General features: G+C 65.8%; 37 protein-coding genes (2 of these 37 only partly in view). 21 read left to right on the top strand and 16 right to left on the bottom strand.

All coding sequences use genetic code 11. The annotated features are described in order from the left end of the window. Both L2Y97_RS13640 and sbcB read right to left on the bottom strand, forming a co-directional pair. Positions 1–662, bottom strand: partial view of a DUF2461 domain-containing protein gene (locus L2Y97_RS13640; RefSeq protein ID WP_247427442.1) — the 5' portion only. The gene continues 28 nt to the left of window position 1, outside the view; only the first 662 of its 690 coding nucleotides appear in the window; the start codon lies at positions 660–662; its stop codon lies off the left edge, out of view. 13 nt (positions 663–675) lie between these two features. After that, positions 676–2,100: an exodeoxyribonuclease I gene (sbcB, locus tag L2Y97_RS13635; RefSeq protein WP_247427440.1), complete on the bottom strand. Its 1,425-nt coding sequence runs from the start codon at positions 2,098–2,100 to the stop codon at positions 676–678. Between the two features lie 65 nt (positions 2,101–2,165). Between sbcB and orn the strand changes: the two genes are divergently transcribed. The 4 genes from orn (at position 2,166) to L2Y97_RS13615 (ending at position 6,134) form a co-directional block, all read left to right on the top strand. Then, the gene (gene orn / locus L2Y97_RS13630) at positions 2,166–2,732 is read left to right on the top strand and encodes an oligoribonuclease (RefSeq protein WP_247427437.1); all 567 of its coding nucleotides are present in this window, start codon (positions 2,166–2,168) and stop codon (positions 2,730–2,732) included. A gap of 4 nt (positions 2,733–2,736) precedes the next feature. Beyond that, entirely contained in the window at positions 2,737–3,636 is a 900-nt protein-coding gene (gene folP, locus L2Y97_RS13625; protein WP_247427434.1) for a dihydropteroate synthase, read from the top strand. Positions 3,637–3,723: 87 nt separating this feature from the next. Then, positions 3,724–5,127, top strand: coding sequence for a phosphoglucosamine mutase (gene glmM / locus L2Y97_RS13620; protein WP_247427432.1), 1,404 nt, complete (start codon positions 3,724–3,726; stop codon positions 5,125–5,127). A 71-nt stretch (positions 5,128–5,198) separates the two neighbouring features. After that, the gene (locus tag L2Y97_RS13615) at positions 5,199–6,134 is read left to right on the top strand and encodes an isopenicillin N synthase family dioxygenase (RefSeq protein WP_247427429.1); all 936 of its coding nucleotides are present in this window, start codon (positions 5,199–5,201) and stop codon (positions 6,132–6,134) included. A gap of 218 nt (positions 6,135–6,352) precedes the next feature. Here the strand turns inward: L2Y97_RS13615 and L2Y97_RS13610 are convergent, their stop codons facing one another. Further along, entirely contained in the window at positions 6,353–7,249 is an 897-nt protein-coding gene (locus L2Y97_RS13610; protein WP_247427426.1) for a DMT family transporter, read from the bottom strand. A gap of 44 nt (positions 7,250–7,293) precedes the next feature. Then, entirely contained in the window at positions 7,294–9,441 is a 2,148-nt protein-coding gene (locus L2Y97_RS13605) for an AsmA family protein (protein WP_247427424.1), read from the bottom strand. Positions 9,442–9,670: 229 nt separating this feature from the next. Here L2Y97_RS13605 and L2Y97_RS13600 point away from each other — a divergent pair, with 229 nt between their 5' ends. Next, a complete protein-coding gene (locus L2Y97_RS13600; RefSeq protein WP_247427421.1) occupies positions 9,671–21,442 on the top strand; it encodes an autotransporter-associated beta strand repeat-containing protein in 11,772 nt (3,923 codons plus the stop codon). A 106-nt stretch (positions 21,443–21,548) separates the two neighbouring features. On the opposite strand, the gene L2Y97_RS13595 is transcribed toward L2Y97_RS13600, so the two are convergent. The 3 genes from L2Y97_RS13595 to L2Y97_RS13585 all read right to left on the bottom strand — a co-directional run bounded on the left by L2Y97_RS13595 (position 21,549) and on the right by L2Y97_RS13585 (position 24,882). Next, a complete protein-coding gene (locus tag L2Y97_RS13595) occupies positions 21,549–22,310 on the bottom strand; it encodes a siderophore-interacting protein (RefSeq protein WP_247427419.1) in 762 nt (253 codons plus the stop codon). Then, positions 22,307–22,942: a PadR family transcriptional regulator gene (locus L2Y97_RS13590; RefSeq protein ID WP_247427417.1), complete on the bottom strand. Its 636-nt coding sequence runs from the start codon at positions 22,940–22,942 to the stop codon at positions 22,307–22,309. Before L2Y97_RS13590 ends, L2Y97_RS13595 begins: the two co-directional genes overlap by 4 nt. A gap of 968 nt (positions 22,943–23,910) precedes the next feature. Further along, positions 23,911–24,882 carry a thioredoxin family protein gene (locus tag L2Y97_RS13585; protein ID WP_247427415.1) on the bottom strand — a complete coding sequence of 324 codons (972 nt, stop codon included), beginning with the start codon at positions 24,880–24,882 and terminating at the stop codon, positions 23,911–23,913. Between the two features lie 117 nt (positions 24,883–24,999). On the opposite strand from L2Y97_RS13585, the gene L2Y97_RS13580 reads away from it, so the two are divergent. Next, positions 25,000–26,517 (top strand): fumarate hydratase, encoded by a 1,518-nt coding sequence (locus L2Y97_RS13580; RefSeq protein WP_247427413.1) that lies wholly within the window; start codon positions 25,000–25,002, stop codon positions 26,515–26,517. Between the two features lie 122 nt (positions 26,518–26,639). Here L2Y97_RS13580 and L2Y97_RS13575 read toward each other — a convergent pair whose 3' ends face one another. The 4 genes from L2Y97_RS13575 to L2Y97_RS13560 all read right to left on the bottom strand — a co-directional run bounded on the left by L2Y97_RS13575 (position 26,640) and on the right by L2Y97_RS13560 (position 31,366). Continuing rightward, a complete protein-coding gene (locus L2Y97_RS13575; RefSeq protein WP_247427411.1) occupies positions 26,640–27,665 on the bottom strand; it encodes an acetate/propionate family kinase in 1,026 nt (341 codons plus the stop codon). 130 nt (positions 27,666–27,795) lie between these two features. Beyond that, positions 27,796–30,153, bottom strand: a complete 2,358-nt coding sequence (locus L2Y97_RS13570) for a phosphoketolase family protein (protein WP_247427409.1) — start codon at positions 30,151–30,153, stop codon at positions 27,796–27,798. Between the two features lie 79 nt (positions 30,154–30,232). After that, a complete protein-coding gene (locus L2Y97_RS13565; protein ID WP_247427407.1) occupies positions 30,233–31,081 on the bottom strand; it encodes a restriction endonuclease in 849 nt (282 codons plus the stop codon). A gap of 48 nt (positions 31,082–31,129) precedes the next feature. Continuing rightward, positions 31,130–31,366, bottom strand: a complete 237-nt coding sequence (locus tag L2Y97_RS13560; protein WP_247427405.1) for a hypothetical protein — start codon at positions 31,364–31,366, stop codon at positions 31,130–31,132. A gap of 159 nt (positions 31,367–31,525) precedes the next feature. Between L2Y97_RS13560 and L2Y97_RS13555 the strand changes: the two genes are divergently transcribed. Continuing rightward, on the top strand, positions 31,526–32,053 hold the full coding sequence (locus L2Y97_RS13555) for a hypothetical protein (RefSeq protein WP_247427402.1): 528 nt from the start codon (positions 31,526–31,528) through the stop codon (positions 32,051–32,053). Positions 32,054–32,211: 158 nt separating this feature from the next. Here L2Y97_RS13555 and L2Y97_RS13550 read toward each other — a convergent pair whose 3' ends face one another. Beyond that, complete coding sequence (locus tag L2Y97_RS13550) at positions 32,212–33,258, bottom strand: HDOD domain-containing protein (protein ID WP_247427399.1); 1,047 nt, start codon at positions 33,256–33,258, stop codon at positions 32,212–32,214. Positions 33,259–33,381: 123 nt separating this feature from the next. Here L2Y97_RS13550 and L2Y97_RS13545 point away from each other — a divergent pair, with 123 nt between their 5' ends. Next, the gene (locus tag L2Y97_RS13545; RefSeq protein WP_247427397.1) at positions 33,382–34,284 is read left to right on the top strand and encodes a pseudouridine synthase; all 903 of its coding nucleotides are present in this window, start codon (positions 33,382–33,384) and stop codon (positions 34,282–34,284) included. Further along, positions 34,281–35,678 (top strand): MFS transporter, encoded by a 1,398-nt coding sequence (locus L2Y97_RS13540; RefSeq protein WP_247427394.1) that lies wholly within the window; start codon positions 34,281–34,283, stop codon positions 35,676–35,678. The genes L2Y97_RS13545 and L2Y97_RS13540 overlap by 4 nt, the downstream gene beginning before the upstream one ends. Positions 35,679–35,765: 87 nt before the next feature. Here the strand turns inward: L2Y97_RS13540 and aat are convergent, their stop codons facing one another. From aat to trxB, 3 genes are read right to left on the bottom strand one after another with little or no spacing between them, the layout of a single operon-like run. Beyond that, complete coding sequence (gene aat / locus L2Y97_RS13535; protein ID WP_247427391.1) at positions 35,766–36,503, bottom strand: leucyl/phenylalanyl-tRNA--protein transferase; 738 nt, start codon at positions 36,501–36,503, stop codon at positions 35,766–35,768. Continuing rightward, complete coding sequence (locus L2Y97_RS13530; protein WP_247427389.1) at positions 36,500–37,633, bottom strand: GNAT family N-acetyltransferase; 1,134 nt, start codon at positions 37,631–37,633, stop codon at positions 36,500–36,502. The genes aat and L2Y97_RS13530 overlap by 4 nt, the downstream gene beginning before the upstream one ends. 47 nt (positions 37,634–37,680) lie before the next feature. After that, entirely contained in the window at positions 37,681–38,643 is a 963-nt protein-coding gene (trxB, locus tag L2Y97_RS13525) for a thioredoxin-disulfide reductase (RefSeq protein ID WP_247427387.1), read from the bottom strand. 210 nt (positions 38,644–38,853) lie between these two features. Here trxB and L2Y97_RS13520 point away from each other — a divergent pair, with 210 nt between their 5' ends. From L2Y97_RS13520 to L2Y97_RS13485, 8 genes are all read left to right on the top strand, one after another. Next, a complete protein-coding gene (locus L2Y97_RS13520; RefSeq protein WP_247427384.1) occupies positions 38,854–39,918 on the top strand; it encodes an alanine dehydrogenase in 1,065 nt (354 codons plus the stop codon). A gap of 32 nt (positions 39,919–39,950) precedes the next feature. After that, positions 39,951–42,296, top strand: a complete 2,346-nt coding sequence (locus tag L2Y97_RS13515; protein ID WP_425492763.1) for a DNA translocase FtsK — start codon at positions 39,951–39,953, stop codon at positions 42,294–42,296. A gap of 5 nt (positions 42,297–42,301) precedes the next feature. Continuing rightward, complete coding sequence (locus L2Y97_RS13510; RefSeq protein ID WP_247427379.1) at positions 42,302–42,730, top strand: hypothetical protein; 429 nt, start codon at positions 42,302–42,304, stop codon at positions 42,728–42,730. Positions 42,731–42,820: 90 nt separating this feature from the next. Next, positions 42,821–43,471 carry an outer membrane lipoprotein periplasmic chaperone LolA gene (lolA, locus tag L2Y97_RS13505; RefSeq protein ID WP_247427377.1) on the top strand — a complete coding sequence of 217 codons (651 nt, stop codon included), beginning with the start codon at positions 42,821–42,823 and terminating at the stop codon, positions 43,469–43,471. 99 nt (positions 43,472–43,570) lie between these two features. Beyond that, on the top strand, positions 43,571–46,405 hold the full coding sequence (locus L2Y97_RS13500; protein WP_247427376.1) for a DUF2339 domain-containing protein: 2,835 nt from the start codon (positions 43,571–43,573) through the stop codon (positions 46,403–46,405). Next, positions 46,395–47,741 (top strand): DUF3999 family protein, encoded by a 1,347-nt coding sequence (locus tag L2Y97_RS13495; RefSeq protein ID WP_247427374.1) that lies wholly within the window; start codon positions 46,395–46,397, stop codon positions 47,739–47,741. The genes L2Y97_RS13500 and L2Y97_RS13495 overlap by 11 nt, the downstream gene beginning before the upstream one ends. Before the next feature lie 36 nt (positions 47,742–47,777). Beyond that, positions 47,778–49,106 (top strand): replication-associated recombination protein A, encoded by a 1,329-nt coding sequence (locus L2Y97_RS13490; protein ID WP_247427372.1) that lies wholly within the window; start codon positions 47,778–47,780, stop codon positions 49,104–49,106. Positions 49,107–49,216: 110 nt separating this feature from the next. Beyond that, positions 49,217–49,786: a hypothetical protein gene (locus L2Y97_RS13485; protein WP_247427371.1), complete on the top strand. Its 570-nt coding sequence runs from the start codon at positions 49,217–49,219 to the stop codon at positions 49,784–49,786. Positions 49,787–49,804: 18 nt separating this feature from the next. On the opposite strand, the gene L2Y97_RS13480 is transcribed toward L2Y97_RS13485, so the two are convergent. Then, a complete protein-coding gene (locus L2Y97_RS13480) occupies positions 49,805–51,472 on the bottom strand; it encodes an arylsulfatase (protein WP_247427369.1) in 1,668 nt (555 codons plus the stop codon). A gap of 225 nt (positions 51,473–51,697) precedes the next feature. Between L2Y97_RS13480 and L2Y97_RS13475 the strand changes: the two genes are divergently transcribed. From L2Y97_RS13475 to serS, 4 genes are all read left to right on the top strand, one after another. Beyond that, positions 51,698–52,108 (top strand): SRPBCC family protein, encoded by a 411-nt coding sequence (locus L2Y97_RS13475; protein ID WP_247427367.1) that lies wholly within the window; start codon positions 51,698–51,700, stop codon positions 52,106–52,108. A 96-nt stretch (positions 52,109–52,204) separates the two neighbouring features. Then, entirely contained in the window at positions 52,205–53,740 is a 1,536-nt protein-coding gene (locus L2Y97_RS13470; protein WP_247427366.1) for an FAD-dependent monooxygenase, read from the top strand. A 103-nt stretch (positions 53,741–53,843) separates the two neighbouring features. After that, the gene (locus L2Y97_RS13465; protein WP_247427363.1) at positions 53,844–56,801 is read left to right on the top strand and encodes a sensor histidine kinase; all 2,958 of its coding nucleotides are present in this window, start codon (positions 53,844–53,846) and stop codon (positions 56,799–56,801) included. An 86-nt stretch (positions 56,802–56,887) separates the two neighbouring features. After that, a protein-coding gene (gene serS, locus L2Y97_RS13460) for a serine--tRNA ligase (RefSeq protein ID WP_247427360.1) crosses the window boundary here: on the top strand, positions 56,888–57,671 show its 5' portion. 497 nt of this gene lie beyond the right edge of the window; only the first 784 of its 1,281 coding nucleotides appear in the window; its start codon is at positions 56,888–56,890; its stop codon lies off the right edge, out of view.

Genomic DNA, 57,671 nt, shown 5'->3' with positions numbered 1-57,671 from the left:
AGGTAATCCACCATCGGAGCTAGCCGTTTGAAGCTGTCGACGACAAACGGCAGCAGCTCGGTGGAGCAGGCCATCGCTTCGTCAAAATCCTGCCCGGCGGCGAAGTTCTTCCGTTTCAGGTCGTCGATCAGCTCGTGGTTTGCATCGAACCCGCGCGGTGGCCGGGTCAGGCTCTCGCCCCACCAGGTGTAGCGCTCCTGGAACGCCTTGCTGCGCGTTGCACGCTTCCACGCATCCGGGTTATCCGAAAGAAATTCGCGCAGCTTCTTCAGCACCGGCGGCTCGGGATGCCACATGCCGCCACCGACGAAGCACTCGCCCGGCTGGATATGCAGGTAAAACCCAGGTGCCTGGATCTCGTGGCGACGCTCATGGAAGAAGCGCGAGCCCTGCCAGTTCTTGTACGGCTGCTTGTCGTTGGCAAAGCGCGTATCGCGATGGATGCGGTAAAGCGAGCCGCCCACCTTGCGCGGATCGGCGCGGAAGTGAGGGCTGATCTTCGCCAGGGGCGCCTGCATGTCGGTGATCAGCGCGGTGAACGGCTCACGCACGTGGCGCTCGTAGTCGTCCTTGTGCGCCTGGAACCATTCGCGGCTGTTGTTGCGGGCCAGCGCCTTGAAGAATTTGAAGGTGGCGGGCGTGAAATAGGTGGTATGCGGCATGGGTGCGGAGGGCTCAGAGCAGGGATTCGCCCCATGCCTCCAGCTCATCGAGCAGGGGCAGGGGTGCGCCGGGCATCAGGCGCAGGGTGGCCAGTTCGGTGGCGTAGTCGGCAAGGGTGAGCGTGGTGAGTGGGCCATGCCGGGTTAGGCGATCCACCCGGAAGGCCTCCCAGCGGGCGTATTCGTCCACCGTGAGCGTATCGGGCCAGTTGCGGGCGCGGTAACGGAACAGCAGTTCGGCATAGCGTGGATCGCGGAAGGTGAAGCGGCCGCTGCCCAGTTGGGCGGGCGGTGTGGCGCGCACCTCGGCGAGCTGGCGGCGGTCGGCATCCGGCAGGAATCCGCCGTAAAGCGCGAGCTCGGGATCGCCGGCGGGTGGCATCTCGGCGGCCTGGCCGTAAACGCGGCGCAGCTTTTCGGCAAGGCCTGGCGCATCGCGCAGCATGGCCAGGTGCTTGTCGACGAGCGCCATGTCCAGGCCCAGGCGGCCGTGGTCCACGCCCTTGAGGACCGACAGGGGCGCCAGCGCCGGTGCGTGGTTTGCACGCACTGTGCGCAGCGCGATCCGCTCCACGCCCTCGGGCAGGTCCGCACGTGACGTGAAGACCCGGTCGGCGATATCGCCATCATCCAGGCTCAACAGATCCGTGGGGTCCGCGGTGAGGTCATACACGATGACCTCGCCCGCGCGCGAAGGGTGTGCGGCCAGCGGGGCGATCACGGTAAGGCACTGACGGCTGGCGGGGTAGCGCGAGGAAACGTGGACGACCGGCGTCATGGCCGCCACATCGAGCAGTTCAAAGACACGCTGCTTCCGGCGCAGGCCGAAGTACCAGTCCCACAGCTTCGGCTGGTGCGTGCGGATAAGCCGGGCCAGCCCGATCAGGGCTTCCACATCGGAGAGCGCATCGTGGGCCCGATCCTGCTTCAGGTGGTTGGCGGTGGCCAGGTGCTCCAGCTTGAAGCTGGGCGTGCCGTCGTCACGCGTGGGCCAGGTGATGCCCTCCGGGCGCAGGGCCTGGCACAGGCGTACCAGGTCGATCAGGTCCCAGCGGGAATTGCCGTTCTCCCACTCGCGGGCGTAGGGCTCGTAGAAATTGCGATACAGCAGGTGGCGGGTGAACTCATCATCGAAGCGCAGTGAGTTGTAGCCCACGCCGCAGGTGCCGGGCATGCCTAATTGCTCATGCACCACGGCGGCAAAATCCGCCTCGGAGAGGCCCTCGCGCTCGGTGAGCTGCGGCGCAATCCCGGTAATCAGGCAGGCGGCTGGCTGCGGCGGCATATCGCGCGGCGGCTTGCAGTACACCATCACCGGCTCGCCCACGATCTCGAGGTTTGCGTCGGTACGTATGCCGGCAAACTGGCTGGGGCGGTCCCGCCGGGGGTCGGCGCCGAAGGTCTCGTAGTCGTGCCAGAAGAAGGTCGGTTCGGCCATCACGCCATCATCGCATGCAGGGGGAGGCAAGGGCGAGGTAGACTGCCTGATACAAAGGAGCTCCCATGACGCTAGCGCACGACGACAACCTCATCTGGATCGACCTGGAAATGACCGGGCTGGACACGGATAACGACTCCATCCTGGAGATCGCCACCGTGGTGACGGACAAGGATCTGAACGTGCTGGCCGAAGGGCCCGTATACGCCATCAGCCACGCGGACGCCCGCCTGCAGCAGATGGATGCGTGGAACCGCAACCAGCACCAGCGCTCGGGCCTGTGGGGCCGGGCGGTGGAATCGGATGCGACGCCCGAAGAGGCGGAGGCCGCGACCATCGCGTTCCTGCAGAAGTGGGTGCCCGCGGGCAAATCGCCGATGTGCGGCAACTCCATCTGCCAGGATCGCCGCTTCCTGCACCGCGAGATGCCGAAGCTGGAGCGCTTCTTCCACTACCGTAACCTCGATGTCTCCACCCTCAAGGAGCTGTCGCGCCGCTGGTCGCCGGAGATCGCGAAGGGCTTCTCGAAGGATTCCGCGCATACCGCGCTGTCCGATATCCGCGATTCCATCGATGAGCTGCGTTATTACCGCCGCTTCATGGGCGCCATCGGCGGCACCCAGCCGGGCTGAGCACATGGAACTCTTCGCCACCTCGCTGGATTGCAACGGCCGCGCCCTGGTACTTGATCGCCCGCGCGTCGCCGGCATCGTCAACGTCACGCCGGATTCGTTCTCCGACGGCGGCCAGCACGACACGCTGGAGGCGGCCTACGCGCACGCCATGCGCCTGGCGGAAGAGGGGGCCGACCTGCTCGATGTGGGGGGCGAATCGACCCGCCCGGGTGCGGAGGATGTCTCCGCCGAGGAAGAAATCCGTCGCGTCGTGCCCCTTATCGAGCGCCTGGTGGCGGCAACCACGCTGCCGGTGTCGATCGACACCTCCAAGCCCGAGGTGATGCGGGCCGCGGTGGGGGCGGGTGCGGGCCTCATCAATGATGTGTTTGCGCTACGCCGCGAAGGCGCCCTGGATGCGGCCGCCGAGCTGCGCGTACCGGTGTGCCTCATGCATATGCAGGGCGAGCCGCGCAGCATGCAGGCCGATCCGCAGTACGACGATGTGGTCGGTGAAGTGCACCGCTTTCTCACCGATCGCCTGTTCGCCTGCGAACTGGCGGGTATCGATCGGCGCAAGGTGCTGGTCGACCCGGGCTTCGGCTTCGGCAAGAACCTGGAACACAACCTGGCCCTTCTGCGCGCCACGGCCCGCTTCGCCGAACTGGGCGCTGGCGTGTTCATCGGCCTGTCGCGCAAGAGCATGATCGGCCAGATCACCGGCCGCACTGAACCCGCCGCTCGCGCCGCGGGCTCGGTGGCTGCGGCCCTCATCGGCGTGCAGCGCGGCGCGGCCATCGTTCGCGTGCACGATGTGGCCCCCATGGTCGATGCGCTGGCGGTATGGCATGCCGTCAAAGCTGGCGACACCGCGCCCCGCGTCGACAAGCCCGCCATGCCCCGCTGGCCCGACGACGAGTAGGGGTACGCCATCTGGCCTGTCCGGTGGCCGGGCTTTCGCTTCACCGGCGGAGGGGTATCATCCCCGTCCCAGGAAGGAGTTAGAGCCATGAGCGAACGTAAATACTTCGGAACCGACGGTATCCGGGGCCAGGTGGGCAGCTACCCGATCAGTGCCGACTTCATCCTGCGCCTTGGCCGTGCCGCCGGGGCCGTGCTGGCGCGCCGTCGCGCCGCCGACAAGCGCCCCATCGGGGCCGGCCCGGATCGTCGCGACCATTCGCGCAAGGTCATGGTCGTCATAGGCAAGGACACACGCGTTTCCGGCTACATGTTCGAATCCGCCCTCGAGGCCGGCCTGGTGGCCTCCGGTGCCGATGTGCGCCTGCTGGGCCCCATGCCCACCCCGGGCGTGGCGTACCTGACTCGTTCGCTTCGCGCTGATGCCGGCATCGTGATCAGTGCCTCGCACAACCCACACCAGGACAATGGCATCAAGTTCTTCTCTGGCCAGGGCGAAAAGCTGGATGACGAACTGGAGGCCGAGATCGAGGCTGAGCTCGAGGCGGATTTCGCCACGGTGCCCTCCGAGGCGCTCGGCAAGGCCAAGCGCGTGGATGATGCCGTCACCCGCTACGCCGAATTCTGCAAGTCCACCGTGTCGGATGATTTCTCGCTGGCGGGCATGCACATCGTGCTGGATTGCGCCCATGGCGCCACCTACCAGGTCGCGCCCATGGTCTTCAGCGACCTGGGCGCAACGGTAACCACCATCGGCGCCGAGCCCGACGGCCTGAACATCAATCGCGGCGTCGGCTCGACCTCGCCCGAGGCCCTGGCCCGGGCGGTCGTGGAGAAGGGTGCCGATCTCGGTATCGCCTTTGATGGCGATGGCGACCGCGTCCGTATCGTCGACAAGGACGGCACCGTGACGGATGGCGACGACATGCTCTATGTCATCGCCCGCCACTGGAAGAAGAAGGCCTCGTTGCCTGGCCCGGTGGTCGGCACGCTCATGAGCAACTACGGCCTGCAGCGCGCACTCAAGCAGATGGATATCCCGTTTATCCGCGCCAACGTGGGCGATCGTTATGTGCTGCAGCAGTTAAAGGAGCACGGCGGTGTGCTGGGCGGCGAAACGTCCGGCCACGTCCTTTGCCTGGATCGCTTTACCACCGGCGATGGCATCGTTGCCGCGCTGGCCCTGCTCGAGACGCTGGCCGAGGCAGGTGAGTCGTTCGCGGACGCGCGCGCCGGTCTGGTCAAATTGCCGCAGACCATGGTTAACGTCCGGGTGGAAGGTGCGAAGGCTGCACTGGGTTCGGATACCGTCAAGCAGGCGCTCGCCGAGGTGGAAGCCGCCCTGGAAGGCCGTGGCCGCGTGGTGCTGCGCGCCTCGGGCACCGAGCCGCTGGTCCGCGTCACGATCGAGGCCGCCGACGCCGCCGAAGTGGAACGGCTGGCGGGGCAGCTGGCTAACGCCGTAAAATCAGCAGCCCAGGCCGTCGCCTGAGCCCAATTGACGCCTCCGGCCGGCGCGGTCACCCCGCGCCGGCTTTTTCATGCCCGAAAGCAGGTCACACCATGAAGAAGGTTCCCACCCTCGATATCCGCCGTTTTGAGACCGACCGCGAGGCGTTTGTCGCCGAGCTGGGCGCTGCGTATCGCGAATTCGGTTTCTGCTGCATCAGCGGCCACGGCATCCCCAAGGAAGCCATCGATGGCGCCTACGATGCGTTCAAGGCCTTCTTCGCCCTGCCGGATGACGTGAAGCGCAAGTACCACATCCCCGGCGGTGGTGGCGCCCGCGGCTATACCCCGTTCAAGGTGGAGACGGCCAAGGATTCCAAGTTCGCCGACCTGAAGGAGTTCTTCCACATCGGCCGCGAGATCCCGCGCGATTCGAAGTACGCCGACGTGATGCCCCCGAACGTATGGCCGGACGAAGTGCCCCACTTCAAGGCCGAGGGCTACGGCATCTACGAGGCGCTGGATCAGCTGGGCAGCCGCGTGCTGCGTGCGCTGGCCCTGCACATCAACCTGCCCGAGACCTTCTTCGACGACAAGGTGAATTCGGGCAATTCCATCCTGCGCCCGATCCACTACCCGCCGATCACGCAGACCGATGTGCCGAACGTGCGCGCCGGTGCGCATGAGGACATCAACTTCATCACCCTGCTGGTCGGCGCCAGCACCGCAGGTCTCGAAGTGCTTACGCGCGAAGGCGAGTGGCTGCCGATCACCAGTGAAGGCGATGCCATCGTGGTGAATATCGGTGACATGCTGCAGCGTCTCACCAACCACGTGTACCCGTCCACGACGCACCGCGTGACCAACCCGGCAGGCGATGCCGCCCGCAAGCCGCGCTATTCGGTGCCGTTCTTCCTGCACCCGAATCCGGATGTGGTGCTGGATGTGCTGCCGTCGTGCGTGACCCCCGATAACCCGAAGCGCTACCCCGAGCCGATCACGGCGCACGAGTACCTTCAGGAACGTCTGCGCGAAATCAAACTTATCTGACAACCCCTTAGCGGGTTTTTCACCGGGCGGGCCGCACAGTCGGCTCTCCCGGCCGCAGTTCCCCCGGAGATTCCCGCTATGACTTCCCGCCCGCGTTCGCAGGCCAAGCGTTCGTCACCCCGTAAAAAGGGCTCAGGCCGTTCGGCGGCCCAGCGCGCACGCCGTGCCCGCACCATGAAGGCCCGCGGCCGGGCGTAACCGCGGTTATCGCCGGTCGTTCATGGCGCAACGATGTCGGACGGCGCAGCCTTTTCGCCCCTATGCAGGAATGGATGCGCAAACACCGCAGCCAGGATGACCGCCACCCCAAGGTAAAACGCCCAGCCCAGCTCACGTTGCTCACCCAGCAGCGGAATGGCCAGCACGATGGCGTACACCGGCTCCAGGTTCGTCACCATCTGCGTGGCAAACGCGGAGAGGTGGCGCAGCGCGGATAACGCCAGTGCGAACGGCAGCAGGGTGCAGCCAAAGGCCAGCACCACCATCAGAACCGCATCGTGCGCATCGGGCAGTACGAAGGATGCGCCAGGCATGAACGGGGCGGCCGCCGTAAGAAACAGCGTCCCGGCACCCAGTTCCACGCAGGTCACGGTCAGCGAATCCGCATGCTCGATGTAGCGCTTGTTCAACGCCCCGAAGAAGGCGACGAACAGCGCGGAGAGCACGCCCACGGCCAGGCCCAGGCGCATATCGCCCGGCAGGCCGCCCGCGACCAGCGCGACGCCCGGGATCACGGCGGCCCCTAGCATCAGCTCCCTGGGTTCAAACGGACGCTTTGCGATCCACGGCTCGACAATGGCCAGGAATGCCGGGCACATGGCGATGCAGGTGGCCGCCACCGAGGCATTGGCCAGCTTGATCGCGCCGTAGAAGGTGAGCCAATGCAGCGCCACGACCACGCCGATGCCCGCGTAGATCAGCAACAGCCGCGGCGATGTCGCGCGCAGCCCCCGCCAGACGCGTGGCACGCAGAGGAGCGCGGCCGAGACGAGCAGCATGCGCCACCACACGAGCGGGAGAGCGGCGAGGGTAATGAGCTTGCCGAGGATGGCCGTGAAGCCCCATAGCAGGACGCAGAAGTGGATCTGGAAGAGGGCTTTTCGGGTCGGCGGCATGCGCGCACTTTACCCGTTCGAGCCGCCCGCGGCGGCTGTGGGTATTATTTCGCGTTGGTCTTGCCCGGCGGCGGGGCCTTGGGCGGGGCACTCTTCAGGTCATCCAGCAGCGGCTGGCAGGTCACGGCGTTGGCCTTGCCGCTCTCGGGCACCATCAGCGGCGCGAGCGCGGCCACCGGGGCCGCGAAGAACAGCGCCACGGCGCCACCACCACGCAGGATGAGCGGGCCGGCATGCACGCCCGGCGAGGGGTTGGCAAACGTGCCATGCACGTACAGCGGCGAGCGCAAGGAGAACACGCGGAAGCCCTTGGTATGCGGCACGATATCGAGGTTGAGCTTCTCGTCCTTGAAGTTGATATCGCCGTTGACGTTGATCAGCGCTTTCTCGGTATCCAGTGCAAACACCTTCGACTCCATGACGCCGTTGGTGGAGACGAGGTCGGCCGCCATGCAATTGATCTTCACCACGTCATCGCCGAAGAAACGGTTGACGACGTAGCTGCCCACGTTGAGGCCGGCTAGTTCAAGCAGTGATGAGCTCACCGCGCCGTCGTTGATCAGCAGCTTGAGTTCGCCATTGGACGAGCCCAGCAGTGCCGCCGGGGAGTTACCTACGGCCGTAAACGACGCATCGCCGTTCATCTCGCCGAAGCTGGTCTGCATGGGGGCAAAGGTGGGGAACAGCTCCTTGAGCTTCAGGTGGCGGGCGCCCAGGTTGAGGCGGCCCTTCAAGGGCTCGGCTGATCCATCCAGGCGGAGATTGCTGCCCACCGTGCCGCCGGCTACGCCGAACTTCAGGGGATCCAGGGTGAGCACGGCGTCCTTCATGATCAGGTGCGTTTCGACGTTGCTTATCGGCAGCCGCTCGCCATGCACGATCTTTGCACCGACAAAGCGCACATCCGCGTCCATGGCGTTCCAGCGGTCCGTCTTGAACGGCTCCACGGGCAGGACCTTGTCGGACGGTTGCTTCTTGACGTCCCCGCGCTCGGCTTTCTCGGCATCCGTACCGCCGCCGACCAGTGGCGCCAGGTCGCTAAACAGCAACTGGTTTGATTTCAGGTTGCCGACCAGGCTGGGGCGCGCACCGCCGGTGTTGAAGGTGAGCGTGCCGCCCAGGTCGCTGCCGCCGACCTTGCCGGTGAAGTTCTCGTACACGAACGTGCTGTTGTTCTTCTTCAGGTTCGCTTTCAGGTGGCCCTCGGTGGCGAACGGCGGTGTATCAGGCAGCGTCACGCCGGTCAGGTCGTAAAGGTGCGACATGCTGGTACCGGAGAACCACAGGCGGATATCCAGCGCGCCCATGTTGATCGGGTCGGTGAGGGTGCCGACGAACGCGATATGCGTATCGCCAAAACGCGCATCGGCCTGGACAGGGAAAGGGCGGTTGGCATCGCGCAACGCGAGCACGCCACCGGTGCGCGCCTTGGCGGCGATCGTGGATTTCTTGTAGGTGCCCTTCGCATCCCACGCGAACAGATAGACCTGCTTTTTCTTGGTCTCGTCCTGGCGGTCCTTTTCATCCGCGTCGCTCTTTGCCATTTGCTTCGCGCTGGCGCCGGTGGTCTTGCTGGCTTGCGCGCGCGAGTCCTTCTCCTGCTGGGCCATGATCTCGTCGAAGGGGATGCCCTGGCCCAATGGCGTCACATCGATACCCATCGTGATCTGGTTCTGCGCATCCGTCAGGTCGATGTGGCCCTTGTCGAAGGCGATGGCATTGAGTTCGAGCTGCCACTCCGAGGGGCCGCTGCTCTCGGGCAGCTTGAAGGTCCACGTGTTCGTACCGTCCTTCTGCCGTTCCAGCGCAATGGCCGGCTGGCCCAGGCGGATCTCCGGTACCACGATGCGGTGGGCGATCAGCGGGAAGGGCGCCAGGCGGAAGTCGATCGTATCCAGGTGGGCGAACCGGTTGTTCTTCGCCCAGCTGGGGTTGGTTACCACGATATCCCGCGCGGTGAAGTGCGGCCAGGGAATGAGGCTGACCAGGCCGCCCTGGCCCGGCTCCCGGGCCCAGTGCGCGGTGATGTCGCCCTGGATGGCGAAGGGGCGGCCAATGGCCTCGGAAACCTTTTCATTGATCGTGGGCTTCAGCCGGTTCCAGTCGAAGAAGGCCACGAACAGGATGATCGCGATAATCAGCAGCAGGAAGATGCCGATCACCCACGCCAGAATTTTCCTGCCTCGCCGCATGGCCCTCACTCCGCATTAGTGCATACGGGTCGTTGGTAACCCGGCAGGCGGCAAGGTTATGTGTTTTTGACGCGTGTCGATTAAGCAACGTGTGTGCCGTGTGACGAGCCATGACGGCCATCCTTGCCTTATTCGCTTAGTGCAATGCCCTATTCGTGCAGTCCGCCCGTGCTACGACTGCCTAAGCTGCCGGGGAAACCACCATGGACATGGTCGGGGGAGATTTCCGATGAGCAAGCGCGCAGCGACCGTACATACCTTTCCACGCCGCAAGGGCATCTATCTTTCGCTGGCCGCGCTGTTAGCCGCACCTTTCATACCGACCGTGGTTGCCGCGCAATGCGTGCAATCCAGCGCGACCTACAACTGCACTGGCACGATCTACGGACAGCCGACCATCGCCACAGGTGGCGTCACGGTAAACCTGGCATCGGGCGGTGTCTTCACTGCACCCCTGATCGCCGGTGGGCCGTCGCTGAACCTCACGGGCAACGGCATCACGTTGAACAACGCGGGCATTATCGACCCGGCCTACGGTGGCGGCATCGCTTTGGTGAGCGGTGCGGTATTCGCAGGCAATACCGGCTCGAACACAATCAATATCAACAATCAGGGCACCGGCATCATCCGCGGCCTGTTCAATGTCGGCTCGCTGCTTGGGGTCGGAGGCCAGGCCTTGCAACTGCAAAACGGGGCCACCGGTACGACCAACATCACCAACGACGGCACCATCGAGATGTCGATCCTTGGCAGCGGCACCATCAAGACGGCCGATGCCACCGGCATCGTGTCTTATGGCGGCGCCCAGACCAACATGGTCAACAACGGAACCATTACGGGACGCATCGGCTTCGCTCCCTCGGCGACGGCGAACCGGGGCAACACGTTCATCAACAATGGCACCGTCCACGGCAGCATCAATCTGGGCAACACGGTCACGGGCAACACGTTCACGGCCATGTCTGGCTCGAGTGTCTCCAGTGATGGTGTCCAGCTTGACCTGGGGCTGGTGGCGATCAACGTGAACCTTTCGGGCCCGGGTATCGTGTATGGCGGCTCGAGCACCAACGATACGCTTGTGCTGCAGGATGGCGGAAAGGGCGGCACGGGCCAGGTCAACGCCGCGCAATACGTGCAGTTCGAACACCTGCTCATCAATAGCGGCAGCTGGGCCCTCGCAGGCGCGGTAGCTGGCACAGATACGACGATCAACAGCGGCCTGGTCACCTTCGACAACGCGGGGGCGTTCGGTACCGGCGCAATCACGGCTAATGGGGGAACCATCGCTGCGTCGGGCGCCGGGCTGGCGCTCACCAACAACATGACGCTCAACGGCCGGCTGGGGTTAGGTGGGAGCATCCCCTTTGCGCTGAATGGCCTCCTGACGGGTACTGGCGGCCTCAATGTCACGAATACCGGCGTCGTCACCCTTGGCGGAGCCAACCTGTTCAGCGGCGGCGTGAACCTCAATGCGGGCGGCCTGCTGCTGACCAACGCCGGGGCGCTGGGTACGGGCACGCTCACGGTGGGCGGCAGCGCGTCGCTCGATACCAGCGCGACCTTCGGCATCGCGAACAACGTGGTGGTCAATGCCGGCACGCTCAACCTGCTCGGAAGCAACCCGTTGACCCTTGGCGGATCGCTTTCGGGCGCGGGCAGCGTGCTGAAGAGCGGGACCGGCGCACTCACACTCAATGGCGCCAGCTCGCTCACCGGCGGCTTCAGCATCACCGGCGGCACGTTCATCGTGGGGCCGGCAGGTTCACTCTCGCCGACGGGTGCCTTGTCGCTGGGTGCCGGTACCAGCATGGATCTGTCGGGGGCGGCCAACCAGACCATCGGCTCGTTGGCGGGTGCCGGTGGCATCAGCCTGGGCACGCATACGCTCACCTTGAACGGTATTGGCAGCACGAGCTACGCCGGCGCCATCACCGGCAGCGGTGGCCTGGTGAAGCAGGGCACGGGTGTGCAGACACTGTCGGGTAATAGCAACTTCACCGGTGGCGTCGCGCTGAATGGCGGCGGCCTGCAGGTGGGCAATGACAACGCGCTGGGTGCGGGCACGCTTTCGGTCGGCGGTGCAGGGGTCACACTGGACAGCACGGCAGCCGTCACCCTGGGTAATGCCGTGAACCTGGGTGCAGCGTCCTCACTAACGCTGGGAGGCGGGAACCCGCTGGTGCTCGGTGGCGTCATCGGCGGCACGGGCACGTTGGTCAAGAACGGTGCCTCGTTGCTTACGCTCTCGGGTGACAACACCTTCAGCGGTGGTCTCACCGTCAATGCGGGTGGCCTGTTGCTGGGCCATGACCATGCGCTGGGCACCAACACGCTGACGGTCAACGGTGCGGTGACGGTCGACGCCAACGGATCGCGATCTATCGCGAACAACATTGCGCTCAACGGTGGCGCATCGCTCAACGTATTGGGCGGCCAGCCGCTCACGTTTGGCGGCGTGATCTCCGGCGCGGGCGGCCTGGTAAAGAACGGTGCGTCGACGCTCACGCTGGGCGGCGTGAACACATTCACCGGTGGCCTCAACATCGCCGAGGGCACCGTAGCGCTCGGCGCCGGCGGGCGCCTGGCAGCGAGCAATGCGGTGACGTTGAGCGGCGTCGGCAGCGTGTTCGATATCTCCGCTGCGGGTAACCAGACGATCGGTGCGCTATCCGGCGTCGCTGGCACGACCGTGGCGCTGGGCGGCAATGTCCTGACCTTTGGCGATGCGACGAACCAGACCGTCGGCAGCACGATCACGGGCACGGCGACGGGCGGCCTGGTGAAGGCCGGCTCGGGCACGACCACGCTGAATGGCGCAAATACGTTCGGCGGTGGCGTGAACCTGAGTGCCGGTGGACTCGTCCTCGGTAACGCGGGTGCGCTCGGGACAGGCACGCTCACGGTCAGTGGCGCGGGTTCGCTCGATGCGAACACCGCCCTCTCGCTGGCGAATAACGTCAACCTGGGCGCAAACCTCACGGTAGCGGGAAGTAACACCCTCGCACTGGGTGGCACGATCACGGGTGCGGGGAGCCTGACCAAGAACGGTGCGAGCGCGCTTACCCTCTCGGGGAACAACAACTTCACCGGTGGCGTCAATCTCAACGGCGGCACGCTGCAGCTCAATAACAGCAACGCGATGGGTACCGGCGCACTCAACGTGGGCGCCTCGTCCACCCTGGGTGCCATCGGGCCGCTTGCGCTTTCCAATAACGTGAACCTCGGCGGGAGCAGCGTACTCACCCTGCCGGGTGCGCAGGGCCTCGCTCTCGACGGCGTGGTGGCTGGCACGGGTGGGCTGACCAAGAGCGGCGCGTCACTGCTGACGCTCAACGGTGCGAACACGTTCTCCGGTGGCGTAAACCTCACCGGCGGCAGCCTGCTGCTCGGGAACAGTAGCGCGCTCGGTACGGGCGCGCTTAACGTCGGTGGCACGGTAAACCTCGACACCACCGCCGCCCTGAACGTGGGCAATGGGGTGAACCTGCTCGGTGGCAGCACACTGGCCGTGCAGGGCAGCCAGGCGCTGACACTGGGCGGAACCATCGCAGGTACCGGAACGCTTACGAAAACCGGTGCGTCAGCGCTCACGCTCAACGGCGCCAACACCTTTACCGGTGGCGTGAACCTCAACGCGGGCGGGCTGGTGCTTGGGAACGCCAACGCGCTGGGTGTGGGCGGTGCCTTGAACGTGGGCGGCAACGCCACGATCGATACCAGCGCACCGGTCGCCGTGGGCAATGCGGTGAACCTGGCCAGTGGCGTCAGCCTGGATGTACTGGGTAGCAACGCGTTGACCCTGGCGGGCGCGGTGAATGGCGCGGGTAGCCTGGTGAAGGATGGCGCGTCGACGCTGACCCTGGCGGGCATCAACGGGTATACCGGCGGTACGACGATCAATGCCGGCACGCTCGCGCTCGGTGCGGGCGCGCAGCTCGCGGCCGGCGGTAGCGTGAACCTGGCCGGTGCGGGCGGTACCTTCGATATCAGCGGTGCAGGGGCCAATCAGACGGTCGGTGCGCTTTCCGGTGTTGCCGGTAGCACGCTGGCGTTGGGCGGAAACTCGCTGACCTTCGGCAACGGTACGAACACGACGATCAATAGCACGATCACCGGCACGGGTGGTTTGACGAAGGCTGGCGCGGGCGTGGTGACGCTTGGCGGCGCAAGCACGCTCGGCGGCGGTCTCGCGTTGAATGCCGGTGGCCTGGTGGTCGGCAACAACAATGCGCTTGGCACAGGCGCGCTGACCGTTGCTGGTGCGGCAACGCTGGACAGCAACGGGCCGATCGCGCTGGCGAACAACATCGCGCTGAACGCAGGCCTGACCGTCCTTGGCAATAACGCGCTGACCTTGAACGGCGTGCTCAGTGGCGCAGGTAGCCTGACGAAGAACGGTGCGGCCACGCTGACCCTGACCGGCCTCAACACGTACACCGGCGGTACCAACGTCACCGCCGGTACGCTGGCACTGGGCGCGGGCGCAGGGCTCGCTTCGACGGGTACCGTGACGCTCTCCGCGGGCGCCACGCTTGATCTTTCCGCCGGCAACGGCACGCAGCAGGTCGGCACGCTGGCGGGTAGCGGCACGGTCAACCTCGGTGCAAACACCATCACCGTGGGTAGCGCGACGAACGGCACGTTCGCCGGTTCCGTCGCGGGTACCGGTGGCCTGATCAAGATCGGCACGGGCACCGAGACGCTGACGGGCACGAATACGTACACGGGCGGCACGTTGATCAATGCAGGCACGCTGGCGATCGGCGCGGGCGGCAGCCTCGCATCGACCGGCGCGGTCGCGCTCACGGGGCCGGGCACGGGGTTCAACATCAGCGCTGGCGGCAACCAGACCATCGGCGTGCTCAATGGCGTCGCGGGCAGCACCGTGACCCTCGGCGGCAGCACGTTGACGCTCGGTGGCGTGGCCAACGGCGCCTACGACGGTCTGATCGCCGGCACCGGCGCGCTGGTGAAGAACGGGCCCAGCACCCAGGAGCTGGGTGGGGCCAACACCTTCAGTGGTGGCGTGACGCTCAACGCTGGCGGACTACTGGTCGGTAACAACGGCGCGTTGGGCACCGGAACACTTTCAGTCGCCGGCAACGGGTCGCTGGATGCGAACACGGCCGTCACGCTAAACAACAACGTCGCCCTGGGCGCGGGCAACGCGCTCGATCTGCAGGGCAGCAACGCGATGACGCTGGCCGGCACGATCAGCGGCGCGGGCGCGCTGGTGAAGGATGGTGCCGCCACGGTCACGCTGACCGGTGTGAACACGTATACGGGTGGGACCACGATCAACGCCGGCACGCTGGCGCTTGGCACGGGCGGCAGGCTGGCCGCGACCGGTGATGTAGATCTTGCGGTGGCGGGCGCGGCGTTCGATATCTCCGCCAGCGGCAGCAACCAGACAATCGGTGCCTTGAGCGGCGTGGCGGGCACGACGGTGGGCCTGGGCGCCCGGACGCTCACGTTCGGTAACGCCACCGATCGCACCTTTGCCGGCGCGATCACCGGCACCGGCGGCATCGTCAAGGTGGGCGCGGGTGTCGAGACGCTGAGCGGCGCCAGCACGTATAGCGGCGGCACCTTGCTCAACGCGGGCGGCCTCGTGGTGGGCAACAACAGTGCCCTGGGCACAGGGTCGCTTACGGTGGGCGGCGTGACCACGCTGGATAGCAACGGCCCCGTTGCACTCGCGAATAACGTGGTGCTCAACGCCGGCCTCACGGTGTTGGGCAACAACGCCCTTACACTTGGCGGCGTCATCAGTGGCGCCGGTGGCCTCACCAAGAACGGCGCGGCCACGCTCACCCTCACCGGTGCGAACACTTACACCGGTGGCACCAACGTCAACGCAGGCACGCTCGCCCTTGGGGCGGGTGGCAGTCTTTCCACGGCCGGCACCGTGAACCTCGCCTCGGGCGCGACGCTGGATATCTCCGGCGGCAGCGGCACGCAAAGCGTCGGTGCACTCACGGGTACGGGTACGGTAGCGCTGGGTGCGAATACGGTCGCGCTCGGTGGGGCAGGTAACGGCAGCTTCGGTGGTGTCATTGCCGGCACGGGGGGTGTGGTCAAGCAAGGTGCCGGCACGCAGACGCTCACCGGGGCCAGCACCTTCACGGGCGGTACAACGATCAACGCCGGCACGCTGGTGCTGGGTGCGGGCGGCAGCCTCGCCGCCACCGGTGCGGTGAACCTCGCGGCACCGGGCACGGTGTTCGATATCAGCGGCGGCGGTGCGCAGGCGATCGGCGCGTTGAATGGCGTCGCGGGTAGCGCCGTCAGCCTTGGCAGCAACACGCTCACGCTGGGTGGCGTGGGCAACGCCACGTACAACGGCACCATCGGCGGCACCGGTGGCCTGGTGAAGAACGGTGCCGGCGTGCAGGTGCTGGGTGGCACGAACACCTATACGGGTGGCACCACGATCAACGGTGGCACGCTGGCCCTCGGTGCCGGCGGCTCCCTGGCAGTGGGCGGCGATGTGAACCTCACCAACGCTGGCGCTGCCTTCGACATTTCGGCTAGCGGTGCCAACCAGACGATCGGCTCGCTCTCCGGCGTGGCTGGTACGAACGTGAACCTTGGCGGGCAGAGCCTGGCGTTCGGCAATGCAACGAATCATGCGTTTGATGGCGTCATCAGTGGCACCGGCGGGCTGGTGAAGATCGGCTCGGGCATCGAGGAACTCGGCGGCGCCAACACCTTCAGTGGCGGCATCACGCTGATCGCCGGTGGCCTGCAGGTCGGTAACGATGCGGCGCTGGGCACGGGCGTGCTTACCGTGGCGGGTGCCTCGTCGCTCGATAGCACGGCCCCGGTCACGCTCACCAACAACATGGTGCTGAATGCGAACCTCACCGTGCCGGGGTCGAGCAACCTGACGCTCAGCGGCAACCTGGCGGGCACCGGCGGGCTTATCAAGAACGGCAACGCGCTGCTCACCCTGAACGGCGCGAACACGTACACAGGCGACACCGAAATCAACGCAGGCACGCTGGCGCTCGGTGCGAATGCCAGCTTGTACGCGGGCGGCATCGTCTACCTTGCCGATGGTGCGTTGTTCGATCTCTCCGCAGGTAACGGCACGCAGACCTTCGGCACGTTGATCGGCAGCGGCATGGTCAACATTGGCGGCAACAACATCAACGTGGGTGGGCCTGCCGATGGCACCTTCAGCGGTTCGATCGGCGGCACGGGCAGCCTGACCAAGGTCGGCACGGGCACGGAAACGCTGACCGGCACCAACACGTATACCGGTGGCACCTTCATCGACGAAGGTACGCTGGCGATCGGCGCAGGCGGCAGCCTCGCCGCGGCAGGTGCCGTCACGCTGACAGCGCCGGGTACCACCTTCGACATCACCGCTGCGGATCCCCAGGTGATCGGTGTGCTCAATGGCGTTGCTGGCAGCACGGTCACGCTGGGTGGCAACTCGCTGACCCTCGCTGGCGCCGCCAACGGGGCCTACGACGGCCTGATCACAGGTACCGGCAGCCTGGTGAAGAGCGGCCCGTCCGTCCAGGAGCTGGGGGGCGCCAATACGTTTAGTGGCGGCGTCACGCTTAACGCGGGTGGCTTGCTGCTGGGTGATAACGGTGCCCTGGGCACAGGGACACTCAGCGTGGCCGGTAACGCCACGCTCGATACGAACAAAGCACTCAACATCAGCAACGATGTCGATATCGCGGCAGGCACGACGCTGGATCTGCTGGGCAGCAATGCGGTGACCTTTGGCGGGACGTTCTCCGGCGCGGGTGGGCTGGTGAAGGATGGCGCATCCACGGTCACGTTGACCGGTGCGAACACGTACAGCGGCGGCACCACGATCAACGCCGGCACGCTGGCCATCGGCGCGGGTGGCAGCCTTTCCGATACCGGTGCGCTGAACCTGGCCGGTACCGGCAACTTTGATATTTCCGGCGCCGGTGGCACGCAAACGGTTGGCTCGCTCGGCGGCTCCGCCGGCACGACCGTCACGCTGGGTGGCAACTCGCTGGCGCTGGGCGGCGCGACCGATAACGCCTACGACGGCGTGATCACCGGCAGTGGCGGCCTGATCAAGGATGGCGCGGGCACGCAGACCCTTAATGGAGCGAACACCTTTACCGGCGGCGTGACGTTGAACGCGGGTGGCCTGGTCGTGGGTAACAACGCGGCCCTCGGCACCGGTTCGCTCACCGTGGGCGGCGCGTCGACGCTGGATTCGAACACCGCGGTGACCCTGGCCAACGACATCGTCCTCAACGCCGGGCTCGATGTGCTCGGCACGCACGACATGACCCTCAACGGTGACATCAGCGGCACCGGCAGCCTGAGCAAGGATGGCGCGGCGACGCTGACGTTGAACGGTACCAATACCTATACCGGTGGCACGTACATCAACGCGGGCACGCTCGCCCTGGGTGCAGGCGCGAGCCTCGCCGCCACGGGTGTGGTCAATCTCGCATCCGGTGCCACGTTCGATCTCTCCGCCGGTAACGGTACCCAGCAGTTCGGCACGCTGGTGGGCGATGGCACCGTGAACCTCGGTGCGAACGCGCTGGTCGTCGGTGGACCGACCGATGGGACCTTCGGTGGGTCGATCGCCGGTACGGGCAGCGTCACCAAGGTGGGCACCGGCACCGAGACGCTCACCGGCGCCAACACGTACACCGGCGGCACGTTCATTGATGCGGGCATCCTGGCCATCGGTGCGGGCGGCAGCCTCGCACCCAACGGAGCGGTCACGCTGAACGCTGCTGGCACCGGTTTCGATATCAGTGGTGCGAACAGCAACCAGACGATCGGTTCGCTGGCAGGCGTCGCCGGCAGTGATGTCACGCTCGGTGCCAACACACTGGTGTTGGGCGGGGTAGGTAACGCCAGCTTCAATGGCACGATCAGCGGCACCGGCAGCCTGGTCAAGAACGGCGCGGGTGTGCAGTTGCTGGGTGGCCCGAATACGTTCAGTGGTGGCGTGACGCTCAACGCGGGCACGCTGGTCGTGGGTGATGGCGCGGCGCTGGGTACCGGCGCGTTGACCGTGGGTGGAAGCGCTACGCTCGATGCGGCGGCGCCGGTCACCCTTGCGAACGATGTGGCGCTCAACGCGGGGCTTACCGTCGCTGGCAGCAATGACACGACGCTGGCGGGCGTGGTGTCGGGTGCAGGCAGCCTCACGAAGAACGGCGCGGCCACGTTGACGCTCACCGGCGCCAACACCTACACCGGCGGCACGACGATCAACGCCGGCACGCTGGCGATCGGGGCGGGCGGCAGCCTCTCGCCGGCGGGCGCGGTGAACCTGGCCGGTACCGGCACGTTCGATATCAGCGCGGGCGGGGACCAGTCCATCGCCACGCTCAGCGGGGTCACCGGCAGCACGGTGGCGCTGGGCGGCAACACACTCACACTGGGTGGCGCGACGGATGCCACCGTGGATAGCACGATCACGGGCACGGGTGGCCTGGTGAAGAATGGCGCGGCGAACCTCACGCTGGGCGGGGCGAACCTGTTCAGTGGCGGCGTCACCCTCAACGCCGGTGGGTTGATCCTTGGCAACGACCAGGCGCTGGGCACGGGCACACTCACCGTGGGCGGCCCGGCGTCGCTCGGCGGCACCGGTGCGCTCACCCTTGCCAACAACATCGCGTTGAACGCTGACCTCAACACGACAGGCGATGACCCATTAACCCTCAACGGGGATATCAGCGGGGCGGGCCGTCTGTTCAAGGTCAACCTGAAGGTACTTACCCTCAACGGCAACAACACCTACACCGGTGGCACCACGGTCGACGGTGGCACCGTGGTGGTAGGCAGTGACAACGCGCTGGGCACGGGTGACCTTGCCATCAACGGTGCGACGCTGCAGGCAGGCACCACGGTCACGCTGCCGAACACGGTGAGCGTGGGCAGCAACGGGGCCACGGTGGACGGCCCGAACGACCTCACCTTGAATGGTGCGCTCTCCGGTAGCGGCGGTCTCGACAAGGAGGGTAGCGGCACCCTTACGCTGGGCGGCTCGTTGGCAGACTACACCGGCAATCTCACGGTTAACGCCGGCACGCTGCATGCCCTGGATAGCTACACCGGTACCGTTGCCGTCGGCGCGGGTGGCACGGCCACCTTCACCGGCCCGGCCAACAGCATCACCGCTGGCACCATCGCGGGCACGCTCAACCTCGGCGGTGGCGATCTCAACGTGAGCTACGGCAACCTGCCCGACGTGACAGGCACGGTGAACGGCGATGCCGGGTCCACGCTCAACATCACCGGCAGCGGCGAAGGCTCGCTCGCCAACGGCGTGTTTAACGGCATCGGTAACCTCAATACCGGTAGCGGCACGCTGGTGGTCGGGGCAGGCACGAACGTTACGTTTACGGGCGGCACCACGGTGGGCGGCAACCTGGTCGTGAACGGCACCCTGGGTGGCCCGGTGGCGGTGGGCAACGGCGGCCTTACGGGTGGCGGCACCATCACGGGGCCGGTCACGGTGGATAGCGGGACGATCGCGCCGGGCGGTATTCCGGGTGCCACCGGTGCGGCAGCGCCTTCCGGCACCGCAGGCACCGTGTTGACCACGGGCGGGCTTAACCTGGGCGCTGGTTCGACCACGGTGATCAACATCAACCCTGCGGGCACGAGCGACAGCATCGTGTCGACGGGGCCGACGACCGTGGGTGGAACGTTGGCTACGACGCCGACCGGGAATGGGACCTATGGTTCGTCCACCAAGTACGCGATCGTCAAATCGACCGCTGGCGGCATCAGGAGCAACTACATCCGCATCGTGAAGAACGGCCTGCCGTTCCTCGATGAGGGGGTGACCACCGAAGGCGATACGGTCTACGTGACGCTGACCCAGGCGGGTACGGGTGGCCCGGTGACGCCGGGTGGCGAAGGCATCCAGTTCGACCAGTTCCCCGGGCTCAGTTCCAACGAAACGGCGGTAGCCACGGCGTTGCAGAACACCGCGGCCGCCGGCACCAACCAGTTGCCCAGCTTGCTCAGTTACCTGCGCGGACTCAACGAAAGCCAGGTGCTGGGCGCATTCAATTCGCTCACGGGTGAAACCTACGCGTCAGCGGCGCAGGCCGAATTGGGCGGGCAAAGCCAGTACCAGGATTCGCTGTTCTATCGCCTGAAGCTGGATCGCGACACGGGCGAGCGCGGCACGGCGGTGTTCGCTGAGCCGTACACGTCGAGCAGCGACCTATCGAGCTCCGCCAACGTTGCGCGGGCGGATTACCGGATCCACGGCATCATCGTGGGCACCGATACCGATATCACGCCGGATTTCCGCGCGGGCGCGCACGTCAACCTGGCCAATGCACGCACCGAGGTGCATAGCCGCGGTGATTACACGGACGTGGACCAGGCGGCGATTGGCCTGCACGCGTTGTATTTCAATGACCAGCAGTTCTGGATCGAAGGCCTGGCCTCGTACGGTTGGCACGACGCGGATAGCCGTCGGCGCATTGCTGTTGGTTCGTACACGCCGCAGGCACGCGGCGATTACGACGGCAAGGCGACCAACGGTGCGATTGAAACTGGCTTCCGCTTCAACCTCAGCCAGGGTATGCACCTTGAGCCGTTCGTCGGCGCGTACTACAGCAAGGTGAAGTACGACAGCTTCACCGAGAAGGGCGCCGGTGATGCCGACCTGAAGGTGGGCAAGGCCTCGGCGACAAGCATGCAGTACGGTGCAGGCCTGCGTCTGTCGGGTGATGTGGACCTGGGCGTGCAGGGTACGAAGCTGCACCCGATCGCGATGGTGCGGTACTTGCACAACACCAGGGACGACAACGTATCGGTGAACAACAGCTTCGCTGGTGCGCCGACGGAGAGCTTCACGGTGGAAGGTTCACGGCCCATGAAGAACCACTGGCAGGGCGCACTGGGCGCGAGCTTCGACTTCACCCCGGCCGCCAGCGCCTTCGTGTACTACAGCACCGACCGTGCATCGCACACGCGCAGCGATGCGGTGAACCTGGGGGTGCGCTGGAACTTCTAGTTCCTGCTGCGTTATCGCGAAAGATGTCGCCCACAGGATGGGCCCCTACGTAGGAGCCCACCCTGTGGGCGACATCTTTCGCGTCGAACTCCCAGGCACTGACGCTCTAAAGCGGCGTAGCGGCGACCCAGTATCCCGTCGCCTTCACCCAGTCCTTATCAATGCCACGGTGTTCCACCAGCAACGAACGCAGGCTGCGCGCACGCTTCGATTCGGTGGCAACCCACCAGAACGTATCGCCGGCGGGTAAGGGCATCGAGGCGAGCACGTCGTCGATCGACGGCGATTCGCCGCGAATGTACCAACGCACGTCGCGGGTGAGGTCCTGTTTTTCTTCTGCGGACGCGATCTCGGCCAGCACGGTCACCGCCGTGTCCTTCGGCATCTCTTCCAGCCAACGGCCGATCGCGGGCAGGGCGGTTTCATCGCCGACCAGCACGTAGTGGTCGTAGTCGCCCGGCACAATCATCGAGCCGCGCGGGCCGCCGACGCCGAGCTTGTCGCCGACCTTCGCCTTCTCAGCCCACGTGGACGCGGGGCCATCGCCGTGGATGACGAAGTCGAGATCGAGCTCCAGCGTGTCCTTGCGGAACTGTCGCGGGGTGTAGTCGCGGGCCGGTGAGGGCTCCTTGCCCTCGGGGTACATCGGGCCGTCCGGTGTCATGGTCGGCAGGTTGAATTCGCCCGCGCTGGTCGGGAAAAACAGCTTCGCGTGGTCATCAGGCGACGCGGAAGGAAACCCCGCAAGCTCTGGGCCCTGCACCGTGATCCGAACCATGTGCGGGGTGAGCTCCTTCACCTTCACGACGGTAAGCAGGCGCATGCGCACATCATGGCGCATGCGCTGGATGACGTGTTTCTCGCTCATCCCTGGCGCTCCGCGATCTGTTTGGCCGCGGCTTCGACGATGGCAGCCACGCGCCTGGTCTCGGCGTCATCCCACGCCTTGTGGTGGTTCATCAGCTGGTGCTTCAGCACGTGCATGGCATCGCGCACGCCACCGGGTACGGTCATGCGGCGCATGTGCCGGGACATCACCTGCAGGCGCTCGGTGAGTGCATCCAGGGTGTCGCGGTTTTCGGTGAGGAAGGCACGGCCTTCGTCGGTGATGGCGTAGAGCTTCTTGCCGCCGGTTTCGGCTTCGACGCGGGCGTAGCCCAGTTCCTCGAGCATGGTGAGGGTGGGGTAGATGGCGCCGGGGCTGGGACTGTACTGGCCGTCGAACATTTCTTCGATGGTGCGGATGAGTTCGTAGCCGTGGCGGGGCTGTTCTTCGATGAGGGCGAGGAGCAGGAGGCGCAGGTCGCCGGTGCCGAACATGCGGCCACCGCCGAACCGGCCACCACCGCGGCCGCCGCGCATGCCTTCGCGGTCGTCGAAGCCGAAGGGGCCACCGCCGCCGAAGCGGCCGCCGCGGCCGCCCATGGCGGCGAAGTGGTCGTGGAAGCGCTGGTGCATCTCATCGCGGAAGTGGCGCTTGGCGTGGTGCCAGAAGTGCATGGGGGTTCTCCGATATATCGTACGTAGTGGTCGTACGATATATCGTGAGTAACAGTCTTGGCAAGAGGCAGGGCTTGCCTTCGGCTTCGCGCTGGTTAAGCGGTTCATTCGCTGGCGCGAATGCGTGTGACCAGCGGCTTGCGCCGCCTCGCTCTGGTGGTTTTGAGGCGAAGAGCCGCCGGTGCCCACCCTCGCTGCTCAGACAGGTCCTCCGCGTTCGTACCGGAGTGCGCCTCCGGCGCAGATGTACTTAATTGGCCTACGGCCGCTCTCTTGTGCGGAACTCGCCTCGAGCGTGGGCACCGACGGCTCTTTTGACCCATGAGGTTTCGTGGGGGCGAGCTCGCTGCTGGTGCACCATGCCGCTGTAGGAGGTCACCCTGTGGCCGACAGCTTCCGCGATACCGCCGCAGGGCCTGCGCGCCTGGCGACAAGATGTCGCCCACAGGGTGGGCTCCTACAAGGGGTGCCGCGATCTGGTGAATGGATGGGCCAGGCTCGTGTAGGAGCGTGCTTGCACGCGATCAGCCGACGCAGCGATGACGTCGTAATGCATCAGCACGCGACGAGCAGCAAACGCCGCCACGACGCCACGTGCACCGATCGACGCTACACGATCACCCCTGTGCGTGGACGAAGCGGCTGTCCGTCCACCGATGCCGAACGCACCGATCTCCCCGCAGACAATGCCGCGGCTCTCCCAACCCCCAACCTCATGGGTCAAAAGAGCCGACGGTGCCCACGCTCGAGGCGAGTTCCGCACAAGAGAGCGGCCGTAGGCCAAATAAGTACACATGCCGCGCAGCGGCATTCCGCACCGAACGCGGAGGACCTGTCTGAGCAGCGAGGGTGGGCACCGGCGGCTCTCGGCCTCAAGCCCTCAAGCACGAGGCGGCGAAGCCGCTGGCCACACGCATTCGCGCTAGCGAATGAACCGCCTCACTAGCGCGAAGCCGAAGGCAAGCCGTTTACCCAAACGTAAACGTAAACGCGTGGAAATTGGCCTTGGGCACCTTGATCGTCAGCACGTGATCCTTGTAGCCGTCGCCATCGAACAGGGTGTAGAGCTGGGATGCCTGCACCGTCACCGGGGCCTGTGGCTTGCCGTCCACGGCGATCTCAAGGGGCACCGGATCGTTGGCGCTGGCCACCATGTGCACCTTCTTCGCCTTGAAATGCAGGCGGATCTCGCCGCTCGGGCCCACCAGGCTGGCATTCTGCCGGCCAATCTCCCAGCGGCCCACCAGGGCGAACTGGTTCAGCTCAAGGCGCGACGGCGCCGTAAAGTCACGAACGCCCGTACGGGCCCCCTCGGGGCTGGCGTTGTTCTGGCTCCGGTCGCTGCCGAAGTACATCTCCGGCGAGCCCAACTGATTGAAATCCGGGGCGTCCTTGTCAGTTTCCGCCTTGTCATCGGCCAGGCGGGGCAGGCCCAGCAGCGTGCGGATCGCGTTCTCCATCTCGGCGTAATTGCCCTCGCCGAAGTGGTGGGCGACCACGTTGCCCCGCTGGTCCACCAGGTATTCGGCCGGCCAGTACTGGTTATCCCAGGCATCCCACGTGGCCAGGTCGTTGTCCTGGGCTACCGGGTAGTGGATGTTGAACTTCTTGATGGCGTCGCGGACGTTGCCTTCCTGCTTCTCGAACGGGAATTCCGGCGAGTGCACGCCCACGACCACCAGGCCCTTGTCCTTGTACTGGTCGTACCAGCGGGTGACGTGGGGCAGGGTGCGCAGGCAGTTGATGCAGGAATACGCCCAGAAATCGATGAGCACGACCTTGCCGCGCAGGCCTTTCATGGTCAGTGGCTTGGAGTTCTGCCAGGCGGCGATGCCTTCGAACTCGGGGGCGGTCTGGGCCGCCAGGGCCGGCTGGGCGATACCAAAGGCGGCGGCGAGGAAGGCCAGGGCGAACAGGGCGGTGCGGAAGCGGGAACGCATGGGAACTCCGTTTGCGGGGGTGCCAGGAGATAGACCGGGGCAGGCCCCGTCACCTTACACCGGCCAAGGTGCGCTAAAATTGGCGTTTTGCCAGCCTAGCGAGCCAGCGGTAGCGCCATGACCTCGATCAAGCAGGACGACCTCATCCAGAGCGTCGCAGACGCCCTCCAGTACATCTCGTACTACCACCCGGTGGATTACATCCGGAACCTTTCCGCCGCCTACGAGCGCGAAGAGAGCCCGGCCGCGAAAGATGCGATCGCGCAGATCCTCATCAACTCGCGCATGTGCGCCGAGGGCCACCGCCCGATCTGCCAGGACACCGGCATCGTCACCGTGTTCCTCAAGGTGGGCATGAACGTCCGTTGGGACGATGCCACCATGAGCGTCGAGGACATGGTGAACGAGGGCGTGCGCCGCGCCTACAACCACCCGGACAACAAGCTGCGTGCTTCGGTGCTGGCCGATCCGGCCGGCAAGCGCATGAATACGCGCGACAACACGCCGGCCGTGGTCAACGTCTCGATCGTGCCGGGCGACAAGCTCGATGTGACCGTGGCGGCCAAGGGCGGCGGTTCGGAAGCGAAATCCAAGTTCGCCATGCTGAACCCCTCCGATTCGATCGTGGATTGGGTGCTGAAGACTGTACCGACCATGGGCGCCGGCTGGTGCCCGCCGGGCATGCTCGGCATCGGCATTGGTGGCACGGCCGAGAAGGCCATGCTGCTGGCGAAGGAATCGTTGATGGAGCCGATCGATATCACCGAGCTGCAGGCTCGCGGTGCGTCGAATCGCGCCGAAGAACTGCGCCTTGAGCTGTACGAGAAGGTCAACGCGCTGGGTATCGGCGCGCAGGGCCTCGGCGGCCTCACCACCGTGCTCGACGTGAAGGTGAGCGATTACCCGACCCATGCGGCGAACCTGCCGGTGGCGATCATCCCGAACTGCGCGGCCACCCGCCATGCGCATTTCGTGATGGATGGCTCGGGCCCGGTGATGCTCGAGCCGCCGTCGCTGGAAGATTGGCCGAAGCTCACCTACGACTCGTCGAAGGGTCGCCGCGTGAACCTCGACACGATCACGCGCGAGGAAGTGAACAGCTGGAAGCCGGGTGAAGTGATCCTGCTCAACGGCAAGCTGCTCACCGGCCGCGACGCCGCGCACAAGCGCATGATCGATATGCTCAACCGCGGCGAAACGCTGCCGGTCGACTTCACCAACCGCTTCATCTACTACGTGGGCCCGGTCGACCCGGTGCGCGATGAAGTGGTCGGCCCGGCGGGCCCGACCACGGCCACGCGCATGGACAAGTTCACCCGGCAGATGCTGGAAACCACCGGCCTGCTCGGCATGGTCGGCAAGAGCGAGCGCGGCCCCACGGCCATTGATGCCATCCGTGACAACAAGGCCGTGTACCTGATGGCCGTTGGTGGCGCGGCTTACCTGGTGTCGAAGGCGATCAAGGCGTCGCGCGTGCTCGCCTTCGAAGACCTGGGTATGGAAGCCATCTACGAGTTCGAAGTGCAGGACATGCCGGTAACGGTCGCCGTCGACAGCGCCGGCACCTCGGTGCACACCACGGGTCCGAAGGAATGGCGTTCGAAGATCGGCAAGATCCCGGTCGTGGTCGAGTAATCCATCGGGTGCCCCGGCACCCGCCGTAACCGTAGGAGCCCACCCTGTGGGCGACATGTTTTCGCGAACAGCTGCAGAACCTGCTGCCCTGATGCGAAAGCTGTCGCCCACAGGGTGGGCTCCTACGTTTGTGTTGCCAGGTTTGCGGTGTGCCTTGCGATCTGGGCGTCTTCTTCGGTGGGGATGACGCGGCTGTTGAAGTCGCCCATCCATTGCAGGCCGGCCAGGATGGCGTCGCGCGTCTTCGCATCGTTCTCGCCGATGCCGCCAGTGAACACCAGCAGGTCCATGCCGCCCAGCGACGCCACCATCGCGGCGATGTGCTTGCGCGCCACATGCACGAATACATCGAGTGCCAGTCGGGAGGCGTCGTCGTTTGCGGCGTGCAACTGGCGCATGTCGCTCGTGCCGCCCGACAGGCCCCTCAGGCCCGATTCGCGGTCGACCAGCTTTTCGAGCCGCTCGGCGTCGTAGCCCTTCTCACGCATCAGGTACAGCAGCACACCAGGATCGAGGTCGCCCGGGCGCGTGCCCATCACGATGCCGCCCGTGGGTGTGAGGCCCATGGTCGTGTCGATCGATTTGCCATCGCGCACGGCGCAAAGGCTCGCGCCGTTACCCAGGTGTGCAATGACCACGCGTTGGGGGATGCCTTCGCCTAGCTGGCGAACGATGGATTCGTACGACAGGCCGTGGAATCCGTAGCGTTCGATGCCACCTGCACGAAGGTCCGCGGGGAGGGGCAGGGTGCGCGCCACGGCAGGCATGGTCTTGTGGAAGGCGGTGTCGAAGCAGGCGACCTGCGGCGCATCGGGGAAGGCCTCGCGCGCACGCCTGACCATGTCCACGGCCGCCGGCACGTGCAGTGGTGCGTAGGCCTTCGCTTCTTCCAGGTGCAGCATCAGGGCATCGTCGATCAACGCGTGGTCACGGATGTTCGGGCCGCCATGGACGATGCGGTGGCCGATGGCGTCGGGACGTGGCAGGCCTTTTTCCTTCAACGTGGCGGTGATGGCGTGCACGGGGTCGGCGTTACCACCGGGCGCATCGGTCTGGTCGGAGAACAGCGCCTCCACCGTGTCGCCCTCGACATCGTAGAGGCCGTACTTCAGCGACGAAGAGCCTGTATTCAGCGCAAGGATATGCATCAAGGTTCCCTTCTGGCCGCTGTAGGAGCCCACCCTGTGGGCGACGTCTTTCGCGATATCGCCCGCGGGCCTGTTCCGTTCCCGCGAAAGATGTCGCCCACAGGGTGGGCTCCTACAGAGGGGGCAGTGGTTATTCGGGTTTCCACTGCCAATCACGCACATCGGGCAGGTCCTGGCCATGCTCGCTTACATAGAGCTTGTGGCGCTGGATATCGGCCCAGTAGCGTTGTTCGGCCTTCGCTCGTTCACCGGCGAAGCGGGGTATGCGGTTGATCACGTCCAGGGCGAGCTGGAAGCGATCCATGTTGTTCAGCACCATCATGTCCAGCGCCGTGGTCGTCGTGCCTTCCTCCTTGTAGCCACGCACATGGAAGTTATCGTGGTTGTGCCGGCGGTAGGTCAGCTTGTGCACGATGCCCGGGTAGCCGTGGAAGGCGAAGATCACAGGCCGGTCCTTGGTGAACAGGTCGTCGAAGCGGTCATCGTCCATGCCGTGCGGGTGCTCGTCGGGCGTTTCCAACGACATGAGGTCCACGACGTTCACCACGCGGATGCGGATATCGGGTACGTACTCGCGCAGCAGCATGACCGCGGCAAGCACTTCCACGGTGGGCGCATCGCCTGCGCACGCCATGACCACATCCGGATCGTCGCCGCCACGGCCCGCCCATTCCCAAATACCGGCACCTGCCGTGCAATGCCGCACGGCACTTTCGATATCCAGCCACTGCCAGTCGGGCTGCTTGCCGGCGATGATCACGTTCACGTAATGGCGGCTACGCAGGCAATGGTCCGCTACGGAAAGCAGGCAGTTGGTATCCGGTGGAAGGTAGATGCGAACGATTTCGGACTTCTTGTTCGCGACATGATCGATGAAGCCCGGATCCTGGTGGGAGAACCCGTTGTGGTCCTGGTGCCACACGTGTGAGCTCAGCAGGTAATTCAACGAGGCGATCGGCGGCCGCCATTCCATCTTGCGGGTGGTCTTCAACCACTTCGCGTGCTGGTTGAACATGGAATCCACGATGTGGATGAACGCCTCATAGCACGAGAAAAAGCCGTGCCGGCCGGTGAGCAGGTAGCCTTCGAGCCAGCCCTGGCACTGGTGCTCGCTGAGCATCTCCATGACGCGGCCATCCGGGGCCAGATCTTCGTCGACGCCTTCGTACTCGGCGAGCCACGTTTTCGGGCTCACGTCGTAAATCGCTTCCAGGCGGTTCGAAGCGGTCTCGTCCGGGCCGAACACGCGGAAGTTGCGCATGTTCTGCCGCATCACTTCGCGCAGGAATCGGCCAAGCACGCGGGTCATCTCGGCCTTGTGATCGCCCGGGCTCTTTACCTCTTCGGCGAACTGGGCGAAGTGGGGCATGTGCAGCGGCTTCAGCAGCAGGCCACCGTTGGCGTGCGGGTTCATGCCCATGCGCCGCTGACCCTTGGGTGCCAGCGAGGCGAACTCTTCGCGGAAGCGGCCTTCCTCATCGAACAGCTCGTGCGCGTCGTAGCTTTTCATCCAGTCTTCGAGCAGCTTGACGTGCTCATCGTTCTCGAACTTCGAAAGCGGCACCTGATGTGCGCGCCACGTGCCTTCGACGGGTTTGCCGTCGACTTCTTTCGGCCCTGTCCAGCCCTTGGGGCTACGGAACACGATCATGGGCCAGCGCGGGCGCTTCGCGTTGTCGGCGCTTTCCTCGCGGGCTTCTTTCTGGATCCGGCGGATCTCGTCCAGGCAGGTATCCAGTGCGGCGGCGAAGGCCTGGTGCATGGCTTCCGGCTCGTGGCCTTCCACGAAGTGCGGCTCGTAGCCGTAGCCGCGCATCAGGTCGCGCAGTTCATCGTGTTCGATGCGCGCCAGCACCGTCGGGTTGGCGATCTTGAAACCGTTCAGATGCAGGATGGGCAGCACGGCGCCATCGCACACCGGATTCAGGAACTTGTTCGAATGCCAGCTCGTGGCAAGCGCGCCGGTTTCGGCTTCGCCATCGCCCACCACGCAGGTGACGATCAGGTCGGGATTGTCATAGGCGGCGCCAAACGCGTGCGAAAGCGAGTAGCCCAGCTCGCCGCCTTCGTGGATCGAGCCCGGGGTTTCCGGCGCCACGTGGCTCGGGATGCCATAAGGCCAGGAGAACTGGCGGAACAGCTCACGCATGCCGGCCTTGCTGCGATCGATGCGCGGGTAGATTTCGGTGTAGGAGCCTTCGAGGTACGTGTGCGCTACGGGCCCAGGGCCACCGTGGCCGGGGCCCATCACGTAGATCATGTTGAGGTCGCGTTCCACGATCACGCGATTGAGATGCGTGTAGATGAAATTGAGGCCGGTGGTCGTGCCCCAATGGCCCAGCAGGCGATGCTTGATGTGCTCGCGTTTCAGCGGCTCCTCGAGCATGGGGTTATCGCGCAGGTAGATCTGGCCAACGGTGAGGTAGTTCGCGGCACGCCAGTACGCGTGCATGCGGCGCAGCAGGTCAGGTTCGAGCGTATCGGTCATGGGCAGGTCCGGGGAGCGACGGAAGTCGCAGCCAGCCTAGGCCCGGGGGTATGGCAAACGCGTGAACGTTCGTGCGCTATTAGTAGGAGCCAACCTCGCGGGTATTGCGCTCCATCACTTTTAAAGCGTCTTCCGATTTCTTGCGGCCTGCGGCGGCCTCTTCTTCACGGCGCGCGCGCTCGCGTTCGGCAAGTTCACGCGCCAGGCCGTCGGAGGCCTCGGGTTGGCGCGGTGCTGCCTGTGCGGCGGTGACCGGCACCCTGGGTACCGTGGTGGGTGGCAATGCGGCGGGCGGTGCCACCGCGACGGGGGCGCTCGCCGCAGGTGTTGCGGCCACGGGCGGCGGCGTGTCGTCGTGCCGGCTCATGGCGCGCCAGACGAAGAAGCCCAGCAAGCCCACGATCACCACGCCGATGACGGCGGGGAGGGTGTACGAACGATCGCTGCCTGAGCGGCGGCGGGCGGCGGCAGCCGTGCGTGCGACTTTCTCCGCAGGCCGGGTGCCGGCCGGTGCGGTATCCAGGTGGTCCGGCAGCTTCAGCATGGCGCGCAGCAGGTCACCATCGACCAGGTGTACCCGCGGCTGGCGACGCACGGCGGCCTTGGCGGCGGCGGTGAACGTGCCACGTGTCACGAGGACGCCACGGCTGGCGGCCTCGTTGAGCATCGCGCTCATCAGCTGGTTAGCCTCGGCCACGTCCACGAAGATCGCGTCCCAGTGCCCGCACTGGACGATCACCGTTTCCGAGCCGCGGTGCAGGCGCATGTCCAGGCCGGCGTTGCCCAGGGCCTTGAGGTCGTGGGCGGCGACCAGCTCCACGCGGTAGCCCTGCTCGCGGTAATGCTCCGCCAGCAGATGCTCGAAATCCTGCCAGCTCAGCCGTGCCAGGGCGTCGCCGGATTCAGGGGCGCGTGCGGAGAAGGCCAAAACCGAAAACCTGCCGAAGGATTAAAAGGCGCATCATACACTTATCGGCTATTTGCCGGAAATCGGCTCACCTTCACATGCCGCCACCATGGCATCGATCGCCTGCTCGATTTCGTGGTCCCGGGCCTGCGGGTGGACGACCACACAGACGCCTTCGGTGCGCGTGGTACCCACGGCCACCGGGCAGCACACCTGGCCGTCGCTGGCGCGCATGGCCGGCGGCGTGGGGTGGGGCGTGTAGAACTCGCGCTTGAAGCGCTGGCCATCCTGCGGGCCGCCTGCCATCAGAGAGATCCATGTGTGCATCTATGGACTATCGGCGGGCGGCGCGCGCCGCGTAGAGACAATTTCGGCATATCGTCTTGTGACATGGCGCATTGCCGCACAGGCCCCTGTGCAGGTACATTCACGGGCTTGTGTCCGGGGGAAATCAGGGGTTTGGAAGTGACTAAGTGTTTGTTGGCCGCCGCCGCGGCCATGCTGCTCACCGCCTGTGGCGGCAAGACGATGATCGAAGCCGATGCCAGCCGCATGGTGGCCGCGAGCCCGTCCTCGCCGTGGCTTACCGTTGAGAACAAGGGTGGCACCGTCGTCACCGTGAAAGGCCTGGATGCCAAGGCCCACGTGGAAGTGACGCCGGATATCGTGTCGGTGATCCAGGCCCAGCTGCGCACCTCGCTGCAGCCGAAGTACTTTACCGACCTGATCATCGGCTGCCGTAACGTGGATCTTTCCGTGACCGCGACGCCACAAGCGGATTCGCCGGCCACCACGATCGACCTGCAGACCGATTGCCGCATCGTGGCGCGCGGCAAGGTCGTGGCCAAGGGCTACCGCGTGCGCCAGTCGGCACCGCTCAATGCCGCCGAGCCGCGCCTGGATGTCCAGGTCCCGTCGTTGCTGCAGTCCGCCTCGCGCGAGCTCGCCGATCAGCTGTGGGCCGATGTGATCGCCACGGGTGTGCAGCGCTAACCACGCGACACCCTTGCCAACCGCGCCCAGGTAGGAGCCCACCCTATGGGCGACGCTCTTCGCGAGAGCGTTGCAGGCCCTGTTGCTTTGTCGCGAAAGATGTCGCCCACAGGGTGGGCTCCTACGTGGGGGCTTGCGTCGCCCGCTGGGTGCCGGTGTCAGGCTTCAGCGGGCGCTGCCGTGCGCAGGTCGTCGCGGGCGGCCTGCAGGCGGTCCTGGCTGAAGCCTTGGGCGGGCGTGGCCAGCAGCACGCTTTCCGGGTCGGCCAGGCCTTGCTCCACCAGCACATCCAGCATCGCCACGCGGCTGGATGCCAGCAACGCGCGCCCCAGGGGCGTGCGGGCGCCGGCGTCGGCCGGGTCGGCGCGTTCGGCCAGGGCTTGCACCACGCGTGACGGAAACTGCCAGTGGCGGGCGGCGTGCAGCGACAGCCGCTCGATCTGCTGGCCGATCGCCGCGATGAACGGGCGGCTCAGGCTTTCATGGGCCAGGCCGGCTGCGTCCAGTTCCATGAGGATGGTCTGTGCACCGGTCTGGCTCACCAGGCCGGCCAGGAACGCTTCGAACGGATCAGCGGCCGGGCGGCTGAGGAACACGCACGTGCGCGCGCAGCGTTCCGCGTGCTCCCATAGGCGGTCGCCGGCGGCGCGGCTGGTGGCATCGGTATCGGTGCGCAGGATCGGCCGCATCACCAGTTGCATGACTACGCGGCGCAGGCCGTTCTGGCCGAGCAAGGTGATGGCTTGCGGCAGGCCGGTCACCGGGCGGGTCGTGCGGAAATAGGCGCTGTTCGCCACCCGGATGATTTCGCCCACCAGCACGGTATCGCGACTGATCTGCTCGGCCAGCGTGCGGCTATTGGTGTCGTCGCTGCGCAGCGAGCGCATCAGCTGGGGCACCACGGAGGGCAGGCGGGGCAGGGTACTGACATCAAAGCGCTCGGCACCGAAGGCGTCGCGTACGCGACGCGCCGCGACCTGTTCCGTGGCGCTCATGGCGGGGTCGTTCGAGGCGGGCACGCCAAGCAGCATGCGGTAGAACCGATCCTCCACTTCCTCGGCCGCCACCGCGTTGGCAAGCGCAGGCGTCTCCACGGCCATCGCGACGTACGTGTGCCGTTCGTGCTCGGCGTTAGGCGCGGGCGCGCCGCCGCCGAATAGCTTCCTGAAGAACCGGCCGATCACGGGTGCAACGACCTCGTTCACCAAGGTGGGGTGGGTGGCATGAGTATATGCGCATGGCAGGGGTGCTGGCGTCTTGTCGGCGTGTGCCGCTGCAGGAGCGCGCTTGCGCGCGATGGGTACTCGCCTCAGGGCACAATCCCACGCATGTCCGAACTCCCCAAAAGCCGCATCACCCTCCCGGCCGGCCCATGGCCCACCGTGCTGGCCTACCTGTCGGAACGCTTCCCGACGGTCAGTACCGCGGAATGGACCAGCCGCATGGCCAGGGGCCTGGTCGACGATGGCGAGACGCCATTGGCTCCGCAGGCGCCGTTCCGCCCTGGCATGGCTGTTTTCTACCGTCGGGAAGTCGAGGCCGAGCCGCGCATTCCGTTCGAGGAAACCCTCGTCCACGTCGACGACGATCTGGTCGTCGCCGACAAGCCCCACTTCCTCCCGGTCATGCCCGCGGGCGCGTACGTGGAAGAAACCCTATCGGTCCGCCTGGCCCGCCGTCTCGGCAACCCCGATCTCGTGGCATTGCACCGGCTGGACCGCGCGACGGCGGGGCTGGTGGTGTTCTCCGCCCGGCCCTCCAGTCGCGATGCATACACCCGGCTGTTCCGCGAGCGCCGTATTGAGAAGACCTACGAGGCGCTCGCCGCGCCGCTGCCGGGACTCACGTTCCCCTATGTGCATGAGAGCCGGCTGGAGCGAGGCGATCCCTTCTTCCGCATGCAGGAGGTGGCGGGCGAGCCGAACGCACGCACGCTCATCGATGTGATCGCGCGAGGCGAGGCGCAGTGGCTCTACCGGCTCACGCCGGTCACCGGCCGCAAGCACCAGCTGCGCGTCCACATGGCCGCGCTGGGTGCGCCGATCGAAGGCGACGTGTTCTACCCGGCGCTACGTGATGAGGCGCCGGGGTTCATCGAGCCGCTTTGCCTGCTGGCCCGTGAACTGCGCTTCATCGATCCGCTCTCTGGGCATGAACAAGTGTTTAGAAGCCAGCGGGCGTGGGGCGGCTCTGCTAAAATGCCGCTTCCCCCGCCGCGCGTCCCCGGATGAGCACCGCACCTGGCTTTCGCACCGTTGCCCTGATCATCGCCAGCGCGATGTTCATGGAGCAGTTGGACGGCACCATCCTGGCCACCGCGCTGCCGGCCATGGCCACCTCGTTTGATGTATCGCCGCTGCATATGAGCGTGGCGCTCACCTCGTACATGCTCAGCCTGGCCGTGTTCATTCCCGCCAGCGGTGCCATTGCCGATCGCTACGGCTCGCGCAACGTGTTCCGCGCGGCCATCGCGCTGTTTACCGTTGGCTCGATCCTGTGCGGCGTTGCATCGAACCTCCCGTTGCTGGTTTTGTCCCGCCTGCTGCAGGGTATCGGCGGCGCCATGATGGTGCCGGTGGGCCGCCTGGTGCTGCTGCGCTCGGTACCCAAATCCGAACTGGTCAGCGCCATGTCGTGGCTGCTGGTGCCGGCGCTGATCGGCCCGGTTGTCGGGCCGCCGCTGGGCGGCTTCATTGTCACGTGGGTGTCGTGGCGCTGGATCTTCTATATCAACGTGCCCATCGGCGTCATCGGCATCTGGCTTGCTACGAAGTACATCCCCGATGTGCGCCTTACCGAGCGCGTGCCGTTCGATCGGATTGGCTTCGTGCTGTCGGGTATTTCGCTCTCCTGCCTGGTGTTCGGGCTGGAGCTGGCGAGCCGCGGTTCGTCCTCGCTCTACGGTTCAACCGGGTTGATCATGGCGGGCATGGTCGCGGGCGCGGGGTACCTGCTGTATTCGCGGCGCATCGCGAACCCCATCCTCGACATGTCGCTTATGCGCTTCACGACGTTCCGGCTGTCGGTGATTGCCGGGTCGCTCACGCGCATCACCGCCGGCGCCGTGCCCTTCCTGCTGCCACTGATGATGCAGCTGGGCTTTGGCCTTTCTGCCGCACACAGCGGCGTCATCACGTTCGTATCGGCACTGGGTGCCATGTTGATGAAGGCCACCGCCGCACCCGTGCTGCGCCGCTGGGGCTTCCGCGCGACGCTGGTGTGGAACGGCGTGTTCTCGATGTTGTGCGTGGCGCTGTGCGCAGCGTTCCGGCCCGATTGGCCGTTGTGGATCATCTACGTGGTGCTGCTGTTCTCGGGCTTCTTCCAGTCCTTGCAGTTCAGCGCGTACAACACCGTGGCGTATGCGGATGTGCCGAGTGAGCGCTTCTCCAGTGCAACGAGTTTCTACACCACGTTCCAGCAGCTGATGCTGTCGCTGGGCATTTGCGTAGCCGCTGCCGCGCTGCACGTTTCGGTGGTGTGGGGCGGCCGCGAGCACGCGGCACTGCCCGATTTCTCGGTGGCGTTCCTGGTGGTGACCTTCATCTCACTGCTGGCGGCACCGGTGAGTGCGCTGTTACCGAAGAACGCTGGCGCGGAAATGAGCGGTCACCGCGCGCGGTAGGAGCCCACCCTGTGGGCGACATCTTTCGCGATAGAGCAGCACGCCCTGTGACGTTGGCGCGAACGGCGTCGCCCACAGGGTGGGCTCCTACAGGTCGTCGATCGGGCGAGATGTTGTTGGCATGGGTACCTGGGCTTTGATCCAGCTGCCGGGCATGCCTGGCATCGCTGCGAGGCGGCGGGCCTGGGCGACGAACTGTTTGCGGGGAACTTCGATGGCGCCCATGCTGACCAGGTGCGGGTTCGTTACCTGTGCATCGAGTAGCGGAAAGCCCCAGCCATGCAACATCTGGCACAGGCCGGCGAGTGCCACTTTCGAGCCGCCGGTGCGCGCGCTGAACATCGATTCGCCGCAGAACAGCCGGCCGATCGCCACGCCGTAAATGCCGCCGACCAGTGAGCCGCGGTCCCACACTTCGACGCTGTGTGCGTGGCCCAGCCGGTGCAACTCCTGGTACGCCACGATCATCTCGTCGCTGATCCACGTACCTGGCTGGCCATCACGCGGTTCGGCGCAGGCGCGCATCACGCGCGCGAATGACGTATCGGCTGTGAGCCGCCAGTTTGTTCTCGCCAGCTGCTTCTTCAGGCTGCGGCTGATGTGCACGCCATCGGTACGAAACACGCAGCGCGGGTTGGGCGACCACCACAGGATCGGCTCGTCTTCGTTGAACCAGGGGAACACGCCCTGGGCGTACGCCGAAAGCAATCGCTCGGCCGAAAGATCGCCGCCCCACGCAAGCAGGCCATTGGGATCCTCCAGCGCCTGTTCCGGGTCGGGGAACTGGCCCGGGCGGGCAGGGTGGAGCTGGGGCAGGCGAATCATCGGTCCGCGTACGGCGAATGGGTGAGCAGTTCGGCGCGGTAAGCCTCGCGGTGTTCGGCCTCGTGTTCAAGGGCCTCGGCCACGGCGCGGCGGAAGCCGTCGTGGGCGATGAAGTGGCGCGAATGGGTGAGCGTGGGCAGGAAGCCGCGAGCCAGCTTGTGCTCGCCCTGGGCGCCGGGCTCGAAGCGTGTCAGGCCTTCGCGGATCGCGTAGTCGATGCCCCGGTAGTAGCACAGTTCGAAGTGCAGCCCTGAGACCTCGACGCTGGCGCCCCAGTAACGGCCGTAGAGTGCACCGCCGCCGCGCAGGAACAGCGCCATGGCGACGATCTCGTGCTCATCGCGGGCCATCGCCACCTGCACATTCGCACCCAGCTCGCGGCCCAGGTACTGGAAGAAGCGGGCGGTGAGCGCGGCGTGGTTGCCTTTCAGGTCGAAGGTGAGCTCGTACAGCCCATGGATCTGCCGCCATTCCATGTCGGTGAGTTCATCACCGCCGCGCATCTCCAGGGTGAGGCCCGAGGCGTGCGCCTTCGCGCGTTCCTGACGGATGTTCTTCCGCTTCTTGGCGGTCAGCGCGGCCAGGAAATCGTCGAACGACCCATAACCACGGTTGTGCCAGTGGAACTGGTAGTCGGATCGTTCCAGCCAGCGGTCGTCAAACGCGTGCAGATCGGCCGGCGCAAGGAAATTGGCGTGGATGGACGACAGGCCCAGCCGTTCGGCTTCGTCGACCAGCACAGCCGTCAGCTGGTTGCGGTACACATCGGCCAGCGGACCTTCGCGCACCAGCAGGCGCGGCCCGGGTACGGGCGAGTAGGGCGAGGCCACCAGCATCTTCGGGTAGTACTGCCCGCCGGCACGTTCCCACGCGGCGGCCCAGCTCCAGTCGAAGACGAACTCGCCATGCGAGTTGCCCTTCAGGTAGGTGGGTGCGGCGGCGACGAGCCGGCCGTTATCGAAGATGGCGAGGTGGTAGGGCGCCCAGCCGTAGTCCTCGCGCAGGCAGCCTTTCGCCTCCATCCCGTGCAGGAATGCATGGGATACGAAGGGGTTGCCATCGGGAATGAGCGCGTCCCAGTCGGCGGCGGGGACATCGCGCAGGCCCTGCAGGAAGCGGATGTCGTTCATGGGTGGGGCAGCCCCGCGCGGCGGCGCGCGCGGGGCCGGGGGTTCCCTTAGTCGAGCTTGTGGTTCATATCGAGCCAGCGCTCGGCATCCAGCGCGGCCATGCAGCCAAAGCCGGCCGAGGTGATCGCCTGGCGGTACACGTGGTCGGCCACGTCGCCTGCGGCGAACACGCCCGGTACGGAGGTGGCGGTGGCCATGCCTTCCAGGCCCGACTGGATCTGGATATAGCCATCCTTCATGTCGAGCTGGCCATCGAAGATGCCGGTGTTCGGGGTGTGGCCGATCGCCACGAAGAAGCCCTGCACCTCGAGGTCGCGCTTGGCGCCGGTGTTCACGTCCTTCACGCGCACACCGTTCACGCCCGAGTCGTCGCCCAGCACTTCATCGACCTGGCTGTTCCAGATCAGCTCGATCTTGCCGGCGGCGGCCTTCTCGAACACCTTGTCCTGCTGGATCTTCTCGGCGCGCAGCTTGTCGCGGCGGTGCACCAGGTACACCTTGCGGGCGATGTTGGAGAGGTACAGGGCTTCTTCCACGGCGGTGTTGCCGCCGCCGACGACGACCACATCCTGCTCACGGAAGAAGAAGCCATCGCAGGTGGCGCAGGCGGAGACGCCGCGGCCCTTGAACTTCTCTTCCGAGGCAATGCCCAGGTACTTGGCCGTGGCGCCGGTGGTGATGATCAGCGCATCGCAGGTGTACTCGCCGCCATCGCCCTTCAGGCGAAACGGGCGGTTGGCCAGGTCCACGTTGTGGATGTGGTCGAACACCATCTCGGTTTCAAAGCGCTCGGCGTGCTCGGCCATGCGGCGCATGAGCTCCGGGCCCTGGACGCCCTTTTCGTCACCCGGCCAGTTATCCACCTCGGTGGTGGTCATCAGCTGGCCACCCTGCTGCAGGCCGGTGACCATCATCGGCTTCAGGTTGGCGCGCGCCGCGTAGACGGCGGCCGTGTAGCCGGCGGGACCGGAGCCGAGGATAAGCAGTCGGCTGTGCTTGGGGGTGCTCATGTATAATCCTTCAGGTTTGCTGCGGCTGTTTCAGTCGTACCGCTCGCCTCTTGCGGCAGGAAGCTGAAGCCGTGTCGAGGTTCCGCGAGATTGCGTCGACCCGGAAGAATGGGGAAGACGGGGGTGCGATTCAAGACATTCCGCTTTGCCGGTGGCTGCCCATGTCCCCACATGGGGGCTTAATTCTGTACTTTCAGGATCTTCCTTAAGATGCGCATTGGTATCCCCTCCGAAACCAAGACCCTTGAAGGCCGCGTGGCCCTCATCCCCGCCGCCGCCGCCGACCTGGTCCGCCGCGGCCACGAGGTGTTCATCCAGTCCGGCGCCGGCACCAAGAGTGGCTACGCCGATAGCGATTATTCGGCCCTGGGCGTCACCGTGGTGCCCGATGCCGCCGCCGTTTATGAAAAGGGCGAGCTGATCGTCAAGGTCAAGGAGCCGATCGAGGGCGATCTCAAGCTGCTCAAGAAGCACCACCTGCTGTTCTGCTACCTGCACCTGGCCGCCGAGCCGGCGCTCACCAGGAGCCTGCTGGATATCGGCCTGACCGGCGTCGCCTTCGAGTCGGTGGACGAGGACGGCGCGCTGCCGCTCCTGCTGCCCATGTCGGTCATCGCCGGCCGCATCGCCACCCAGATCGGCACCACGCTCCTGCACCAGCCGAACGGTGGCAAGGGCAAGCTGTTGGGCGGCATGGCTTCCACGCCGCGCGGCAAGGTCGTGGTGCTGGGCGCCGGCGCCGCCGGTGGTAACGCCGCTGCCCTGGCCGCCCAGGCCGGTGCCAACGTGGTGGTGTTCGACAAGCGCCCGGACCGCATGGCCGAAATGATGGCCCTGGGCCCCAACGTCACCGCCCTGTACGCCTACGAGTCGTCGGTGGCCGAAGAAGTGCGCAATGCCGATATCGTCGTCGGCGCCGTGCTGATCCCGTCCGCCAAGGCCCCGCGCGTCGTGACCGAAGCCATGGTCAAGACCATGGAGAAGGGCTCGGTCCTCGTCGATATCTCGATCGACCAGGGCGGCTGCTTCGAAACCTCGCGCCCGACCACCTGGAAGGAGCCGACCTACGACGTGCACGGCATCACGCACTTCTGCGTGACCAACATGCCGGGCGCCGTGCCGCAGACCTCGTCCACCGCCATCTCGGCCGCCATCCTGCCGTACGTGCAGCGCCTGGCCGCCGGTAACGAGTGGCGCGACTACGCCCCGCTGGCCGCCGGTATCAATATCGAAGGCGGCAAGCTGGTGCACCCGGCGCTTCAGGGCATGGCATGATGCCCCGGACCGAAGCCGGAGTGGTTTGCTAAGTGGCGCGCAGCGCGAAGGTAGTTAAGAAACAGGCCCGGGCCCAGCCCAAGGTCGAAAGGCCGGGCTTGAGCGATGAGCTCAAGCGCCGGCTCCGTGAGGCGGGAGCACTGCTGTTGCTCCCGCTCGCCCTGTACCTGCTGGTATGCCTGCTCAGCTACAACGACCAGGATCCCAGCTGGGGCCACATGGGCGTGGCCGAGCACGCCACCAATTTCGGTGGCGCGGTGGGCGCGAACATCGCCAACCTGCTCCGGTACATTTTCGGCCTCGTTTCCTACTTCTTCCCGCTGCTCCTGCTTGCCCTGGGCATCCAGGTCATTCGCCACCGTGGCGAGCGCAACGTCCAGCCCTGGGAGCCTTCCCTGCGGCTGATCGGCTTCGTGTTCTTTTTCATCACGGCCCCGGCCCTCATCTACCTGAACGTCGATTCGCCCGTGTTGCCGGAAGGCCCGGGTGGCATCGTGGGCAAGTGGGTGGGCCACGGGCTGCACAATGCGTTTGGCGACAAGGGCGCGCCGCTGCTCCTGCTGGCGGTGTGCCTTATCGCGATCACGCTGGCCACCGGCCTGTCGTGGTTCAAGCTGATGGATGCCACCGGCGAGCTGGTCATGAAGATGGGCGGCTGGTTCGGCGGCAAGGTGCGCCAGGCCCCCGAGGTGATGGCCGCCCGCTCCGCCCGCGCCGAGCGCGAGGTGGTAAAGAAAGCCGAGGCGGTGAAGCAGGCGAAGCGCGAGCCCGTGCGCATCGAGACGCCCACCCCCATGGTGGTGAAGAGCGATCGCGCCGTCCGCGAAAACCAGATTCCGCTGTTCACCGGCGCCTCGATGGATGGCGAAGTACCGCCGCTGTCGCTGCTCGATGAAGCCCCGCCGCAAGGTCCGGGCTATTCGGAAGAAACGCTCGAGGTGCTCTCGCGCCAGGTGGAGCTGAAGCTGCGCGATTTCCGCGTGGAAGCCCGCGTGGCCGGCGTGTACCCAGGCCCCGTCATTACCCGTTTCGAACTGGAACCGGCCGCCGGCGTGCGTGGTAGCCAGGTGTCCAGCCTCGACAAGGACATCGCGCGCGGCCTTTCCGTGGTCAGCGTGCGCGTGGTGGATGTGATTCCCGGCAAGAACGTGATCGGCCTGGAAATCCCCAACACCAAGAAGCAGATCGTGTACCTCTCGGAGATCCTCAAATCCGAGCGCTACGACCAGGTGAAGTCGCCGCTGGCGCTGGCCCTGGGCAAGGATATTGGTGGCAAGGCCGTCGTGGCCGATCTGGCCAAGATGCCCCACCTGCTCGTGGCCGGCACCACCGGTTCGGGTAAGTCGGTGGCGGTGAATGCCATGGTCCTCAGCCTGCTCTACAAGAGCAGCGCGAAGGACGTGCGCATGATCATGATCGATCCGAAGATGCTGGAACTCTCGGTGTACGAGGGCATCCCGCACCTGCTGGCGCCGGTCGTCACCGATATGAAGGAAGCCGCCAACGCGCTGCGCTGGTGCGTGGCCGAGATGGAGCGCCGCTACAAGCTCATGGCCGCGGTGGGCGTGCGTAACCTCGGCGGCTTCAACAAGAAGGTGAAGGACGCGGAATCGTCGGGCCAGCCGCTGCTGGATCCGCTGTTCCGCGCCAACCCCGACATGCCTTCCGTGGGGCCACAGCCGCTCGAGCCGCTGCCGCATATCGTCATCATCATCGACGAATTCGCCGACATGATGATGATCGTCGGCAAGAAGGTCGAAGAACTCATCGCCCGCCTGGCGCAGAAAGCGCGCGCGGCTGGCGTGCACCTTATCCTTGCCACGCAGCGTCCGTCGGTGGATGTCATCACCGGCTTGATCAAGGCGAACATCCCCACGCGTATCGCCTTCCAGGTGTCGTCCAAGATCGACTCGCGCACCATCCTTGACCAGAGTGGCGCCGAGGCGCTGCTGGGCCACGGTGACATGCTGTACCTGCCGCCTGGTACGGCCCAGCCCGAGCGTGTGCACGGCGCCTTCGTGGATGACCACGAGGTGCATAACGTGGTCGAGTGGCTGCGTGCGCAGGGCGCGCCCAATTACATCGAAGGCGTGCTCGAGGAAGTGCAGAGCACGGCCGACGGCAAGATCATCAACGATGCCGGCCTGCCGCAGGAAGCCGACGGCGATGGCGACAGCGATAACGCGCTGTACGACCGCGCCGTGCGCGTGGTGACCGAGACGCGCCGCGCTTCCATCTCCGGCGTCCAGCGCCACCTGCGCATCGGCTACAACCGTGCCGCGCGCCTGGTGGAGCAGATGGAACAGGATGGCATCGTCAGCGCCCCGCAGCACAACGGCAACCGCGAAGTGCTGGCACCGCCGCCCCCGAAGGATTAACCCTGATGAACGCCCTGAAGCCGGGTGCGCTGCGCCAGCGCCCCTGGAGCCTGCTTGTCACTGGCGACCTGGCACCCACCCGCGAGGTGCTGGATGAGGTCGAGACGGTGTTCGAATTGAACCCGTCGATTCCCGGCCTGGAACTGCGCGCGGCCGATGGCGCCGTGTGCACCATCGTGCGCGAATACCCCGCCGGGCATACGGCCGAGGTGGACGACGCCCTGGAAGTCATTTTCGCCGAGCAGGGCGAGCTGGCCGAAATCGTGGTGCTGGGCCAGGAAGCCCGTCCGGCCCACGTCGCCACCCGCAACGCGCCGTACTGGCACCGCGATGGCGCGGCCATCGCCGAAATCAGCGAAAAGATGGAGGCCGGCGAGATCTCGCCGACCGAGGCCATCGATATGCTCAAGTCGCTGTTCGAGACAGATCGGTAAAACGCCAAGCGTTAAGCGTCAGCGATGTAGCCTCACCCGCAGTCACGCGCCACCCCTCGTCACACGCCTGCACCCTCAGGATCCCACCCCATGAAACGTCTCCTGCTTGCCGCCACGCTTTCGCTGCTCAGCCTGCCTGCCTTCGCCGCCGGTCCCGCGCGCGAGCGCCTGGATGCCTTCGCGAAGGGCTTGCACTCGCTGACTGGCCGTTTCAGCCAGACGCTGTTTGACGTGAATGGCGGTCCGGGCAAGACCACTACGGGAACCGTGGCCCTTGAAGCGCCGCGCCAGTTCCGTTGGGAGGTGCTGGCGCCGTCGAAGCAGACCATCGTGGCCGATGGCAGCCGCGTCTGGCTTTACGATCCGGACCTGGAGCAGGTGACGGTGCGCAAGCAAAGCACCGAAGAAGCGCAGAGCCCGCTCACGGTGCTTACAGATCTGTCGCAGCTCGACAAGGGCTTCTTCAAGGTCACCGAGCAGGGCGAGCACGATGGCATGCAGTGGCTGCGCCTTGCTTCCACGGCGAAGGACCCGGCATTCGATTACGCTGACCTGGGGTTCGACGCCACGGGCCTGGCCCGCATGGAGTTCAAGGACCAGCTGGGCAACACCACCCGCATCCTGTTCACCGGTTGGCAGAAGAACACGGCTATCCCCGCCGAAACCTTCAACTTCGTGCCGCCCAAGGGCGCGGATGTGATCGGCGACGCCCCCGTCCTGCAGACCCAGCCCGTCCATTAACCGTCGCGCACCGGCGGCTTAACAGCGGCGTTATCGAAACCGTCATGATTTCTGCCATGCTTTACCCACGACAGAGGACTGTTGGGGGTAGGCGAGGGCATGTACGTCGTTTGGGCGATCGTGGGCGCGGTGTTGGGTGGGGTCATCGGCCAGGGATTTGCCGGTGCCGCTGCCGGTTTTGCCATTGGCCTTTTATGGGCGCGTTTATCGCAGACCCGGCGTGAGCTCGATGAGCTGCGCGCGCAGGTAGGCGGTGCGTCGGCTCGGCCGACCGTTCCCGTGTCGTCGGCTACCCCTGTCCCTGCGCCTGCACTTTGGCCTGAAGATCTGCCCGAAGGCGTGTCGCCAGCCGAGATGGGGCGGCCTTTTGCAAGGCCTGGCCAAGCGTCAGCGGCATCCCCGGCTCAGTCTGCGGATACCGTTCCGTCGGGTTCGCCGGCTACCCTGTCGCCCGCCATTCCGCCGCCCATGCCAGCCGCTGCCCGCGCTGCTGCGTCGTCCGCATCGGCGTCCGCATCCGCGACGTCGACCGCCGATGCGTTCTCCCGGCCGCCGGGCGCGGCACCCGCCGCACCGGCTGGTCCCTCGGCGATCGAACGCTTGATCGATACGGCCAAGCGCTGGTTCACCGAAGGCAACGTGCCGGTGAAGGTGGGCATGCTGGTGCTGTTCGCCGGTGTGGCGGCGTTCCTGAAGTACGCCGCCGACCAGGGCCTGCTGCATGTCCCGATCTCGGTTCGCCTGAGCATCGTGGCGCTGGCCGCCATCGCGGGCGTGGTCTTCGGCTGGATGCAGCGCGATGCGCGTCGCTCGTTCGCTCTTTCGCTGCAGGGCGGTGCGCTGGGCGTGCTGGTGATGACGGTGTTCGCCGCGTATCGCCTGTACGGCTTGCTCGATCCGCTGCCGACGTTCGTGTTGCTGGTGGTGTTCGTGGGCTGCATGGGCATCCTGGCGGTGCTGCAGGATTCGCTGGCGCTGGCCGTACTCGGGCTGATCGCCGGTTTTGCCGCGCCGATCATTGCGTCGAGCGGGCAGGGCAACCACGTGGCGTTGTTCTCGTACTACGCCGTGCTGAACCTGGGCATCTTCGGCATCGCCTGGAAGAAGGCCTGGCGCATCCTCAATGTGCTTGGCTTTGTCGGGACGTTTGGTGTCGGCACCGCCTGGGGTGTGCTGGGCTACCGGCCCGAGCTGTTCAACAGCACCGAACCGTTCCTCATCCTGTTCTTCCTCCTGTACGTGGCGGTGCCATGGCTGCACGTGCTGCGTTCGCCGCGCCATGATCGCGCCATCCTCGATGGCAGCCTGATGTTCGGCACGCCCATCATCAGCTTGTTGTTGCAAGGCGCGCTGCTGGATTGGCACCCGATGCCGCTGGCGATGTCGGCGCTCGTGGCCGCCGCGTTGTACGTGGCCATCGCCTTTGCCATTCGTCAGCGCGAGGACATGCGTGTGCTGCGCGAGACTTGGGCAGTGCTCGCCGTGGCGTTTGCGACGATTGCGGTGCCACTTGCGCTCAGTGCCAGTGTGACGGCGTGCATTTTCGCGCTCGAAGGCGCGGGGCTCGTGTGGCTCGGCTTCCGCCAGCAACGCCGCCTGCCGCGCTGGATGGGTCTTTCCCTGCAGGTGTTTGCCGCGTTTTCCTGGGGCTTTGCCGATCTGTTCAATACGCACTACCTGAAGACGCCGTTCCTCAACGCCTATTTCCTGAGCGCCATGCTCATGACCGCGGGTGGCGTGGCCTGCCTGTGGCAGTACGACCGGCACAGTACTTCCAAAGGTATCGGTAGCCTGGTGCGCGTGTGGCTGCTGCTGTGGAGTGTGGCTTGGTGGCTGCTCGGCTTCAGCGCTGAGATCGATATCTTCGTGCAGCTGGATGCCGCACGCTGGGCTGCATGGATGGCGTTGCTCGCCGTGACGGGGCTTGGCCTGGCGATCGGCATCGCACGCGTACGCAAGCTGGATCTGGGGCTGATGCTGGCGTGGTCCGTGCCGCTCAGCCTGGCTGTCACTGCGGCCATGGGCCCTTACGCCAACACGTACGGCATCCAGGTGTTCGGCGGCTGGCCGCTGGCGGCGGTGGTGGTTGCGGCGGTCACTGGCTGGTTCTCGCTGCGGGCTGTCGCCACGCATGCGCTCGCGGCGATCACGGCGCAATCGCTGTGGTGGGCTCGCTGGCTGGCATGGGTGTTCGCCGCGACGCAGGTGGCGCTGGGTTTCCGACCGGCCATCGGCGATGGCTGGCAGTTACTTGCCTACGCCGCGCCCACGTTGTTGGTCACCAAGCTGGCCTTGTGGTGGCCGCGCGCCATCACCCCGCCGCTTTCGATGCATGCGCAGGGCATACGGCGCGTGGTGGGTATCGGTGGGCTGGCCCTGAGCCTGCTGATCGGCGCCTTCGCGCTCACCGTCGCCGGTAACCCGGCGCCGCTGCCGTTCATTCCGCTACTCAATCCTGTGGAGCTCGTGCTCATCGCCGTGTTCGGTCTGTTGGCCCGGGCGCTGTGGGATGCCGAAACGCCACCGGGTCTGCGCAGCATTCGCCCGGCCGTTCTCGCCGTAGCCTTCTTCATCATCGCCACCAGCATGACCCTGCGCGCCGTGCATCACCTGGGCGGCGTGCCCTGGGATGAGCACATGCCTGCCTCCAGTTTGGCCGAATTGTGGCTTACGGTGGTGTGGAGCGTCACAGGCGTGGTCGCGTGGGTGCTGGGGTCGAAGCGGGGGCAGCGGTTGCTATGGATGGCGGGTGCCGCGTGCATGGCCATCGTGCTGGCCAAACTGCTGCTGATCGATCGCGGGCACCTCGGCAACCTCTTCGGTATCGCTTCGTTTATTGCCTATGGCCTGCTTTGCACGGTCATCGGTTACCTCGCACCCGCACCGCCAAGGCAGGCAACAGAACATGCACCGGAATCCAGTCATGCGCCGTGATGGACGTATTGGCTTGTTCGTGATTTACGTGGCGGCGCTCGGCGCCGTCTTATCGCCCGCCCGCGCCGGCGATGAGCCCCAGTTCGCGTATGGCTGGCCTATCCAGGTCCCGGCGGGGGCGAGCGCCTACCTCGTGGAACTGCCGAAGGACGCCTACCGCTGGGCCCAGCCCGATGCGGGCCTGGCCGATGTGGTGGTTGTCGATGCCAAGGGCCGGGAAGTGGCGATGGACCGCTACGAGCCGGCTGCACCTACCTCGCACCCGATGACCCTGGATGCACCGCTCTTGCCGGTACCCAATGGCAGCGATGGCGTCGCCGGGCCGAGCATCCGCCGCAGCACGAATGGCGACATCCTGATCGAGCCGGGTGCCGCTCCCGCCTCGGGGCACGTGCACGAGTGGTTGTTCGATGCGCGCACGGCGATCGCCGCCGAGCGCCTGGAATTTCCGCTAACGCAGGGCGATGTGAAGCTCAGCGTGGATATCGATGCCAGCAGCAACCTGCAGGATTGGCAGCCGCGCGCCGCCGATGCATCCATCGTGACCCTGGGCCATGGCGACGGTGCCGTGGATGCCCGCGTGGTGAAGCTGGATGGCCGGGCTGCGCGCTACTACCGTGTTCGTACCAGCAGCGATGATGCCCCGTGGGCAGCCGGTGCCAAGGTCACGCTGTCCGGCAGTGTGATCGATGCGGCCGCGCGCGACGAAGCGAAGCGGCAGTGGCTGGAGGTTGCAAATACCGGCACGGATACGAGTGGTGGTGGCGTGAGCTACGACTACACGCTGCCCGCAGCGTTGCCGGTGAGTGGCATTCGCGTGGCGCTGGGGCAGGGCGACAGCGTAGCGCGGCTGGAAGTGATTTCCGTTACTGGCACGGTAAGTGGCGATAACCTCGGCACCATCGTGGTGACGCCGGGGCAGGACGACCAGCGGCCGCTCAACGTGCAGCCCCTGCGGCGCGACCACATTCGCCTGCATTCGGCGACATCGCTGCGTAGCGCGCCCAGCCTGAGTGTCGGCTGGCGCCCCGATCGCTTCGTGTTCCTGCCCGAGGGGACGCCGCCGTACCGATTGCAGGTGGGTAGCGCGTCGGCGCGCCGCGCCGCGTGGCCGGTGGTGGATGCGATGGCGGCCTTGCGTACGCGTAACGGCCCCGCATGGCGCCCCGATCCCGTCACGCTGGGCGACGCCCAGCCGCTGGCCGGTGAAAAGGCGCTGGCCACCGCTACACGGTTCGACTGGACCCGGCCGCTGCTGTGGATCGTGTTGCTGCTGGGTGCGGCCCTCGTCGCCGGTATGGCTGCCACGCTGCTACGCAAACAGCCCCCGCCCTAGACAACGCCCCTGGCCAAATCGCGCGATAATGGCGGCATGCCGTCTTATTCCTCCCCCGGCCTGTTCGCCGAACCCGAAGCCCTGAAGCCCCTGGCCGAGCGCATGCGCCCGCGCAGCCTGGATGAAATCGTGGGCCAGGTGCGCGTAGCAGGCGAAGGCAAGCCGTTGCGCAGGGCGCTGGAGGCGGGCCGCGTGCACTCCATGATCCTGTGGGGGCCGCCTGGTTGCGGCAAGACCACCATCGCCTTGCTCGTGGCGCGTTACGCCGATGCCGATTTCCGGGCGATTTCCGCCGTGATGAGCGGCCTGCCGGATGTGCGCAAGGCGCTGGCGGAGGCCGAGGGTAACTTTGCCCAGGGCCGCCGCACCGTGCTGTTCGTGGATGAGGTGCACCGTTTCAACAAGGCGCAGCAGGATGCCTTCCTTCCGTATATCGAGCGCGGCGTCATCATTTTCGTCGGCGCGACCACCGAGAACCCGTCGTTCGAACTGAATTCGGCGCTGCTGTCACGCTGCCGCGTGCACGTGCTGGATGCCGTCAGCCCGGACGACATCGTGGCTGCGCTGCGCCGCGCGCTCGACGATAACGAGCGGGGCCTCGGCGAGCTGCAGCTGGCGGTGGATGATGCCACACTGAAGTTGATCGCCTCCGCTGCCGACGGCGATGTGCGCCGCGCACTCACCCTGCTGGAAATCGCCAGTGAGCTGGCCGAGGGTGGCCGCATCGACGATGCCACGTTGGAGCAGGTGCTCGCAGACCGCACGCGGCGCTTCGACAAGAGTGGGGAGCAGTTCTACGACCAGATCTCCGCCCTGCATAAATCCGTGCGCTCCTCGGACCCGGATGCGGCCGTTTACTGGCTCACCCGCATGCTCGATGGCGGTTGCGATCCGCTGTACCTTGCGCGACGGATGACGCGCATGGCCGTGGAAGATGTGGGCCTGGCCGAGCCGCGCGCGTGGCGCATGGCACTGGATGCCTGGGACACGTACGAGCGCCTTGGCAGCCCCGAGGGTGAGCTCGGCCTGGCCCAGCTGGCGATCTGGCTGGCGATCGCGCCGAAGAGCAATGCGGCGTACATGGCTTACAACAAGGCCAGGGCCGTGGTGAAGGAGATGGGCACGCTGGAGGTGCCCATGCACCTGCGCAACGCGCCGACCAAGCTGATGAAGGGCCTGGGCTACGGCACGGGTTACCAGTACGACCACGATGCCGAGGGTGGTGTCGCCCTGGATCAGGTGTGCCTGCCTGATGCGCTCGCAGGAACCACCTTCTACGAGCCGGTCGATCGGGGGTTGGAACTGAAGCTGCGCGAGAAGCTGACGGCCTTGCGGGCGGCCAGGGCTGCCGCGCGGGGGGAGTAAGCGCTCCCCGCAGAGTGCCGGCGTCGGGGCTGGCCACCCCCGCCAAATGGCCGATGTCCATGCCGCGCTGGCCGACGTACCCTCGGGCCACCAGCCACAGGAGAGTCGTCATGCGCCTAGCTGTCGCGACCATTATCGGTGGTCTGATCATGTTTCTCTGGGGCGCCTTCGCGCACATGGTGCTGCCGTTGGGCGAGATGTCCATGCGTGCACCGGCGGATGAAAACCGCCTGCTCGATACGATGCGCACGGCCCTGCCACAACAGGCCGGGATATACGTGATCCCGCACTTCGACATGGCGATGCGTAACGACGATAAAGCCATCCAGGCGTACGTCGCCAAGACGGAAGCCAATCCCTACGCCTTCATCGTGTACCAGCCGCAGGGTCGGAACCCCATGGCTATGGGCCACAACCTGTTCCACCAGTGGCTGAGCGATACGCTGGCCGCGCTCATCATCGTGCTCGTGCTGGTCCGTGCGGGCCCCAATTTCAGTCGCGGCCTGATGTTCGGCCTGGGCTTTGGTATTTTTACGTGGTTGACGCTCAGCGTGCCGTTCTGGAACTGGTACCGCTTTCCGGCGGCTTTCACGTTTGGCTACCTGATCGAACAAGCCTTCGGCTGGCTGCTTGCGGGGGCGGCGATGGGTTGGTGGCTCGCGCGGCGCAAGCGCGTGTGACCGCCCTCCCCCTGACCGCTACGACTTCTTCTTCCCCCGCGCCACCGATGGCGGCTCACCCGTCTCCGCCGTCTCTGGCGCAACAATCTGCCGCTCGCGGTAGGCCTTGATCTCCCGCAGCGCCTTGATCCCGTGCAGTTCACCTTCCAGCACGTTGGCGGGGTTGAAGCTGGGTGCGAAGGCGCGAGGCGGAAAGGTCTTAAACGTCGCCGTGAAGGCGAACACCTTCTGCATCATCCCGTAGGCGCTGCCCACGTGGTTGATATTCCAGTCCCAGAACGTGTTGGAGGTGATGTCCGCGCGTTCGAACGGATCCTGCATGAGGTTGAAGATCTTCTGCAGCCGCAACGTGGTGAACGGCTCGGCCCACACCTGCATGGTGCCCGGGCAGCGCTGTTCGGCGAACACGTATTTGTATTCGCCCTGGCGCATGGCGACGAGGGTGCCATCGTCGTCGGTGTACATGAACTCCGTGCGTGCGCTATGCACGCCATTGTTCTTCGTGGCGGTTCCCTTTACCGAGGTGAGGAATGCCGACTGGTCGAAGCCATCGAGGTGCACCTTGTAGCCTTTGCCATTGGCGGTGTAGCCGTCCTTGAGCTTGCTCACGATCTGCGGTTCGCCCGCGATGCTGCACAAGGTGGGTACCCAGTCGTTATGTGACATGAGTTCGTTGGTGCTGGAGCCGGCGGCGATGTGGCCTGGCCAGCGGACAAGGCACGGGACCCGGAAAGCACCTTCCCAGTTGGTGTTCTTTTCCGAACGGAACCAGGTCATGGCGCCATCGGGCCAGGTATTCATGTGCGGGCCGTTGTCGGTGCTGTAGCAGACCAGTGTGTTGTCGGCGATGCCCAGCTTATCCAGCGCATCCAGCAATGAGCCCACGGTCTCGTCGTGCTCGATCATGCCATCGATGTACTCGCTATCCCCGTAGGTGTAGCGGCCGCGGTGCGCCTTGCGTACGTGCGTGCGCAGGTGCATGCGCGTGGCATTGAACCAGCAGAAGAACGGTTCGCCCGCCTTATGGCAGCGGGTGATGAAATCGATGGCGGCCTTCGAGGTCTCATCATCGATCGTTTCCATCCGCTTCTTCGTCAGCGGGCCCGTATCCTTGATGGTCTGCTTGCCGACGACACCGAAACGCGGATCCTCGGTCTTGTCATCCTTGCTGGTCGCCTTGCAGTGGAGCACGCCGCGCGGACCGTACGCCTTGATGTACGCGGGATCCTTCGGGTAATCCGGTAGCTCCGGCTCTTCTTCCGCATTCAGGTGGTACAGGTTGCCCAGGAACTCGTCGAAGCCGTTCACCGTGGGCAGGGTTTCATTGCGGTCGCCGACGTGGTTCTTGCCGAACTGGCCCGTGGCATAGCCCAGGTTCTTCAATAGGCCGCCGATCGAGGGATCTTCCTGGCTCATGCCCATCGGTGCGCCGGGGAAGCCGACCTTGGTGAGGCCGGTGCGGATGCCGTGCTGGCCGGTAAGGAACGCCGCGCGGCCCGCCGTACACGATTGCTCGCCGTAGTAGTGCAGGAAGCGCAGGCCCTCGGTCGCCAGCCGGTCGATGTTCGGTGTCTCGTAGCCCATCAGGCCGCCGGAGTAGCAGCTCAGGTTGGCGATGCCTATGTCATCGCCCCAGATGATGAGGATATTGGGTTTGGAGGCCTTGGCAGTCTTGGAGGCGGACATGGTCGCGAGTCCATCCGTTTCGGAGTGGCTGCCAGCATCAGAAGAGCGGCGGGGTGCGACAAGCGAAAATCAGGTGAGACGCGCTTCGTAGAACTACTTATGGGGTCGCACTTGCCGCCAGCAGCCGTTGGCGGCCCCTGCCAGCACAATTGCAGGCCATGGCGATTGTTTCGTAAGCAAAAATCGGCGACGGTACGAGCGCCGTTCCGTGCCCAGGATCCCGCCATGGCCCGCGTCACCGTCACGCACTACTTTCCGTACCCGGCGGAGCGCGTATTCGACGCGTGGCTTGACCAGGATACGGTCGGCCAGTGGCTCTTTGCGACGCCCGATGGCGAGATGGTCGAGGTGGCACTTCATCCGCAGGTTGGTGGCAGCTACCGCATCGTTGAACGCCGCGAAAATGTGAACGTGCTGCACACCGGCATCTACGAGCGCATCGATCCGCCCCACGACCTTGCCTTCAGCTTCGCTGTGCCGATGTATGACCCCGGTTCGGTACACGTCCAGATCCACATCGCGGCCGTACCTGGTGGCTGCAACCTGACCCTCACCCATGAAGTGCAGGAACAGTGGCTCAAACCCAGCACCCAAGGCTGGCAAACCATCCTTAGCAATCTCGAATCCACCCTGTAGGAGCGCGCTTGCGCGCGAGCCCGGGGCGCTCGACACGCCCCGTGTTTCGGCGCACATTCGGCGAAATCCCAACGTCGCCGACCGAGGTGCCCCAGCATGAACGACGTACTGATCGTAGGTGCCGGCCCCACTGGACTGGTCCTCGCCCTCTGGCTTACCGCCCAGGGCATCAAGGTCCGCATCATCGACAAGAAGGCGGGGCCGGGCGATACCTCGCGGGCCATGGTGGTCCAGGCCCGTACGCTCGAGCTGTACCGGCAGCTCGACCTGGCCGACACGTTGATCGCCCAGGGGCACCACATGGCCGCGATCAACATGTGGACGCGCGGCAAGCCGGCCGCGCGGCTGATCTTCGGCGATGCCGGTAAAGACATTTCCCCGTATCCGTACCCGCTGGTCTACCCGCAGGACCACCATGAGCGCACGCTCGGTGACCGGCTGGCGGCCATGGGGGCGACGATCGAGCGAGGCACCGAGTTGCTCTCGTTCGATCAGAATGATGATGCGGTGACATCACGCATCCGGCGCGCGGATGGCGGCGAGGAGACCTTCACCAGTCGCTACCTCGCCGCGTGTGATGGAGCACGTTCCACCGTGCGCGAGCAGCTGAAACTCGGCTTCGAGGGTGGCACGTATCGCTCGGTGTTCTACGTGGCGGACGTGAAGCTCAGTGGGCTGCAACGCCCCGAGGAGGGCCACGTATCGATTGAGCATGGCGATTTCGTGCTGGTACTTCCGTACGGCACGGAAGGCCGCTCGCGCCTGATCGGTTCGATCGATGATGCGCGTGCGGAACGTGCCGAAGAACTCACCTTCGCGGATATCCACCAGGACGCGATCAAGCGGCTCGATGTCACCGTCGATGAAGTGACCTGGTTTTCCAGTTACCGTGTGCACCACCGCGTGGCCGATACCTTCCGTCGCGATCGCGTGCTGATCCTGGGCGATGCCGGCCACGTGCACAGCCCGGCGGGCGGGCAGGGCATGAACACTGGCATCCTCGATGCGATCAACCTGGCCTGGAAGCTGGCGGCCGTGTTGCGCGATGAGGCGCCGGATGCCTTGCTCGACACCTTCGACAAGGAGCGCCGCGGCTTCGCGCATACGCTGGTGAAAAGCACCGACCGTGCGTTCTCCATGATGACCTCGGGCGGCACCGTTGCCGATTTCCTCCGGGTGAACATCTTCCCGCACATCGCCAGCGTGGCCTTCAAGGTGGAGGCCGCCCGCGAGGCGATGTTCCGGCTGATCTCGCAAACTTCGCTGGTCTACTACGACAGCGCCCTGAGCGAAGGCGAAGCCGGCGAGGTGAAAGGCGGCGATCGCCTGCCATGGGTGCGTACCGCCGGCGGCGATAACTTCGAACCGCTGCCGAGCATCGGTTGGCAGGTGCACGTGTACGGCACGCCCCGGCCCGAGCTGCGCGCCTGGTGCCTGCACCGGGGCGTGGCCTTGCGGGATTTTGCGTGGGAGCCTTCGTACGCCAAGGCGGGGCTGGCCGAGGGTGCGGCCTACCTGCTGCGACCGGATACGTGGGTGGCGGTCGCGGATGCCGAGGGCAAGGTGGAGTCGCTGGAGGCGTATTTCGCGCAGCGTCAGCTCAAGCCGCGGCGGGCGGCGCCAGTGACGTAGGGCAGGGCCGCGCAGCGGACGTGCGAATGTTACAGTCCGGGTTGGGCGACCGGCACGAAGGGGCCGGCGCTGCTTTACCACCACCGCGGGCGAGACATCCACCATGCTTTTTACGCTGCTCGGGCAGGCGCGGCGCGCACTCTGCGTGAGTGCATATAGACATCTGTTTGGCGCCGCGCTGGCGGCCCTGGCGGCGGCCGGCCCGAGCGTGAGCGTGGCCCAGGCGCCCAGTGCCACCCAGGCAGCGCCCTCGCAAATGCCCGCGTTCCTTGCGGTGGAGCAACTGCAACGCACCCTGTTCACCATGCGCGATGGGGCCCCACAAGGCATCTACGCGATCACCCAGGATCGCGATGGCTACCTGTGGGTCGGTGGCGCCAATGGCCTCTACCGGTTCGATGGCGTGCGCTTCGAGCGCATGTTCGAAAAGGCGCTGGGCGCCGACCTGATCACCACCGTCTTTGGCGACCGCGAGGGCGCGCTTTGGGTCGGCACGCTGCGTGGCCGCGTCGTCAGGATCAATCACGGCGTCGTGGCTGATGTGGAGACGGGGCACGCCCTGGTCACCAGCATGTCGCTCAGCAACGGCCCCCATGGTGGCGTATGGCTGGGCACGGCGGGTGGTCTCGTCGAGCTCACCGGCAAACAGTTCAAGCCGGTGAACGTCACCTCGGCCAAGGGTGACCGGGGCGTCTATTTCAACCTGTATGGCACCGGCTGGGATGGCTCGTACTGGGCGTTCAGCGGCAACGACGCCTACCGGCGGCGTCCTGGCGCCGATGTGTTCGAGCGCGTGGACGCCGATGCGGGCATCGCCGCGATGGCCGACTTGCCCGAGCATGCCGTGCACATCAGTGCCACGCCCACCGCCGACATGATCGTCGACCGGTACCGCGCCCTGTGGATCCCGACCAGTGATGGCCTGCTGCGCTATCACGCCGAGACGCGTGATGGCACGCGCCAACTGATCACGGAGCGGGTGCGCTTCGGCGATGGCGAGGATGTGGATGTCACCGCCGACTACGTCGACCGCGACGGCAATGTATGGGTGGCGAGTTCGCGCGGCCTGGAACAGTTCAGGGCCACGCGGTTCACGCCCGTGCCGCTACCGCAGGGGGTGTACCACCCCACTATCGTGGCCGGCGATAACGGCACGCTGTGGATCGCGAGCCGCTCGACGATGCCGCCCTTGCTCGCCGGCGCAGCCGTCGAGCCGCATCCCGAACTGGGCACGCACGTGAACTGCTTCGCCCGCGCCGCCGATGGCAGCGTGTGGATGAGTGCGGACCAGACACTGCACCGCCTGCGCGGTGGCGTGACCGAAGCCATTCCCCTGCCGCCCATGCGCACGAACGGGCGCACGGCGGAAGCGCCGGGCAGGGCCTGCCATGGCATGGCGACGGGACCCGCTGGCGACCTTTGGATGGACCTGGGCAACACCATCTGGCGCTGGGATGGCCACGACTGGGCCAACATGTTTCCCAAGACGGCGCTTTCGCTCGTAGTCGAGGCCGACCGTGCATGGATCGGCCGGCCGGGCAGCGTGCTGGTGATGTTGGCCGGCGGGAAGGAGAAGCGTTACGGCGGCGCCGATGGCGTGGAAGTGGGTGCCGTGGATGGTCTCTACGTGGGCAAGCGCGGTTTGTGGGTGAGTGGCGGCGATGGCCTCATGCTGAAGCGGGGTGAACACTTCCAGCGCATCACCGGCACGCATGGCGAACGCTACGCGGGTGCGGGTGACATGGTGGAGCGCGCGAATGGCGACCTGTGGCTGCTGACCACGCGAGGTTTGTTCCTGTTGCCCTCTGCGGAGATTGACGCCGCCATCGCGTCGCCCGGTCACGTGGTGAGCGACACGGTGTTCGATCAGGACGATGGCTTGCGTGGCACCTCCGGCACTATCCAGCTCGATCCGCTGGAGGAGGGCACGGACGGGCGCATGTGGCTCGCGAGCGAGCGCAGCGTGGCGTGGATCGACCCTGCACACATTGCCGCCGCAGCGCCCGCGCCGACTGTCGCTGTTGAAACCCTCAACGGCCAGGACCTTCGCTTCACCGGCGGCAACGCTGCGGCACTCGAGGAAGGCACGCGAAGCGTCGAGATCGGCTTCACCGCGCCCACCTTGGTCGCGCCCGCGAAAACCCGCTTTCGTTACGAGCTCAGCGGCATTGATGAGGGCTGGCAGGATGCCGGCGTGCAGCGGCGCGTGCATTACTCCAACCTGGGCCCCGGTCACTACCAGTTCCGGATCCAGGCTTCCGCTGCCGATGGCACGTGGCCGGTGGCGGCGACGACGCTGGCCTTCCGGATCCTGCCGGCGTTCTACCAGACCTGGTGGTTCCGCGTGCTGTGCGTACTGGCCCTGCTCGCCGCGCTGTGGGTGGTGTATCGCCGGCACATGGCGCGCGTTTTTGCTGCTCACCAGACCCGCCTCGAAGAGCGTGAGCGCATCGCTCGCGATCTCCACGATTCGCTGCTGCAACACTTCCAGGCCCTGCTGTTCCACGCGCATGCGGCCGGCCAACGCACCGAAGGCGCAACCCGCGAACGATTCGCCAAGGTGGTGGACATCGCCGAGGACGCCCTGGCGCAGGGTCGCGAGAAGATCATGGGGCTACGTTCGGTCAATGATTCGCTGGAGTCGTTGCCCGCCGACGTGCAGAAGTTGGCGGCGTTGATCGGTGGACCGCACGGCATGACGGTTTCCGTGGAGGTGACGGGCCAGCCGCGCGCCCTTCGCCCGGCGGTGGCGGATGAGGTGCACGCGATCGTGCAGGAGCTCGTCGCCAATGCGTTCCGGCATTCGCAGGGAAAGCGGGTGTGCGTGGCGCTGCGCTATGAACGCCAGGCCCTTCTGGCCGTGGTGGCCGATGATGGTGTTGGCATGAGCGATACCGAGGCGGCGGTGCCCGAAGGGCGCTGGGGCATGGCCGGCATGCGCGAGCGGGCCCGGGAGATCGGCGGCACCCTCGTGTTCGCACGCATCGACGAGGGTGGCACCCGTGCCACGCTGCGGGTGCCGGCCCGGCTGGCCTACCGCCGAGGCTTGGTGCTGGGGTAACCGTTAGAGTGACGAGAATCCCCGGCGGCGCGCCCCCGGGGCATTTTTTGCGATAATCACGGGTCGCAACCCACGGAACGCTCCCCATGCTGGATCCCGCACTCCTGCGCGGCCGCCTTGCCGAAACGGCAGAACGCCTCCGCGCCGCCCGTCATTTCGACCTCGATGTCGCCACGATCGAGCGCCTGGAATCCGAGCGCAAGGCTCTCTCCACGGAGACCCAGGAGCTGCAGAACCTGCGTAACACCCGTTCCAAGGCCATTGGCCAGGCGAAAGCCAAGGGTGAGGATGTGGCCCCGCTCATGGCCGAGGTGGCCGGTATCGGCGACACCCTGAAGGCCAACGAGCAGGCCCTGGCCGAGGTTCAGGCCAAGCTGGCCGATATCAGCGCGGGCATCCCTAACCTGCCGGATGCCGAGGTGGCGATCGGCAAGGACGAGACCGACAACGTGGAAATCCTGCGCTGGGGCCACGCCCGGGCGTTCGATTTCCCGGTGCAGGATCACGTGGACCTGGGCGCCCGCCATGGCTGGCTCGATGCCGATGCCGGCGCCAAGCTCAGCGGCGCCCGCTTCACCGTGCTGCGCGGCCAGCTGGCCCACCTACACCGTGCGCTCGCCCAGTTCATGCTGGACCTGCACACCACCCAGCACGGCTACCTGGAACACAACATCCCGCTGATCGTGAACGCGGATGCGATGTACGGCACCAGCCAGCTGCCGAAGTTCGAGGAAGACCTGTTCGGCGTGAATGTCGACGACAAGAAGCGCTACCTCATTCCGACCTCGGAAGTGGCGCTGACCAACCTGGTTCGCGACAGCATCGTCGAAGCCGACCAGCTGCCGATGCGCATGACCGCGCACTCCATGT

This window comes from Luteibacter aegosomatissinici (assembly GCF_023078495.1).
In the GTDB taxonomy this organism is placed as follows: domain Bacteria; phylum Pseudomonadota; class Gammaproteobacteria; order Xanthomonadales; family Rhodanobacteraceae; genus Luteibacter; species Luteibacter aegosomatissinici.
Note: the sequence above shows the minus strand (reverse complement) of the source record. Positions and strands in the feature narration are given on the sequence as shown.

Coding starts and splice junctions, on each gene's coding strand:
- sbcB (WP_247427440.1), bottom strand. CDS start 2,100: ATGGCCGAACCGACCTTCTTCTGGCACGACTACGAGACCTTCGGCGCC.
- orn (WP_247427437.1), top strand. CDS start 2,166: ATGACGCTAGCGCACGACGACAACCTCATCTGGATCGACCTGGAAATG.
- folP (WP_247427434.1), top strand. CDS start 2,737: ATGGAACTCTTCGCCACCTCGCTGGATTGCAACGGCCGCGCCCTGGTA.
- glmM (WP_247427432.1), top strand. CDS start 3,724: ATGAGCGAACGTAAATACTTCGGAACCGACGGTATCCGGGGCCAGGTG.
- L2Y97_RS13615 (WP_247427429.1), top strand. CDS start 5,199: ATGAAGAAGGTTCCCACCCTCGATATCCGCCGTTTTGAGACCGACCGC.
- L2Y97_RS13610 (WP_247427426.1), bottom strand. CDS start 7,249: ATGCCGCCGACCCGAAAAGCCCTCTTCCAGATCCACTTCTGCGTCCTG.
- L2Y97_RS13605 (WP_247427424.1), bottom strand. CDS start 9,441: ATGCGGCGAGGCAGGAAAATTCTGGCGTGGGTGATCGGCATCTTCCTG.
- L2Y97_RS13600 (WP_247427421.1), top strand. CDS start 9,671: ATGAGCAAGCGCGCAGCGACCGTACATACCTTTCCACGCCGCAAGGGC.
- L2Y97_RS13595 (WP_247427419.1), bottom strand. CDS start 22,310: ATGAGCGAGAAACACGTCATCCAGCGCATGCGCCATGATGTGCGCATG.
- L2Y97_RS13590 (WP_247427417.1), bottom strand. CDS start 22,942: ATGCACTTCTGGCACCACGCCAAGCGCCACTTCCGCGATGAGATGCAC.
- L2Y97_RS13585 (WP_247427415.1), bottom strand. CDS start 24,882: ATGCGTTCCCGCTTCCGCACCGCCCTGTTCGCCCTGGCCTTCCTCGCC.
- L2Y97_RS13580 (WP_247427413.1), top strand. CDS start 25,000: ATGACCTCGATCAAGCAGGACGACCTCATCCAGAGCGTCGCAGACGCC.
- L2Y97_RS13575 (WP_247427411.1), bottom strand. CDS start 27,665: ATGCATATCCTTGCGCTGAATACAGGCTCTTCGTCGCTGAAGTACGGC.
- L2Y97_RS13570 (WP_247427409.1), bottom strand. CDS start 30,153: ATGACCGATACGCTCGAACCTGACCTGCTGCGCCGCATGCACGCGTAC.
- L2Y97_RS13560 (WP_247427405.1), bottom strand. CDS start 31,366: ATGGCAGGCGGCCCGCAGGATGGCCAGCGCTTCAAGCGCGAGTTCTAC.
- L2Y97_RS13545 (WP_247427397.1), top strand. CDS start 33,382: ATGTCCGAACTCCCCAAAAGCCGCATCACCCTCCCGGCCGGCCCATGG.
- L2Y97_RS13540 (WP_247427394.1), top strand. CDS start 34,281: ATGAGCACCGCACCTGGCTTTCGCACCGTTGCCCTGATCATCGCCAGC.
- aat (WP_247427391.1), bottom strand. CDS start 36,503: ATGATTCGCCTGCCCCAGCTCCACCCTGCCCGCCCGGGCCAGTTCCCC.
- L2Y97_RS13530 (WP_247427389.1), bottom strand. CDS start 37,633: ATGAACGACATCCGCTTCCTGCAGGGCCTGCGCGATGTCCCCGCCGCC.
- trxB (WP_247427387.1), bottom strand. CDS start 38,643: ATGAGCACCCCCAAGCACAGCCGACTGCTTATCCTCGGCTCCGGTCCC.
- L2Y97_RS13520 (WP_247427384.1), top strand. CDS start 38,854: ATGCGCATTGGTATCCCCTCCGAAACCAAGACCCTTGAAGGCCGCGTG.
- L2Y97_RS13510 (WP_247427379.1), top strand. CDS start 42,302: ATGAACGCCCTGAAGCCGGGTGCGCTGCGCCAGCGCCCCTGGAGCCTG.
- lolA (WP_247427377.1), top strand. CDS start 42,821: ATGAAACGTCTCCTGCTTGCCGCCACGCTTTCGCTGCTCAGCCTGCCT.
- L2Y97_RS13500 (WP_247427376.1), top strand. CDS start 43,571: ATGTACGTCGTTTGGGCGATCGTGGGCGCGGTGTTGGGTGGGGTCATC.
- L2Y97_RS13495 (WP_247427374.1), top strand. CDS start 46,395: ATGCGCCGTGATGGACGTATTGGCTTGTTCGTGATTTACGTGGCGGCG.
- L2Y97_RS13490 (WP_247427372.1), top strand. CDS start 47,778: ATGCCGTCTTATTCCTCCCCCGGCCTGTTCGCCGAACCCGAAGCCCTG.
- L2Y97_RS13485 (WP_247427371.1), top strand. CDS start 49,217: ATGCGCCTAGCTGTCGCGACCATTATCGGTGGTCTGATCATGTTTCTC.
- L2Y97_RS13480 (WP_247427369.1), bottom strand. CDS start 51,472: ATGTCCGCCTCCAAGACTGCCAAGGCCTCCAAACCCAATATCCTCATC.
- L2Y97_RS13475 (WP_247427367.1), top strand. CDS start 51,698: ATGGCCCGCGTCACCGTCACGCACTACTTTCCGTACCCGGCGGAGCGC.
- L2Y97_RS13470 (WP_247427366.1), top strand. CDS start 52,205: ATGAACGACGTACTGATCGTAGGTGCCGGCCCCACTGGACTGGTCCTC.
- L2Y97_RS13465 (WP_247427363.1), top strand. CDS start 53,844: ATGCTTTTTACGCTGCTCGGGCAGGCGCGGCGCGCACTCTGCGTGAGT.